This window comes from Ruegeria sp. A3M17 (assembly GCF_003318255.1).
Classification (GTDB): domain Bacteria; phylum Pseudomonadota; class Alphaproteobacteria; order Rhodobacterales; family Rhodobacteraceae; genus Ruegeria.
This window is the reverse complement of sequence record NZ_QOCF01000025.1, coordinates 1-55,814: the sequence shown is the minus strand read 5'-3', so window position 1 is coordinate 55,814 and position 55,814 is coordinate 1. Positions and strand designations below refer to the sequence as shown.

Annotated in this window: 59 protein-coding genes, 2 tRNA genes and 1 pseudogene; 27 read left to right on the top strand and 35 right to left on the bottom strand. The window is 56.3% G+C overall.

Annotation, left to right across the window (positions count from 1 at the left end; genetic code table 11):
* Nucleotides 1–459: 459 nt before the first annotated feature.
* The 3 genes from DS906_RS13265 to DS906_RS13255 all read right to left on the bottom strand — a co-directional run bounded on the left by DS906_RS13265 (nt 460) and on the right by DS906_RS13255 (nt 3,373).
* Nucleotides 460–1,173 carry an ABC transporter ATP-binding protein gene (locus DS906_RS13265; protein WP_113790621.1) on the bottom strand — a complete coding sequence of 238 codons (714 nt, stop codon included), beginning with the start codon at nt 1,171–1,173 and terminating at the stop codon, nt 460–462.
* A gap of 99 nt (nt 1,174–1,272) precedes the next feature.
* Nucleotides 1,273–2,061 (bottom strand): ABC transporter ATP-binding protein, encoded by a 789-nt coding sequence (locus DS906_RS13260; RefSeq protein ID WP_113790620.1) that lies wholly within the window; start codon nt 2,059–2,061, stop codon nt 1,273–1,275.
* A gap of 130 nt (nt 2,062–2,191) precedes the next feature.
* Nucleotides 2,192–3,373 carry an ABC transporter substrate-binding protein gene (locus tag DS906_RS13255; protein WP_113790619.1) on the bottom strand — a complete coding sequence of 394 codons (1,182 nt, stop codon included), beginning with the start codon at nt 3,371–3,373 and terminating at the stop codon, nt 2,192–2,194.
* A 153-nt stretch (nt 3,374–3,526) separates the two neighbouring features.
* On the opposite strand from DS906_RS13255, the gene DS906_RS13250 reads away from it, so the two are divergent.
* Nucleotides 3,527–4,621: a PQQ-dependent sugar dehydrogenase gene (locus DS906_RS13250; RefSeq protein ID WP_113790618.1), complete on the top strand. Its 1,095-nt coding sequence runs from the start codon at nt 3,527–3,529 to the stop codon at nt 4,619–4,621.
* Between the two features lie 7 nt (nt 4,622–4,628).
* On the opposite strand, the gene DS906_RS13245 is transcribed toward DS906_RS13250, so the two are convergent.
* Complete coding sequence (locus tag DS906_RS13245; protein ID WP_113790617.1) at nt 4,629–5,633, bottom strand: GlxA family transcriptional regulator; 1,005 nt, start codon at nt 5,631–5,633, stop codon at nt 4,629–4,631.
* Between the two features lie 169 nt (nt 5,634–5,802).
* Here DS906_RS13245 and DS906_RS13240 point away from each other — a divergent pair, with 169 nt between their 5' ends.
* Nucleotides 5,803–7,173 carry a class II 3-deoxy-7-phosphoheptulonate synthase gene (locus DS906_RS13240; protein WP_113790616.1) on the top strand — a complete coding sequence of 457 codons (1,371 nt, stop codon included), beginning with the start codon at nt 5,803–5,805 and terminating at the stop codon, nt 7,171–7,173.
* 57 nt (nt 7,174–7,230) lie between these two features.
* Here DS906_RS13240 and DS906_RS13235 read toward each other — a convergent pair whose 3' ends face one another.
* Complete coding sequence (locus DS906_RS13235; protein WP_233494784.1) at nt 7,231–7,851, bottom strand: PAS domain-containing protein; 621 nt, start codon at nt 7,849–7,851, stop codon at nt 7,231–7,233.
* A 311-nt stretch (nt 7,852–8,162) separates the two neighbouring features.
* Here DS906_RS13235 and DS906_RS13230 point away from each other — a divergent pair, with 311 nt between their 5' ends.
* The 12 genes from DS906_RS13230 (at nt 8,163) to DS906_RS13175 (ending at nt 19,916) form a co-directional block, all read left to right on the top strand.
* The gene (locus tag DS906_RS13230) at nt 8,163–9,041 is read left to right on the top strand and encodes a YicC/YloC family endoribonuclease (protein ID WP_233494783.1); all 879 of its coding nucleotides are present in this window, start codon (nt 8,163–8,165) and stop codon (nt 9,039–9,041) included.
* 16 nt (nt 9,042–9,057) lie between these two features.
* Nucleotides 9,058–9,699 carry a guanylate kinase gene (gmk, locus tag DS906_RS13225; protein WP_113790615.1) on the top strand — a complete coding sequence of 214 codons (642 nt, stop codon included), beginning with the start codon at nt 9,058–9,060 and terminating at the stop codon, nt 9,697–9,699.
* Nucleotides 9,696–10,220, top strand: coding sequence for a gamma carbonic anhydrase family protein (locus tag DS906_RS13220; protein WP_113790614.1), 525 nt, complete (start codon nt 9,696–9,698; stop codon nt 10,218–10,220). Before gmk ends, DS906_RS13220 begins: the two co-directional genes overlap by 4 nt.
* Nucleotides 10,221–10,251: 31 nt before the next feature.
* Nucleotides 10,252–11,298, top strand: a complete 1,047-nt coding sequence (locus DS906_RS13215; protein WP_113790613.1) for an ATP-binding protein — start codon at nt 10,252–10,254, stop codon at nt 11,296–11,298.
* Nucleotides 11,299–11,490: 192 nt separating this feature from the next.
* A complete protein-coding gene (locus DS906_RS13210) occupies nt 11,491–12,531 on the top strand; it encodes a substrate-binding domain-containing protein (protein ID WP_113790612.1) in 1,041 nt (346 codons plus the stop codon).
* An 82-nt stretch (nt 12,532–12,613) separates the two neighbouring features.
* Entirely contained in the window at nt 12,614–14,086 is a 1,473-nt protein-coding gene (gene pstC, locus DS906_RS13205; protein ID WP_113790611.1) for a phosphate ABC transporter permease subunit PstC, read from the top strand.
* Nucleotides 14,083–15,444, top strand: a complete 1,362-nt coding sequence (gene pstA / locus DS906_RS13200; RefSeq protein ID WP_113790610.1) for a phosphate ABC transporter permease PstA — start codon at nt 14,083–14,085, stop codon at nt 15,442–15,444. The genes pstC and pstA overlap by 4 nt, the downstream gene beginning before the upstream one ends.
* A 12-nt stretch (nt 15,445–15,456) precedes the next feature.
* Nucleotides 15,457–16,254, top strand: coding sequence for a phosphate ABC transporter ATP-binding protein PstB (pstB, locus tag DS906_RS13195; RefSeq protein WP_113790735.1), 798 nt, complete (start codon nt 15,457–15,459; stop codon nt 16,252–16,254).
* A gap of 16 nt (nt 16,255–16,270) precedes the next feature.
* Complete coding sequence (phoU, locus tag DS906_RS13190) at nt 16,271–16,972, top strand: phosphate signaling complex protein PhoU (protein ID WP_113790609.1); 702 nt, start codon at nt 16,271–16,273, stop codon at nt 16,970–16,972.
* 12 nt (nt 16,973–16,984) lie between these two features.
* Complete coding sequence (gene phoB, locus DS906_RS13185) at nt 16,985–17,674, top strand: phosphate regulon transcriptional regulator PhoB (protein WP_113790608.1); 690 nt, start codon at nt 16,985–16,987, stop codon at nt 17,672–17,674.
* A 125-nt stretch (nt 17,675–17,799) separates the two neighbouring features.
* A complete protein-coding gene (locus DS906_RS13180) occupies nt 17,800–19,029 on the top strand; it encodes an acyl-CoA dehydrogenase (RefSeq protein WP_113790607.1) in 1,230 nt (409 codons plus the stop codon).
* 119 nt (nt 19,030–19,148) lie between these two features.
* The gene (locus DS906_RS13175; RefSeq protein WP_113790606.1) at nt 19,149–19,916 is read left to right on the top strand and encodes an SDR family oxidoreductase; all 768 of its coding nucleotides are present in this window, start codon (nt 19,149–19,151) and stop codon (nt 19,914–19,916) included.
* Here DS906_RS13175 and DS906_RS13170 read toward each other — a convergent pair.
* Nucleotides 19,913–20,782, bottom strand: coding sequence for an acyl-CoA thioesterase II (locus DS906_RS13170; RefSeq protein ID WP_113790605.1), 870 nt, complete (start codon nt 20,780–20,782; stop codon nt 19,913–19,915). The genes DS906_RS13175 and DS906_RS13170 overlap by 4 nt on opposite strands.
* Before the next feature lie 49 nt (nt 20,783–20,831).
* Nucleotides 20,832–22,061, bottom strand: coding sequence for a serine hydrolase (locus DS906_RS13165; RefSeq protein WP_113790604.1), 1,230 nt, complete (start codon nt 22,059–22,061; stop codon nt 20,832–20,834).
* 196 nt (nt 22,062–22,257) lie between these two features.
* Between DS906_RS13165 and DS906_RS13160 the strand changes: the two genes are divergently transcribed.
* Nucleotides 22,258–22,866 (top strand): 2-hydroxychromene-2-carboxylate isomerase, encoded by a 609-nt coding sequence (locus DS906_RS13160; RefSeq protein WP_113790603.1) that lies wholly within the window; start codon nt 22,258–22,260, stop codon nt 22,864–22,866.
* 8 nt (nt 22,867–22,874) lie between these two features.
* On the opposite strand, the gene DS906_RS13155 is transcribed toward DS906_RS13160, so the two are convergent.
* Nucleotides 22,875–23,900: a phosphotransferase family protein gene (locus tag DS906_RS13155; protein ID WP_113790734.1), complete on the bottom strand. Its 1,026-nt coding sequence runs from the start codon at nt 23,898–23,900 to the stop codon at nt 22,875–22,877.
* Between the two features lie 23 nt (nt 23,901–23,923).
* Entirely contained in the window at nt 23,924–24,742 is an 819-nt protein-coding gene (locus tag DS906_RS13150) for an SDR family oxidoreductase (RefSeq protein WP_113790733.1), read from the bottom strand.
* A gap of 134 nt (nt 24,743–24,876) precedes the next feature.
* Between DS906_RS13150 and DS906_RS13145 the strand changes: the two genes are divergently transcribed.
* From DS906_RS13145 to DS906_RS13135, 3 genes are all read left to right on the top strand, one after another.
* Complete coding sequence (locus tag DS906_RS13145; protein ID WP_113790602.1) at nt 24,877–25,878, top strand: NADPH:quinone oxidoreductase family protein; 1,002 nt, start codon at nt 24,877–24,879, stop codon at nt 25,876–25,878.
* A gap of 126 nt (nt 25,879–26,004) precedes the next feature.
* Complete coding sequence (gene aroQ, locus DS906_RS13140; RefSeq protein WP_113790601.1) at nt 26,005–26,454, top strand: type II 3-dehydroquinate dehydratase; 450 nt, start codon at nt 26,005–26,007, stop codon at nt 26,452–26,454.
* On the top strand, nt 26,451–27,206 hold the full coding sequence (locus DS906_RS13135; RefSeq protein WP_113790600.1) for a LuxR family transcriptional regulator: 756 nt from the start codon (nt 26,451–26,453) through the stop codon (nt 27,204–27,206). The genes aroQ and DS906_RS13135 overlap by 4 nt, the downstream gene beginning before the upstream one ends.
* A gap of 368 nt (nt 27,207–27,574) precedes the next feature.
* Here the strand turns inward: DS906_RS13135 and tsf are convergent, their stop codons facing one another.
* The 5 genes from tsf to DS906_RS13110 all read right to left on the bottom strand — a co-directional run bounded on the left by tsf (nt 27,575) and on the right by DS906_RS13110 (nt 31,374).
* Nucleotides 27,575–28,450, bottom strand: a complete 876-nt coding sequence (gene tsf / locus DS906_RS13130) for a translation elongation factor Ts (RefSeq protein WP_113790599.1) — start codon at nt 28,448–28,450, stop codon at nt 27,575–27,577.
* Between the two features lie 76 nt (nt 28,451–28,526).
* On the bottom strand, nt 28,527–29,330 hold the full coding sequence (gene rpsB, locus DS906_RS13125) for a 30S ribosomal protein S2 (RefSeq protein ID WP_058271914.1): 804 nt from the start codon (nt 29,328–29,330) through the stop codon (nt 28,527–28,529).
* A gap of 166 nt (nt 29,331–29,496) precedes the next feature.
* Complete coding sequence (locus tag DS906_RS13120) at nt 29,497–30,333, bottom strand: 1-acyl-sn-glycerol-3-phosphate acyltransferase (RefSeq protein ID WP_113790598.1); 837 nt, start codon at nt 30,331–30,333, stop codon at nt 29,497–29,499.
* 4 nt (nt 30,334–30,337) lie between these two features.
* Nucleotides 30,338–31,093, bottom strand: a complete 756-nt coding sequence (locus tag DS906_RS13115) for a GNAT family N-acetyltransferase (protein WP_113790732.1) — start codon at nt 31,091–31,093, stop codon at nt 30,338–30,340.
* A gap of 98 nt (nt 31,094–31,191) precedes the next feature.
* A complete protein-coding gene (locus DS906_RS13110; RefSeq protein ID WP_058271637.1) occupies nt 31,192–31,374 on the bottom strand; it encodes a DUF3553 domain-containing protein in 183 nt (60 codons plus the stop codon).
* Between the two features lie 44 nt (nt 31,375–31,418).
* On the opposite strand from DS906_RS13110, the gene DS906_RS13105 reads away from it, so the two are divergent.
* Nucleotides 31,419–32,015, top strand: a complete 597-nt coding sequence (locus tag DS906_RS13105) for a histidine phosphotransferase family protein (RefSeq protein ID WP_113790597.1) — start codon at nt 31,419–31,421, stop codon at nt 32,013–32,015.
* Here DS906_RS13105 and DS906_RS13100 read toward each other — a convergent pair.
* From DS906_RS13100 to DS906_RS13055, 10 genes are all read right to left on the bottom strand, one after another.
* Nucleotides 32,012–33,274 (bottom strand): glutamate-5-semialdehyde dehydrogenase, encoded by a 1,263-nt coding sequence (locus tag DS906_RS13100; protein ID WP_113790731.1) that lies wholly within the window; start codon nt 33,272–33,274, stop codon nt 32,012–32,014. The two genes, DS906_RS13105 and DS906_RS13100, sit on opposite strands and share 4 nt — an antisense overlap.
* 44 nt (nt 33,275–33,318) lie before the next feature.
* Nucleotides 33,319–34,425: a glutamate 5-kinase gene (gene proB / locus DS906_RS13095; RefSeq protein ID WP_113790596.1), complete on the bottom strand. Its 1,107-nt coding sequence runs from the start codon at nt 34,423–34,425 to the stop codon at nt 33,319–33,321.
* Complete coding sequence (obgE, locus tag DS906_RS13090) at nt 34,413–35,447, bottom strand: GTPase ObgE (protein ID WP_113790595.1); 1,035 nt, start codon at nt 35,445–35,447, stop codon at nt 34,413–34,415. The genes proB and obgE overlap by 13 nt, the downstream gene beginning before the upstream one ends.
* Nucleotides 35,448–35,484: 37 nt before the next feature.
* Nucleotides 35,485–36,021, bottom strand: a complete 537-nt coding sequence (locus DS906_RS13085) for a GNAT family N-acetyltransferase (protein ID WP_113790594.1) — start codon at nt 36,019–36,021, stop codon at nt 35,485–35,487.
* Nucleotides 36,018–36,626, bottom strand: a complete 609-nt coding sequence (locus tag DS906_RS13080) for a LysE family translocator (protein WP_113790593.1) — start codon at nt 36,624–36,626, stop codon at nt 36,018–36,020. Before DS906_RS13080 ends, DS906_RS13085 begins: the two co-directional genes overlap by 4 nt.
* On the bottom strand, nt 36,623–37,123 hold the full coding sequence (locus DS906_RS13075) for a GNAT family N-acetyltransferase (RefSeq protein ID WP_158541326.1): 501 nt from the start codon (nt 37,121–37,123) through the stop codon (nt 36,623–36,625). Before DS906_RS13075 ends, DS906_RS13080 begins: the two co-directional genes overlap by 4 nt.
* Nucleotides 37,124–37,207: 84 nt before the next feature.
* Complete coding sequence (rpmA, locus tag DS906_RS13070; protein ID WP_058271644.1) at nt 37,208–37,477, bottom strand: 50S ribosomal protein L27; 270 nt, start codon at nt 37,475–37,477, stop codon at nt 37,208–37,210.
* An 11-nt stretch (nt 37,478–37,488) separates the two neighbouring features.
* The gene (locus DS906_RS13065; RefSeq protein ID WP_113790591.1) at nt 37,489–38,106 is read right to left on the bottom strand and encodes a 50S ribosomal protein L21; all 618 of its coding nucleotides are present in this window, start codon (nt 38,104–38,106) and stop codon (nt 37,489–37,491) included.
* A gap of 208 nt (nt 38,107–38,314) precedes the next feature.
* On the bottom strand, nt 38,315–39,115 hold the full coding sequence (locus tag DS906_RS13060) for a DUF2059 domain-containing protein (protein ID WP_113790590.1): 801 nt from the start codon (nt 39,113–39,115) through the stop codon (nt 38,315–38,317).
* On the bottom strand, nt 39,115–39,957 hold the full coding sequence (locus DS906_RS13055) for a DUF2059 domain-containing protein (RefSeq protein WP_113790730.1): 843 nt from the start codon (nt 39,955–39,957) through the stop codon (nt 39,115–39,117). The genes DS906_RS13060 and DS906_RS13055 overlap by 1 nt, the downstream gene beginning before the upstream one ends.
* A gap of 123 nt (nt 39,958–40,080) precedes the next feature.
* On the opposite strand from DS906_RS13055, the gene DS906_RS13050 reads away from it, so the two are divergent.
* Nucleotides 40,081–40,170, top strand: a tRNA-Ser gene (locus DS906_RS13050).
* Nucleotides 40,171–40,768: 598 nt separating this feature from the next.
* Nucleotides 40,769–41,563, top strand: coding sequence for a hypothetical protein (locus DS906_RS13045; protein WP_147235250.1), 795 nt, complete (start codon nt 40,769–40,771; stop codon nt 41,561–41,563).
* Nucleotides 41,564–41,720: 157 nt separating this feature from the next.
* On the opposite strand, the gene DS906_RS13040 is transcribed toward DS906_RS13045, so the two are convergent.
* The 10 genes from DS906_RS13040 to DS906_RS12995 form a co-directional block, all read right to left on the bottom strand.
* Nucleotides 41,721–41,797, bottom strand: a tRNA-Arg gene (locus DS906_RS13040).
* A gap of 66 nt (nt 41,798–41,863) precedes the next feature.
* Complete coding sequence (locus DS906_RS13035; RefSeq protein WP_113790588.1) at nt 41,864–43,084, bottom strand: cysteine desulfurase; 1,221 nt, start codon at nt 43,082–43,084, stop codon at nt 41,864–41,866.
* 13 nt (nt 43,085–43,097) lie between these two features.
* Entirely contained in the window at nt 43,098–43,586 is a 489-nt protein-coding gene (locus tag DS906_RS13030) for a YIP1 family protein (protein ID WP_233494791.1), read from the bottom strand.
* A gap of 74 nt (nt 43,587–43,660) precedes the next feature.
* On the bottom strand, nt 43,661–44,146 hold the full coding sequence (locus tag DS906_RS13025) for a YIP1 family protein (protein WP_113790586.1): 486 nt from the start codon (nt 44,144–44,146) through the stop codon (nt 43,661–43,663).
* The gene (locus DS906_RS13020) at nt 44,146–45,426 is read right to left on the bottom strand and encodes a SufD family Fe-S cluster assembly protein (protein ID WP_113790585.1); all 1,281 of its coding nucleotides are present in this window, start codon (nt 45,424–45,426) and stop codon (nt 44,146–44,148) included. The genes DS906_RS13025 and DS906_RS13020 overlap by 1 nt, the downstream gene beginning before the upstream one ends.
* The gene (gene sufC / locus DS906_RS13015) at nt 45,426–46,181 is read right to left on the bottom strand and encodes a Fe-S cluster assembly ATPase SufC (protein WP_113790584.1); all 756 of its coding nucleotides are present in this window, start codon (nt 46,179–46,181) and stop codon (nt 45,426–45,428) included. Before sufC ends, DS906_RS13020 begins: the two co-directional genes overlap by 1 nt.
* A 38-nt stretch (nt 46,182–46,219) precedes the next feature.
* On the bottom strand, nt 46,220–47,095 hold the full coding sequence (locus DS906_RS13010; RefSeq protein WP_113790583.1) for an FkbM family methyltransferase: 876 nt from the start codon (nt 47,093–47,095) through the stop codon (nt 46,220–46,222).
* A 37-nt stretch (nt 47,096–47,132) separates the two neighbouring features.
* Complete coding sequence (gene sufB, locus DS906_RS13005; RefSeq protein ID WP_058277970.1) at nt 47,133–48,653, bottom strand: Fe-S cluster assembly protein SufB; 1,521 nt, start codon at nt 48,651–48,653, stop codon at nt 47,133–47,135.
* Between the two features lie 17 nt (nt 48,654–48,670).
* Complete coding sequence (locus DS906_RS13000) at nt 48,671–49,714, bottom strand: cysteine desulfurase family protein (protein WP_113790582.1); 1,044 nt, start codon at nt 49,712–49,714, stop codon at nt 48,671–48,673.
* A gap of 60 nt (nt 49,715–49,774) precedes the next feature.
* Nucleotides 49,775–50,233, bottom strand: coding sequence for an Rrf2 family transcriptional regulator (locus DS906_RS12995; protein ID WP_113790581.1), 459 nt, complete (start codon nt 50,231–50,233; stop codon nt 49,775–49,777).
* A 177-nt stretch (nt 50,234–50,410) separates the two neighbouring features.
* On the opposite strand from DS906_RS12995, the gene DS906_RS12990 reads away from it, so the two are divergent.
* Genes DS906_RS12990 through DS906_RS12980 form a run of 3 tightly spaced genes read left to right on the top strand, consistent with a single transcriptional unit; the run spans nt 50,411 to nt 52,463 of the window.
* Nucleotides 50,411–51,064 carry an alpha/beta hydrolase gene (locus tag DS906_RS12990; protein ID WP_058271679.1) on the top strand — a complete coding sequence of 218 codons (654 nt, stop codon included), beginning with the start codon at nt 50,411–50,413 and terminating at the stop codon, nt 51,062–51,064.
* Entirely contained in the window at nt 51,064–51,309 is a 246-nt protein-coding gene (locus DS906_RS12985; protein ID WP_113790580.1) for a hypothetical protein, read from the top strand. The genes DS906_RS12990 and DS906_RS12985 overlap by 1 nt, the downstream gene beginning before the upstream one ends.
* Nucleotides 51,306–52,463 carry an HD family hydrolase gene (locus DS906_RS12980; protein WP_113790579.1) on the top strand — a complete coding sequence of 386 codons (1,158 nt, stop codon included), beginning with the start codon at nt 51,306–51,308 and terminating at the stop codon, nt 52,461–52,463. The genes DS906_RS12985 and DS906_RS12980 overlap by 4 nt, the downstream gene beginning before the upstream one ends.
* Before the next feature lie 53 nt (nt 52,464–52,516).
* Here DS906_RS12980 and DS906_RS22630 read toward each other — a convergent pair whose 3' ends face one another.
* Nucleotides 52,517–52,648: a hypothetical protein gene (locus tag DS906_RS22630; RefSeq protein ID WP_255415401.1), complete on the bottom strand. Its 132-nt coding sequence runs from the start codon at nt 52,646–52,648 to the stop codon at nt 52,517–52,519.
* 205 nt (nt 52,649–52,853) lie between these two features.
* Here DS906_RS22630 and DS906_RS12975 point away from each other — a divergent pair, with 205 nt between their 5' ends.
* From DS906_RS12975 to DS906_RS22310, 3 genes and pseudogenes are all read left to right on the top strand, one after another.
* Nucleotides 52,854–53,189 carry a multidrug efflux SMR transporter gene (locus DS906_RS12975; RefSeq protein ID WP_113790578.1) on the top strand — a complete coding sequence of 112 codons (336 nt, stop codon included), beginning with the start codon at nt 52,854–52,856 and terminating at the stop codon, nt 53,187–53,189.
* 76 nt (nt 53,190–53,265) lie between these two features.
* On the top strand, nt 53,266–55,083 hold the full coding sequence (gene typA, locus DS906_RS12970) for a translational GTPase TypA (protein WP_113790577.1): 1,818 nt from the start codon (nt 53,266–53,268) through the stop codon (nt 55,081–55,083).
* Between the two features lie 436 nt (nt 55,084–55,519).
* Nucleotides 55,520–55,814, top strand: a pseudogene (locus DS906_RS22310) (hypothetical protein); the annotation flags it as partial.

Sequence of the window (55,814 nt, the reverse complement as noted above, 5' to 3'; positions counted from 1 at the left end):
TTCCTGCTTCTTAGATTTTTTGGGGATATACAACGATGCAAATCAATTGAAATTAAAACGAAGAGCGGTAGTTTGCGGCCACTATTAGTTTGATCCGCCGAAGTTCGAACATTGTCCATGCCATTGCGAAGTAACGAACTCTCCGAACATTGCTGTATGCCGAGAATGAACGGCGGTCCCATCTTCCAACACGGACGTGGATTGAACTACTCCGCTTCCCGCAGGCTCAACGAATGAAATAGCTTGATCCCCGGCTAGTGGCATAACCTGGACCAGGTCTATGTTCCCTTGCATGTATGCTTTTCTTGGTCGTCTAAAAAGAAAGTTAAGTTCATTTCCTTTCTTTCGCATCCTCCGTCCCGAGTGCACTCGGTGATGAACTTACAAACGAATGAAGTAGCTTGCGCTTCTAACGTATGAGGAGCCAACAATAGAAGCGCTTTTAATGCTCTACGCATCTTATCCTCCCAAGAAGCTCTTCCGAACCTCCGGATCTGCCAACAGTTCCTTGCCCGTTCCGGTATAAGCATTCCGGCCCTGTACCAATACATATCCTTTGTCCGCGATCTCCAGCGCCTGACGGGCGTTTTGCTCGACCATCAGGATCGGCAGACCGGTCCGCGATACTTCGATGATCCGATCGAACAGTTCGTCCATCACGATCGGCGACACACCAGCGGTCGGCTCGTCCAACATCAGAACTTTGGGCTGAGTCATCAGCGCGCGGCCAACAGCGACCTGTTGACGTTGACCGCCCGACAGCTCTCCGGCCGCTTGATTTCGCTTGTCGCGCAGGATGGGGAAGAGGTCATAGACCTGTTCCATCGTCTGGCTGATGTCGTCGCGACGGATGAAAGCGCCCATCTCAAGGTTTTCTTCAACTGTCATCGAGGTGAAGATGTTTGAGGTTTGCGGCACAAACCCCATCCCGCGGATCACACGGTCCTGCGGGGTGAGATTGGTGATATCTTCGCCATCAAGCCGGACAGATCCCGACCGGACATCCAACATTCCGAAAACGGCCTTCATCGCAGTAGATTTGCCTGCGCCATTGGGGCCAACGATCACCGCGATCTGACCTCTATCCACGGCGATGGTGCACTCATGCAAAATGTCCGGCCCTTTGCCATAACCACCGGTCATGGTGTCACCGATCAGAAACGGCTCAGCCATTCACAGGATCCTTCTTCATCTGGCCTACAAATATCCCGGGGGTATGGAGGCAGAGCCCCCATTCGCGCAAACTGAGTGCACTCACTCTCATCACATCGCTCATGCCCCGGCCTCCAGCTTGTCTTTGTTCTTCAGGCCGGTACCCAGATAGGCTTCGATCACGTGCTCATTGGCCTTGATCTCGTCCAGTGTTCCCTCGGCCAGCACTTTCCCCTCGGCCATACAGATGACCGGGTCACAGATCTTGCCGATGAAATCCATGTCGTGTTCGATAACGACAAAAGTATAACCGCGTTCTCTGTTCAGGCGCAGGATCGTGTCGGCGATGGTCATCAGCAGGGTGCGGTTCACACCTGCGCCGACCTCGTCCAGAAACACGATCTTGGCGTCGACCATCATGGTGCGCCCCAGTTCCAATAGTTTCTTTTGCCCGCCCGAGACCTGACCCGCCTTGTGGTCGGCCAGATGTTCGATAGTCAGAAACTCCAGCACCTCATCGGCCTTGGCCTTCAGTGCTCGTTCTTCGTCGGCGATGCGCTTGCGACCAAACCAGGTGTTCCACAGCGATTCACCCGATTGCGCGCCGGGCACCATCATCAGGTTTTCGCGGCAGGACATCGAAGAGAATTCATGCGCGATCTGGAAGGTGCGCAGCAAACCTTTGTGAAACAAGTCATGCGGGGGCAGGCCGGTGATTTCTTCGCCGTCCATGTACACCCTGCCGCTGGTCGGCGGCAAAACGCCCGCGATCACGTTGAACAGGGTGGTCTTTCCCGCCCCGTTTGGCCCGATCAGGCCGGTAATCGAACCCTTTTGGATTTCCAGCGACGCCCCATCCACCGCGTGAAACCCGCCGAAATGCTTGTGCACGTCCTCGACGACGATCATGTTTTCCCCCAGCCACCGTTGTCGGTGTTTCTGCTTCCCCGTCCTTCAAAGAAGAGGTGCGGCCTTTTTTCATTGAAACAGCCCGGACACAAGGCCCGGGCTGCTTGATTTTATGACGATTGAGGCAAGATCAACGGAACTTGACGGTCTCGTTCTTCCCGTCGATTACCTCGATTTCGCGATACGAACCCGCGCTTTCACCGGCGCCGATCAGCTCAACGCCCGATGCGCCGACATAGTCGATGTCCTGACCTGCGGCCAGCAGTTCCAGACCTTTGGCCAGTTCACCCGGATAGATTTTCTCACCCGGAGCGTTGGCAACATCCATGATCTTTGCGCCATACTCGGCTGGGCTGGTCGAGCCTGCCGCCTGCATCGCCAGCATGAACAGCGCGGCTGCGTCATAAGATTCAGGCGAGTAGGGCGAAGATCCGTCAAATCCTGCGGCTTCGGCCATGGCAAAGTACTTTTCAGCCCCTTCGCCGCCGGAACCTGCGATCTGACCGAACGAACCGTTCAGATCCGGGCCCACGTTTTCAGGCAGCGAGTCGCCGATCATGCCACCTGGCAGACCGAACGTGTCAAACGCGCCGCTGTCTAGCGAGGACTGGATGATGCCCAGACCGCCCTGATCCAGATAGCCGGCAACGACCAGAATGTCTCCGCCAGCCGAGGCCAGCGCGCCAACTTCAGCCGAGTAGTCAGCCTTGCCATCTTCGTGGGCAGCTACGATGGTGATTTCGCCACCGGCAGCTTCGAACGACGATTGAATCGCATCCGCCAGACCTTTGCCGAAATCATTGTTGGTATAGGTTAAAGCGATCGAGTTGATGCCGCGGTCCTTGAGGATATTGGCCATGATCTGGCCTTCACGCGCATCCGACGGGGCGGTGCGGAAGAACAGACCATTGTCTTCCATGGTCGACAGGCCGGGCGACGTTGCCGATGGCGAGATCATGACCATGCCGTTCGGGATTGCAACGTTCTGCAGGATCGCGCCGGTCACGCCTGAGCAGTCGCCGCCGACAATACCGGCAACGCCGTCCGCGATCATGCGTTCGCCATTCGAGGTCGCCAAACCGTTGTCGATACAGCCGGTGTCAGCGCGCGAAGCGGTGACCTTTGAGCCGTCCAGCAGTTTGCCGGATTCGGTGACTTCGGCCATCGCCATTTCGGCGCCTGAACCCATTGCCGGTGCCAGCGATTCAATCGGGCCGGTAAAGCCGAACAGAACGCCCAAAGTGACGTCTTCGGCCAGAGCCGGACCGGCCAGCAAAGCGGATGCCGCAGTTGCAGTAAGCAGCTTTTTCATATGGTTACTCCCTAATTGGAACGTATTCGTTCTGGGCAAGACCCTAGGCAAGCTGTCTGGAAAAGAAAAGTCCTAACGCAAATGTGTTTTTGCCAAGAATAATCCTATTTGTTTTGATGTGCTTGTTACGTTTTGCCAGAGTTGGAGATTCTCATGATTAGGGCTGCCGCGATTCTGGTCCTGTCGGTTTTTGCCGGACCTATCAACGCCGATACTCTACAATCCTCAGCTGGAACGGTACAAGTTACATCGATGGTCGAGGGGCTGGATGAACCTTGGGCGATCGGGTTATTGCCCGGGGGGGGCATATTGGTGACCGAACGGGACGGCGAGCTTTTGTTTGTCTCACAAGGCGAGGCCAACCGCGTTGCAGGGGTTCCAAAAGTGGCCGTGAACGGGCAGGGCGGGTTGCTCGACATTACCGTGGCACGGGATTTTGCACAGACCCGCGAAGTGTTTCTCACCTTCTCCAAACCCCAAAGTGGCGGGGCGGGAACGGCGGTCGCCGTGGCGCGCCTGTCGGAAAACGGGGGCCGTTTGGACAACGTGCGGATCATTTTTGAAGCGGTTCCCGGAGGTTCGACCAGCCGACACTTTGGCTCGCGCGTGGTCGAGGCGCAGGACAGAACGCTGTTTGTAACGATTGGGGATCGCGGAGACCGTCCGTCAGCGCAGGACAGGTCAAACCACATGGGCACCGTCATTCGCATAAATCGCGACGGCACGGTGCCTGCTGACAACCCTTTTGTCGGACAAGCCGGAATTCGCCCTGAGATTTGGTCATTTGGTCATCGGAACCCGCAGGGCGCTGGGTTGGACCGGCAAGGACGCTTGTGGATTTCAGAGCATGGAGCGCAAGGCGGAGATGAAGTGAACCTGATCCAACCGGGGCGGAATTACGGCTGGCCGGTGATATCCTATGGCGTCCATTATTCGGGGCAGAAGATCGGTGAGGGCACTTCGAAACCCGGTATGGAACAGCCTGAACACTATTGGGATCCGTCCATCGCACCGTCCGGTTTGCTGGTCTATTCCGGCAAGCTATGGCCAGAGTGGCGGGGCGATATCTTTGTCGGGTCGCTCAAGTTTGACTACATCGCACGGCTGGAAGGTTCTCCCCTGCGTGAGGTCGAGCAAATCAAAGACTCTGAAACCGAGCGTGTACGCGACATTGTCGAAGCCCCGGATGGGGCGATCTGGTTCATTTCGGTGGGACAGGGGGCCATCTGTCGCATGACCCCCAAATAGGCGCGGATCAGACCGAAAGCCGGCCGCTTTGAGCACCACGCTCACGGTAAGGCGTGGTGTTGTAATGAGCCCGGTAGCATTTTGAGAAATGGCTGGGCGAGGCAAAGCCACAAGCCAGAGCCACGTTGATCACGCTCATTTCTGTCTGCATCAGCAGGTTGCGCGCTTTGTGTAGGCGCAGCTCCATATAGTATCGCTTGGGCGAGCGGCTGAGGTAGCGCCGGAACAGGCGTTCCAGCTGGCGCGTGGACATGCCGACATCCTTCGCCAGAATCGAAGGCGAAATTGGCTCTTCGATGTTCTTTTCCATCATCAGGATGACCTGGCTCAACTTGGGATGACGTACACCAATCCGGGTCGGGGTCGACAGGCGCTGTGTGTCCTGATCGGTACGGATCGAGGAATAGATCATCTGGTCCGCCACGGCGTTCGCCAGATCCTCACCATAATCATCGGCAATGATCTTGAGCATCAGGTCGATTGAGGACGTGCCGCCCGCAGTCGTCATCCGGTTACCGTCGATCTGAAACACTGATTTGGTCAGTTCAACCTCGTCGAACTCTTCGATAAAGCTGTCCGAGTTTTCCCAGTGGATCGTTGCACGTTTTCCGTCCAGCAATCCGGCCTTGGCCAACGTAAAGGCTGCTGTACACAGACCGCCGATGCGCAAACCGCGCCGCGCTTCACGACGGACCCAGTTCAGCACTTTCTTTGTTGTCGCCAGTTGCACGTCGACGCCGCCGCAGATCAAGACCATGTCATCGCGTTGCAGTTCGACCAAGTCGGTTTCAACGTTAAAGGTAGTCCCGGCAGAACAACTGACCGTATCACCACCTTCACCAGCTAGCGTCCACGTGTAGAGTTCTTTGTCTGCCATGCGGTTGGCAATCCGCAGGCTGTCCAGTGCCGAGGCAAAAGACAGCAGGGAAAACTTGTCCAAAAGGACAAATACGAAATGCCGAGGATTGGCCTCAGCGCCTTCCACTGTGACAACTTGGCGTTGCTCTTGCATGGCTTGGTGTCCTTGATTCGGCGCGTTGTTACGTCGCGTCCGGCGTCGTTGTTGCCAGCCACCATGATCAAAGCTTGTTTCCCCCGTCAAGAGGCGCAAATCGTATATGGTCACTCTTCAATGCATTTTGTATAGAGACGACCTGACTACTTCAGCGGAGATCAAAGCTATGACCGAATGGCAAAAAACGAACTGGCGCAACAAGCCCCGGGTTCAGATGCCAGACTATATCGATGCGGCCGCGTTGGCCAAAGTCGAGGCTCAGCTTTCTCAGTATCCCCCGCTGGTCTTTGCTGGCGAAGCACGGCGTCTCAAGCAACATCTGGGTGCGGCCGGTCGCGGCGAGGCCTTCCTGTTGCAGGGCGGGGACTGTGCTGAAAGCTTTGAACAATTCAGCGCGGATGCAATTCGTGACACCTTTAAGGTGATGCTGCAGATGGCGATGGTACTGACCTATGGTGCCAAGGTGCCCGTGGTCAAAGTGGGCCGCATGGCGGGCCAGTTTGCCAAGCCGCGCAGTGCGCCAACCGAAGTTTTGGACGGTGTTGAGCTGCCCAGCTACCGCGGTGACATCATCAACGAGCTGGCATTCACCCCCGAAGCCCGCATCCCGAACCCCAGCAAGATGCTGCAAGCCTACACGCAAGCTGCCGCAACCTTGAACCTGTTGCGTGCATTCTCGACCGGCGGATTCGCCGATATGAGCATGGTGCATTCGTGGACATTGGGCTTCACGGATGAGCAGGATGTTCAGAAATACTCGGAAATCGCTGACCGTATTCAAGACACGATCGACTTCATGGATGCCGCCGGAATCACAGCGGACACTACGCATGAGTTCTCAACCGTGGAGTTTTACACCAGCCACGAAGGCCTGCTGCTGGAATACGAAGAGGCGCTGACCCGTCTCGATTCGACTTCTGGCAACTGGTTGGCAGGGTCCGGCCACATGATCTGGATCGGCGACCGTACGCGTCAGCCAGACGGTGCGCATGTGGAATTCTGCAGCGGTGTACTGAACCCGATTGGTCTGAAATGCGGCCCGACCACGACAGCCGAGGACCTCAAGGTTCTGATGGCCAAGCTGAACCCGGAAAACGAAGAGGGTCGCCTGACCCTGATCGCACGGTTTGGCGCAGGCAAGGCAGGCGAACACCTGCCGCGCCTGGTCAAGGCAGTTAAGGAAGAGGGCGCCAAGGTCACCTGGGTTTGCGACCCGATGCATGGCAACACGATCAAGTCGGCAACCGGGTACAAAACCCGTCCGTTCGATTCGGTCCTGCGTGAGGTACGCGACTTCTTTGGCGTCCATCAGGCCGAAGGCACGGTTCCCGGCGGTGTGCATTTTGAGATGACCGGTCTGGACGTCACCGAATGCACCGGCGGCGTGCGCGCGGTGACCGAAGAGGACCTGTCAGATCGTTACCACACAGCATGCGACCCGCGCCTGAACGCATCGCAGTCCTTGGAACTGGCATTCCTGGTCGCAGAAGAACTGACCAACTTGCGCCGCGACCGCAAAAAGCGCGCAGCCGGTTAAGGTTGTCGAAAATCAACGAAAAGGCGGGCTGCACAGGTCCGCCTTTTTTGTTTGTGATTAGTCGTCGCGCGACACAACCAGCCTCAGATGTGAACCGGGACGGTCAAATTTTTTCTGATCTTCTGCGAAACCGGCCTCGACCGTTTGCGACGGTTGTTTGGGAATCTGCACATCCGACACCGGACGCAAGCTGGTTTCAGAGATTGTGAACCGTCGGGGTGTTGCACCGATTACGCCGTCGCTGACCATTACGCCCAGAATGCGGCTGACATCACCCAGATCACTTTTCAGCGGCAATAAAAGCATGCGGGCCTGTAATTGAACACGCCCCAACCGGCCCGATGAATCTAGGGTCAGATTGGCGATTGCTGGCTGTGCGAATACCTGTTCTGAAACTGTCTTGATCTGGTCCCGCGCGCCGGGTTCAAAGAAGGAGGTCAGCGGCATGCCGCGCACTTCCATCCCGGCCAGTTGGTTCAGATGCCTCCCAGCCAGACGGAACCGGGTAAGCCCGGGGGCGATGCGTTCCAGAACGAAAGTGTATTCCAAAATGTTCTCAAGCCCGCGCGGGTCGATGTGCGACCGCATGGGGACCCCGTCACCTCTCAAAAGTGCCGTCCAATACGCCTCGGCCTGCCGGATGGGCGAAAGGCTGCGCCCGCTGTCAAAACGATCCATAGAGACGATCTTTCCAAAACTTGACCCGAAACCGTTCCCGAAAAAGGTTTTCATCATTATCACCCTGGCGCCTATCGACCGTCATTTTCACAAAATGCGAAGTACTGGGGCCCCCTATCCGAGACCAGTGTTCGCAGGTGTAAGACTGACGCAGGTTGATTCAATTTTGGAGCAAATCTTTAACGATTGGTTAACAACTGACGGACAAAGGCAGAGTCAGCAAACTCTTGCCCTGTACGCGCAGTTCGCATTAGGTGCGCCCAGCAAACTGAAAACGGGCAGCTATGGAAAGGGCAGGCATGATAAAATCCATGACGGGTTTCGCCTCGGGCAAAGGGGCGTTTGGGCCGCATAGCTGGACGTGGGAGTTGCGCAGCGTGAACGGCAAGGGGCTGGACATGCGCCTGCGTGTTCCTGATTGGTTGACCGGGCTTGAGGCTGCGTTGCGCGTCGCCCTGTCGAAACAACTAAGCCGAGGCAATGTGACATTGTCCTTGCGCCTCAGCCGAGATGAGACGCAGGCAGACCTGGTCCTGAACGAAGCTGCGATGGTTGCCGTTCTTGAGGCTGTGGCGCGAACGCAGGAAATGGCCATTGCGCGGGACGTAACCCTTGGGCCCTCGACGGCCGCTGATCTGATCTCGCTCAAGGGTATGTTGGATGCGGGCAGTGATGGGGATGACCCGGGCCCGTTGGTTAGCCAACTGACGACAGAGTTCAGTGCCCTATTGGGCGAATTCATAGAAATGCGCCAGTCTGAGGGGCGGGCGCTGGCAACTGTTCTGGATGATCAACTAGGGCAGGTGGCTTCACTGACCGTCCAGGCAGCAAAGCTGGCAGAGCAGCGCAAGGAAAAGATGGCCGAGGCGCTGCGAGATAATCTGGCGCGGGTGATGGACAACGCGCAGGGGGCTGACCCGGACCGCGTAGCGCAGGAATTGGCGTTAATCACCGTCAAGGCGGACATCACCGAAGAGATTGATCGCCTGAAAGCGCATGTCGTGGCGGCGCGGGATCTGCTGGCGCAGGACGCGGCGGTCGGTCGTAAGCTGGATTTCCTGATGCAGGAGTTCAACCGCGAGGCCAATACTTTATGCTCAAAGGCGCAAAGCGCGGAGTTGACAGCTGTAGGCCTTGAGTTGAAAGCCGTAATAGATCAGATGCGCGAGCAAGTGCAGAACGTAGAATAACCACAGGAGCGCCCAAATGGCGGATCGACGCGGCCTATTAATCATTCTGTCCTCGCCTTCAGGCGCCGGTAAATCGACCCTGGCCAAGCGGCTGATGCAATGGGACTCTGAGCTTGAGTTTTCGGTCTCGGCCACCACCCGCGCGCCACGTTCGGGGGAACAAGACGGGCGCGAGTATTACTTCCTTAGTGAAGATGCGTTCCGGCAGCAGGTGTCCGAGGGACAAATGCTGGAACATGCGCACGTGTTCGGCAATTTCTACGGCTCACCTGCGGGTCCGGTACGCGAGTCCATTAACAGCGGCAAAGACGTTTTGTTTGACGTGGACTGGCAAGGTGAGGTGCAAATTCGCAATTCGGATCTGGGCAAGCACGCCCTGTCGATCTTTATCTTGCCTCCGTCGATCCCCGAACTGCGTCGCAGGCTGGAAGGCCGCGGTCAGGACAGTGAAGACGTGATCGAAAAACGGATGTTTAAAAGCTGGGATGAGATCAGCCACTGGGGCTATTATGACTATGTTCTGATCAATGATGATCTGGATGCCACCGAGGAAAAGCTGAAAACCATCGTCAGTGCAGAACGCATGCGCCGCATCCAGCAGCCCAGCCTGCAAAACCATGTCCGCACGTTGCAAAACGAATTTGAGGGTTTGGCATGACCATTTACGCTTTGGGTGAAAACGTTCCGCAAATCCACGAAGACACCTGGGTTGCGCCGGACGCCAACCTGATTGGGAAAGTCGTTCTGGAACAGGGAGCCTCGGTCTGGTTCGGCTGCACCATCCGCGCCGACCACGAAGAGATTCGCGTGGGCGAGGGTAGTAACGTCCAGGAAAACTGCGTCATGCATATCGACGCCGGGTATCCGCTGACCATTGGTAAAAACTGCACCATCGGACACAAGGTCATGCTGCATGGCTGCACGATCGGGGAAAACACGCTGATCGGAATGGGCGCGATTGTTCTGAATGGGGCGAAGATCGGGAAAAACTGCCTGATCGGTGCCGGCGCCCTGATTACGGAAGGCAAAGAGATACCCGATAATTCTCTGGTCATGGGGTCGCCGGGCAAAGTTGTGCGGGAACTGGATGCGGCGGCAGCGCAAAAAATCACCTTCAGCGCGCTTCACTATCAGCAGAATATGCGCGCGTTTCGCAAAACTTTGAAACCTGTGTCCTAGGTTGATTCCAAACGCATCAAGAGTGACGGAAATGCCAAACGACCTGCTTGCTGAAATTGTGTCGGCCATTCCAATGCCCACGCTTATGGTTGATCAGACCGAGCGCATCATAGCGGCCAACACCGAAGCCAGAACATTGCTGGGTCAAAACATTGAAGGCCGTCATTTCGCGACGATCCTTCGGCAGCCGCAAGTCATCGATGCGATGGAGCAGAGCCTGCGCAGCAAGGGCCCAGCTAAAACGCGCCATCTGTCCAATGATGGTGCTCAGGACACCACTTTTGAAGTGCAATGCCGTTACATGAACGGTGTGGGCGCGGTGGAGGGCGGTGCAGTGATGGTCGTTTTCCAAGACGTCACACATCTGGAACAGGCCGGACAAATGAGACGCGACTTCGTGGCAAATGTCAGCCACGAATTGCGTACACCTCTGACCGCTCTGATGGGATTCATAGAAACATTGCGCGGTCCAGCGCGAGACGATGCAGCCGCCCGTGAGCGGTTTCTGCAGATCATGACCGACGAAGCCAATCGGATGAACCGGCTGGTCGGCGATCTGCTATCTCTGAACCGGGTCGAGAGCGAAGAGCGGGTTCGCCCCAGGGAGCAGCTTGATCTGACGGGCCTGCTGCAATCTACGCTGACAACGCTGCGTCCTCTGGCCGAGGCTGCAAATGTGGACCTGACATTGGATACGTCTTCGGGGCCAATTTCGGTGACCGGAGACAGCGACCAACTGCGCCAAGTGTTCACGAACCTGATCGAGAACGCCATCAAATATGGTGGGAGCGGCGGTAGTGTTGATGTGCGCATTCAGGCATCCGAGCGCGACACCGCGATGCGCGGCCCTGCGGTTCGGGTACAGATCGCAGACAAAGGCCCGGGCATTGATGCCGTACATCTGCCACGCCTGACTGAGCGATTCTATCGCGCCGACAGTCACAGATCCCGCGAGCTAGGCGGTACAGGGCTGGGCCTTGCGATTGTAAAACATATTGTAAACCGCCACAGGGGGCGGTTGCGGGTCGAAAGCGACCTGGGCAAAGGCTCTGTATTTACAGTGATTTTGCCGCACTGATTTTCGGCCTATGACGCAGGTTCATTTCAGACGCGCGCGGTGTTCCGCACTGTCCAGTTAAGAAAACTTAAGAAAATCGTTACGTGTCATAAAACCGTTACGTACTTGTCACAAAAGGCTTACGCACGGCTTTTAGGAGTTCTCGCAGATCATCATGGGGTGATCACAATTTATCTTTTCAGGGAGACTGAAATGTCCTTTGTAAAACTGTCGGCTTCGGCGCTTACCATTGCTGCTGTATCGGCCACCGCGGCCGCCGCTCGTGATCAGGTTCAGGTTGCGGGTTCTTCAACCGTGCTGCCATACGCCTCGATTGTAGCAGAAGCCTTCGGTGAGAATTTTGACTTCCCGACACCGGTTGTTGAATCGGGTGGTTCCTCGGCAGGTCTGAAGCGTTTCTGTGAAGGTGTTGGCGAAAACACCATCGACGTTGCGAACGCATCGCGCCAGATCCGTGAAAAAGAAATCAAAGCCTGCGCTGAAAACGGCGTGACCGACATCATCGAAGTTCAGATCGGTTATGATGGCATCGTCTTCGCATCCGACATCAACGGCAACTCGTTCGAGTTCACGCCGGAAGACTGGTACAAAGCCCTGTCCGCACAGATCGTTGTTGACGGAGAACTGGTCGACAACCCGAATAAAACCTGGGCCGACGTAAACCCAGACTTCCCGGCACAGCCGATCGCGGCCTTCATCCCGGGCACCAAGCACGGCACACGTGAAGTGTTCGAGGACAAAGTGATCCTGGCTGGTTGTGAGCATCTGGGAGATTTCGACGTCTACAAAGCGGCCAATGGCGACGATAAGAAAGCCGCCGAGAAAGCCTGTATCGCTCTGCGCACCGACGGTGTTTCGGTCGACATCGACGGTGACTACACCGAAACTCTGGCCCGTATCGACAGCAACAAGGACGGCATCGGCGTTTTTGGTCTGGCGTTCTACGAGAACAACACCGACAAGCTGCAGGTCGCAACCATGTCCGACGTTGTTCCGTCGACCGAGTCGATTGCAACCGGCGAATATCCGGTTTCGCGCCCGCTGTTCTTCTACGTGAAGAAAGCCCATATCGGCGTGATCCCCGGCCTGAAAGAATACGCTGAGTTCTTCGTCGCTGACGAGATCGCAGGCCCCGACGGTCCGCTGGCAGAATACGGCCTGGTATCTGACCCTGAGCTGGTCAATGTACAGGAAGCGGTTGCCAACGAAACCACGCTGGGCAGTGGTTCCTAATCACAATTACGAACGGAACCGGGGCGGTTTTTCACGCCCCGGTTCTTTTTGACTCCATCTCTGCCATCCCCACGGAGTTCTCATGGCGTTATCCTGGCTGTTGCTTATCCTGCTTGCGCTGGCAGTGATCGGATTTTTTGCGGGTCGGTCCCGCGCTTTGGCAAGTGCGGGTGGTAACGTCCGCGATTTGCATTCTTTACCGTCTTACTACGGCTACAACGTCGCGCTGACGGCTCTGGTTCCCGCAGTTGGGGTGCTGATCGTCTGGCTTCTTGCCCAACCGATGATCGTAAACAGCACGGTATCCGGCCTTATTCCCGATCAGGCATTGCTCGAGGGGTCGGATCGCGGCCTGATCATGAGCGAAGTGCGCCGTGTCGCCTACGGCCTGGACGGCGCTGTCGCCAGCGGTGCGATGACCGAAACTCAAGCCCGAAACGGCAATGCGGATACTGATGCGCTGACTAAAACGCTGAAAGACGCAGGCCAGATTCTGACGCAGGACGTCACGCAGCCGATTTTGGTTGCGGCACAGAAGTTCCGCAGCATGACGTCCTCAGGGACAGTTGCGATGCAGGTCGTGGTTTTGGCGTTGGCGCTGCTTGGGGCTGCCTTTGCCTATGTGCGTACGCACAAGGAATTCCGGGCTCGTAACGTGGTAGAGCAGGGGGTTCTGGCCCTGCTATTGCTGGCCGCGTCGATTGCGATCCTGACAACCATCGGCATTGTTCTGTCGATGCTGTTTGAGACGATGAACTTCTTCCAGCTGCATTCGTGGAAGGATTTCTTTTTTGGCAGCACATGGGCCCCGAACTTTCGTGGCGGCAGTGAGCTGTCGATCCTGCCACTGTTGTGGGGCACGCTGTACATTTCAGTGATCGCGCTGCTTGTGGCGGTCCCGATTGGACTGTTCGCCGCGATTTACCTGTCCGAGTATGCCTCGGGCATAACGCGGTCCATCGCCAAGCCGCTGTTGGAAATCCTCGCCGGTATCCCGACCATCGTTTACGGTCTGTTTGCTTTGCTGACTGTGGGTCCGGCCTTGGTGTCGATGTTCGGCGATGGCGGCATACTGGGTGTGGACTGGATGGCCAGCTCGAACGCGGTTCTGACTGCCGGGTTGGTTATGGGGATCATGCTGATCCCGTTTGTCTCGTCACTGTCGGACGACATTATCAACGCGGTGCCACAAACCATGCGCGACGGCTCGCTGGGTCTGGGCGCGACGCATTCGGAAACCGTGCGCAATGTGATCCTGCCGGCCGCCTTGCCGGGTATCGTCGGTGCGATCCTTCTGGCGGCAAGCCGGGCCATCGGTGAAACGATGATTGTTGTGATGGCCGCCGGTGCGATTGCCAAATTCTCGGGCAACCCGTTCGAGGCGATGACCACCATCACCACGCGGATTGTCAGCCAGCTGACCGGCGATACCGATTTTGCCAGCCCCGAAACGCTGGTGGCCTTTGCGCTGGGTCTGACCCTGTTCATCATCACGCTAGGGCTGAACATCTTCGCCCTCTACATCGTACGCAAATACCGGGAGCAGTACGAATGACCGATATTTCCCAAACACCTAACGCTGCTCCGACCACGAAGCCCAAAGGTGGCTCGCTGTTCGAAAAGGATGCACGGACCAAGCGGCGCAATGCGGCTGAAAGCCGGTTCAAGATGTACGGCGTCGCCGCCATCGGGATCGGCTTGCTGATGCTGATTGTGCTGGTGACCAATATTGTCACCGCTGGCACCGGTGCCTTTCAGCAAAGCTTTCTTGAACTAAATGTCGAACTAAAAGCCGACAAGCTGGACAAAAAGGGCAACCGCAATATCAAGGATATCAAGAAGGTATCGACCTTTGGCTATGCCCCTCTAATTGCCGCCGCGCTGGAAAGCGAAGTTGAAAAGTTTGGCATCCAGACCGACTTGAAACCCAAGGCAATGGGCAAGATCCTGTCCAAAGCAGCTCAGGCCGAGTTGCGAAACTATGTCATCGCCGACCCCGGTGAGATCGGTAAGACCGTCAGCTTTCGCTTTTTGGTCAACAGCCGGGTCGATGGCTATTTGAAAGGCCGCGTAACCCGCGAGTCGATTGCCAACGACAAAAGCATTTCGGTCGAACAGTTGGATTTCGTGGATCAGTTGCGCGATGCGGGCGTGCTGTACAAAGCCTTCAACCCGGATTTCATTTTCGGCGCCGATGCGTCGGACCAGCGACCCGAAGCCGCGGGGATCGGCGTCTCCATGCTGGGTTCACTGTTTATGATGTTGGTGGTTCTGGCCCTGGCCTTGCCCATCGGTGTGGCGGCCTCAATCTATCTTGAGGAATTCGCGCCACAAAACCGGCTGACAGATATCATCGAAGTCAACATCTCGAATCTGGCCGCGGTGCCGTCGATCGTGTTCGGTATTCTGGGTCTGGCTGTGTTCATCAACTACATGCATCTCCCAACTTCGGCCCCGCTGGTGGGTGGTCTGGTGCTGACACTGATGACGCTGCCGACGATCATCATCTCGACCCGCGCGTCGCTGAAGGCGGTTCCGCCGTCGATCCGGGATGCGGCGCTGGGGGTAGGGGCCTCGAAAATGCAGGCCGTGTTCCATCACGTTCTGCCGTTGGCCGCGCCCGGTATTCTGACCGGCACCATCATTGGTCTGGCGCAGGCGTTGGGGGAAACCGCACCTCTGCTGCTGATCGGGATGGTGGGCTTTATCGCCTCGAACCCGCCCGACGGAATTGTCGCGGGTTTCCTGTCGCCAAACTCGGCCATGCCAGCACAGATCTATGAATGGTCCAAACGCGCCGACCCGGCCTTTTACGAACGCGCATGGGGGGGCATCATCATCCTGTTGATCTTCCTCGTTACAATGAACACCATTGCGGTACTTCTGCGCCGCCGCTTTGAACGCCGCTGGTAAATGGGGGCCATTATGAATGATATGACACGAGTGGAGAGAACCGTGGACTCCAAAGCCATCAAGATCGCCGCGAACAACGTTCAGGTTTATTACGGCGACACGCACGCCATCAAGGACGTGGACGTCCAGATCGAGGACAAGACCGTAACGGCCTTTATCGGCCCGTCGGGCTGCGGCAAGTCCACCTTTCTGCGCTGCCTCAACCGGATGAACGACACCATCGACATCTGCCGGGTCGAGGGCGATATCCTGCTGGACGGCGAAGACATTTACGACAAACGCGTCGACCCGGTGCAGTTGCGTGCCAAGGTCGGAATGGTGTTTCAGAAACCCAACCCGTTCCCCAAGTCGATCTATGACAACGTGGCCTATGGCCCGCGCATCCATGGCCTTGCAAAGAACAAAGCTGAATTGGATGATATCGTTGAGAAATCCCTGCGTCGCGCTGCGATCTGGGATGAGGTCAAAGACCGCCTGGACGCCCCCGGCACAGGCCTGTCCGGTGGTCAGCAACAGCGCCTGTGCATTGCCCGTGCCGTGGCAACGGAACCAGAGGTTTTGCTGATGGATGAGCCATGCTCGGCGCTGGACCCGATTGCTACCGCTCAGGTCGAGGAACTGATCGACGAACTGCGTTCGCGCTATTCGGTGGTAATCGTGACACACTCAATGCAACAGGCTGCGCGGGTGAGCCAGAAAACGGCGTTCTTCCATTTGGGCAATCTGGTGGAATTCGGCGAGACCGGGCAGATATTTACCAACCCCGAAGACCCCCGCACGGAAAGCTACATCACCGGCCGTATCGGCTGAGGACAGGTATTTTAACATGACCGAACAACATATTGCATCCGCATTCGACCGCGACCTTGAAGCGGTTCAGGCCCATATCATGAAGATGGGTGGTCTGGTCGAGGCCGCGATCATGAACGCCGCGCGCTCGCTTGAATCCCGGGATGTCGAATTGGCCCAAGAGGTGCGTCAGGGTGACAAGGCCATCGATGCGCTTGAGGATCTGATCAACGAAGAAACCGCGCGGGTGATCGCTCTGCGAGCCCCGACAGCGGGCGACCTTCGTCTGGTTCTGTCGGTTCTGAAGGTCTCGGCCAACCTGGAACGTATCGGCGACTATTCCAAAAACATTGCCAAACGCACCACGGTTCTGGTCGACGCCAGTGAGATAAACGGCAGTGCCGCCGCCCTGCGCCGTATGGCGCGTGAGGTTGAGCGGATGCTACGCGACGCGTTGGACGCTTATATTCAACGTGACGCCGAACTGGCCGCTGACGTGATTCAGCGGGATGAAGAAGTAGACCAGATGTATAACGGCCTGTTCCGCGAGTTCCTGACCTTCATGGCCGAAGATCCACGCAACATCTCGTCGTGCATGCACCTGCATTTCATCGCAAAGAACATCGAACGTATGGGCGACCACGTCACAGCCATCGCTGAGCAAGTGGTCTATCTGGTGACTGGGGAACGGCCATCGGAAGCACGTCCCAAAGCTGATACCACCTCGCAAACAGCCTAGGAGACAATGATTATGTCCGCTGATCAGCCTACGGTACTGGTTGTTGAGGATGAACTGGCCCAGCGTGAAGTGCTGGCCTACAACCTCGAAGCAGAAGGGTTTCGCGTATCCAAGGCGGCCAATGGCGACGAGGCGTTGCTGTTGGTCGATGAAGACAATCCGGACATCATCGTTTTGGACTGGATGATGCCCAATCTCAGCGGGATCGAAGTGTGCCGCCGGCTTAAAACGCGCCCGGATACGCGGTCGATCCCCATCATAATGCTTTCGGCCCGGTCAGAAGAGGTCGACAAGGTGCGTGGTTTGGAAACCGGGGCGGATGACTATGTGGTCAAGCCGTATTCGATTGTCGAGCTTATGGCGCGCGTCCGTACACAGTTGCGCCGGGTTCGCCCGGCAACGGTCGGTATCAAGCTTGAGTTTGCCGATATCATTCTGGATTCCGAGACCCACAAAGTCAGCCGCAACAGCAAGCCGTTGAAACTGGGCCCGACCGAGTTTCGTCTGCTGAGCACGTTCATGGAAAAACCGGGTCGTGTCTGGAGCCGCGAACAGCTGCTCGACCGGGTCTGGGGGCGCGATATCTATGTCGATACCAGAACAGTTGACGTTCACATCGGCCGCTTGCGCAAAGCGCTGACACAGCACGGTGGTGAAGATCCCGTGCGTACGGTCCGCGGCGCAGGGTACGCGCTGGGGTAAAGCTTGGGGCAGGGCGCGTTGCCCTGTTCTATGCGGTTTACTCATGGTTCGATGCGAAACTGTGGCTGTTATTTGCGCCGTTGGTTGGGTAGTTTGCAAAAAACCTCACTACGCGGAGAAGCAAAATGAACGCCCCGAACACCAAACCGACTTTGCGCGCCAAAGACGCACCTGAGATGGGGGCTTTCTCGTGGGACGATCCGTTCCGTTTGGCGGATCAACTGACTGAAGATGAGCGCATGATCGCCGCGAGTGCGCAGGCATATTGTCAGGAAAAGCTTCAACCACGGGTTCTGGAAGCCTTCCAGAACGAGGAAACGGACCCGGAAATCTTCCGCGAAATGGGTGAAATGGGCCTTTTGGGCACGACGATCCCCGAAGAATATGGCGGTCTTGGTGGCGGTTATGTGTCTTACGGTCTGGTCGCGCGCGAGGTTGAGCGTGTCGATTCCGGCTATCGCTCGATGATGTCGGTGCAAAGCTCATTGGTGATGTACCCGATCTATGCGTACGGCAGCGAAGAGCAGCGCCGGAAGTACCTTCCAAAACTGGCCAGTGGCGAATGGATCGGTTGCTTTGGTCTGACAGAACCTGATGCCGGCTCGGACCCGGCGGGCATGAAAACCCGTGCGGAAAAGATCGACGGTGGTTATCGGCTGACCGGCAGCAAGATGTGGATCTCGAATTCACCCATCGCAGACGTCTTTGTGGTGTGGGCCAAATCCGACGCGCATGACGGCAAGATCCGTGGCTTTGTTCTGGACAAGGGCCTCAAAGGCCTGAGCGCGCCCAAAATTCAGAACAAAATGAGCCTGCGGGCATCGATCACGGGTGAGATCGTTCTGGACGGCGTCGAAGTCGGCGAGGGTGCGTTGCTGCCGCATGTTCAGGGCCTAAAAGGACCGTTCGGCTGTCTGAATCGCGCCCGTTATGGGATCAGCTGGGGCGTAATGGGCGCCGCAGAAAGCTGCTGGCACGGTGCTCGTCAGTATGGTCTGGACCGCAAACAGTTCAACAAGCCGCTGGCGCAGACGCAACTGTTCCAACGCAAATTGGCTGATATGCAAACCGAGATCGCCCTGGGCCTGCAAGCCAGCCTGCGCGTTGGCCGTTTGATGGATCAGGCCGAAGCAGCGCCCGAGATGATCTCGATCGTGAAGCGCAACAACTGCGGCAAAGCGTTGGAGATCGCGCGGAATGCCCGCGACATGCACGGCGGCAATGGCATCTCGCTGGAATTCCAAGTGATCCGTCACATGGTCAATCTGGAAACTGTGAACACCTATGAAGGCACGCATGACGTTCATGCGTTGATCCTGGGGCGGGCGCAGACCGGTCTTCAGGCCTTCTACTAGGATATTTCATATACCGCATAATCTGTATTATGGTAAAAAATAACATTGGCAATTTCAGGTTTTCCACATATTGCCAATGCTTTACGTTGCATCTTTAAATATCCAATTCGGAGCCCCTGATGATCTTGAATGGCAAAACTGTGGTGATCACCGGTGCAGCCAACGGTATCGGCAAAGGTCTGGCAACCCGGTTCGCGCGCGAAGGTGCAACAGTCGTTTGCGCAGACATAGACACCGAAGGCGCGCGTTCCGCGGCCACGGAAATCAACGGGCACGCGGTCACATGCGATGTTTCAGACGAAGGAAGTATCAAAGCGTTGATCGATCACGTCGAAGAAGAGATTGGCCCGATTGATCTGTTCTGTGCAAACGCCGGAATCCTGACGCTTGGTGGTCTGGACGCTCCGGATGAAGACTGGGACCGGATCTGGAAGATCAACGTCATGTCGCATGTCTGGACCGCGCGTTATCTGGTTCCGCTTATGATCGCGCGCGGCGGCGGTTATTTCATGACAACGGCTTCGGCCGCGGGATTGCTAAACCAGCCCGGCGCTGCACCATACGGCGTTTCCAAACACGCCGCCGTGGGATTTGCCGAATGGCTGTCGCTGACATACAGCCACAAAGGCCTGCGCGTGTCCGTTCTGTGTCCGCAAGCAGTTCGATCAGAAATGACACGCGACTTTGAGGATTCGGTGGCGTCAATCGACGGTATGCTAGAGCCTGAAGATGTGGCCCAAGCCTGTTTCCAAGCCATTGAAACCGAACAGTTTCTGGTGCTACCACATGCGCAGGTGTTGGATTACATTCGGCATAAATCCAGCGATTATGACAGTTGGCTGCGAGGAATGAACAAGTTGAATCAAAAGTTTTTCGAAGGTGATTAAGGTTTCTTCTCCGCTTTACGCATCAGGCCTTCCTGTGTGACCGAAGCAACCAAAGTGCCGTCTTGTGCATAGATCGACCCTCGGTTGAAGTTGCGCCCTCGCCCGCTCCACGGCGATTCCATCGAATACAGATGCCAGTTTTCGAAATGGATCGGCGCGTGGAACCACATGGCGTGATCCAGGCTGGCTGCATTGACTTCCCCCGTCAACCAGCTGAGGCCGTGCGGTCGCATACCTGATCCCATCAGATACATGTCAGACGCGTAAGTCAGCAGCAATTGTTGAGTGGCAGCATCAGCACCCGCGGCACCGGGCATCCGGAACCAGACTTGATTTCTGTCATCCGTCTTTTCGGGTGTAAACGGATCAAGGTGGCTGGCCTCACGGACCTCGATAGGTCGCTCGCGTGTCAACTCTCCGCGCAGGTGTTTGGGCACGAGATCCACGTATTTCGCGCGTAGTTCTGTGCGCGACGGATAACTTTCGGGGGCTTCCATCTGGGGCATCTCGTGGTGATGATCCCAGCCTTCATCCTGAATGTGAAACGAAGCCGACACGTTCAGGATCTGTTTGCCATGCTGGATTGCCACCACACGCCGTGTGGTAAATGAACCTCCGTCTCGCGCTTTATCAACTTGATAAATAACAGGAATGGATGGATCGCCGGGACGAATGAAATAAGCATGCAACGAATGGCACAACCGATCATCGACAGTTCGGTAAGCTGCCGCCAGAGCCTGCGACACCACCTGCCCGCCGAAAATTCGCGTCGGTGTTTCGCCGCCTGATCCAGTGCCCCGAAACAAATCCACTTCGAGCCTTTCGAGGTTCAAAAGGTCAAGAAGGACACGTTCTGCTTCGGTCATTGGCGACTCTCCGATTGGCTATGAAAAAGGCGTATCAGCGCCACGAGGGTCATTCAACCAACGCGCCCAATACCAGCGCCTTAAGCTCGGATCGGGACGGGTAAGAACTGGACGGCGACAATTGGGTAAAGAATACGGCCGACAGATCGTTGCTGCGGTCGATCCAGAAGAATGTCGAAGCCATACCGCCCCAACTAAAATCTCCCAATGATCCAGCTGTTCGGGTTCTGCCGGGGTTGATGATGACAGACCCGGCCAGGCCAAATCCCATGCCTTCCATCGGTTGCTCGGCAAAACTTTGCGGGCCCATCGAGGCGATATCGCCCGGCAAGTGGTTTTGCAGCATGAAGTCGACTGTCTTTGGGCCCAGCAAGCGGTGGCCGTTGCCCTGCCCCCGGTTTCGCATCATCTCGGTGAATTTGACGTAGTCGTCGATCGTGCTGACAAGGCCGCCACCGCCCGAAAAGGTCGTCGCTATTTCAAATGGGGATGCGCCTGCCTCGTCTGTCAATCGCAGGGTGTCGTCGCCGGTCTCGGCTGAATTCAGCGCCATCGCGTCCCCGGCCAGCGGCGTATAGAGAGACGCGAACCTATCCCCTGCCCCTTTGGGCACAGAAAATCCGGTCTCGGCCATCCCAAGCGGCTCAAAGATTTCTTGCGCGAAGAACCGATCCAAGGTCTTGCCGGACACAACCTCAACCACGCGGCCCAACACATCAGTTGAAACTGAATATTCCCAACGGGTTCCGGGCTGGAACGCCAATGGCAGTTGTGCCAGTGCGCTGATCCTGTCATTCAACGGCCCTTGATTTGGGCTAAAAATCAGCTTCTGTGCATCCATCGCTGCCGGGAGAACACCGGGATTGAACGGGTAGCTGAACCCGCTTGTATGGGTCAGAAGCTGATGCAGTGTCGGGGATGGTGCATCTTCGGTTTGATCCAGCCTCTCAGCCCGTGGAACAAGGGCCTGCATAGAGGAGAAATCCGGCAGAAAATCAGAGAGTTGCGCGTCGAGGTGGAATAATCCGCGCTCGGCCAGCATCATCACCGCGACCGAGGTGACGGGTTTCGTCATCGAATAGATCCGCACAAGCGTATCGCGTTGAAACGGCAGACCCTTCTCAACATTTCTAAGGCCACAGGCGTGAAAAAACGCCTCGGACCCGTGGTGGGTCAATAGTAATGAACTGCCCGCGTATTTGCGCTCATCGACATAGCGCTGCATCCAGTCCCGTATGCGGTACAGGCGGGCAGGATCAAGGGTTGTCTGGCTGCGCATGGGTCTCTCGAACCTCCTCGGCGGTTTCGTTGATCTTGACCGGTGACTCACTGAATTGACAGAGGAACTCCTGATTCCTCACATCGCGACCAACGGCCAGTGCGCGCCAGCCTTCCCGCCTGTACACTGGACGCGTTACAGATTCGTCCGGTGGTTCAGAGTTCATTTCACAGATCGTCGTATCGGAGTTTAGACAATGACGCAGACCATAGATTTCATTTTCGATTTTTGCAGCCCAAACGCATTTCTAGCCCATAAGGTCTTGCCCAAACTGGCGGAACGAAATGGCATGCAGGTAAGCTATGTGCCCGTGTTACTGCCCACGATATTTAAGGCGACGCATAATCAGAACCCGTTCGAGGCATTTTCAGAAAACCGCCAGAAAACAGCCTATTTGACCCATGATCTTCATCGCTTTGCCCGCAGACGCGGATTGAGCTTCCATATGAGCCCGCATTTCCCGGTGAACACAAAATTCGCCACGCGCGGTGCTGTATTCGCCTCGGGTAAATCATGGGAATCCAAATACATAAACGCAATATTTGATGCGATTTGGGTACATGGTCAGAAAATTGATGAACTGGGTGTCCTGATGGATATCTTGCAGGAAAACAAACTTCCCGCGCGCAAGATCCGCGAGGCCATGACTAGTGCTGAGGTAAAGCAGCGGCTCAAAGAGCAATCCAAGGCCGCCGTAAAACGAGGCGTATTCGGAGTGCCCACAATGTTTGTGGGCACCGAGATGTTCTTTGGCAAGAACAGCTTGGGCAATCTGAAACTAGAACTTTCCAAAGCGCCGGACTGACACCCGAACTACGAATCCAGCGCGGCAAGCCCGTGTTTGGCAAACACCGGAACGTAAGCCCCAAACACCTGCGCGCGTTTGGGGTCAGATGCGTTCCCGTCCAAAGCGCGCTTATACACCCCCTGTAGAATTCCGGCCATTCGAAAGAAATTGAACGCCAGGTAGAACCCGAATTTTTCAATCCTAGGTAAGCCGCGACGCTGGCAATATCGCCCGATAAACTCTTGATCTGACGGTATTCCCAGGGCTTGACGGTCGACACCTGCCAATCCGCGCCCCTCGTTTCCAGGGGGCAGTTGCCACTGCATGATTACCGCTGCTAGATCCGCGAATGGGTGCCCGATCGTCGACAGCTCCCAATCCAGAACGCCAATGCAGCGCGAACCGTTCTGTTCGAACATCAGATTGTCGATGCGATAGTCGCCATGCACCAAAGTTCGCTGCCCGTCATCGTCCGGAACTGCCCCCTCAAGCGCGGAGATAAGCGAATCCATTTCGGGGATGGTCGTTGTCTCGGATGCGCGATATTGCTTGGTCCATCGGGCAATTTGGCGCTCAAAGTAGTTGCCCGGCGGGCCATAGTCGGACAGGTTTACCGCGTCCACATCGACCTCATGCAAATCGGCCAGCACGCGGTTCATTTCGTCGAAAACACCACTGCGGGTCGCGTTATCTGTCTCGTTCATTGTCGGCTCAAGAAATATACGCCCCTGCAACCGTTCCATGACGTAAAACGCCGAACCGATGACTTCGTCATCCTCGCATAGCAACATCATCCGAGGGACCGGAACCGCGCTGTCGGCCAGTGCGCTTTGAACGCGAAACTCGCGTTCCACAGCATGGGCTGATTTCAGCAAAACGCCCGGCGGTTTACGGCGCAGCACATAAGTCTTGGACGGTGTGCGCAGTTCGAAAGTTGGGTTGGATTGACCAATGGCGAATTTCGTTGCGTCCAGCGGGCCCTGATAGCCGTCTAGATTTGCGCTTAGATATGCATCAAGAGCTGTCAGGTCGAGTTGTGATTTATCTTGTATTTCCAACAGTTATGCCCCCGGTCTTACAGTGCTTCGGCGAAGAGGTTGCCGGCGGTCACCACGTTTAAGCCCCCAGAAACCGGGATGACGGCTCCGGTCACATAGCTGCCGCCACGCCCGCACAGGAATAACATACACCCGGCGATATCTTCGTCGCGACCCACACGGCCCAGCGGTACCGTCTTGCCAACCTTTTCACGCGTTCCTTCGTCTGCCGTCGCAAAGGCTGTCATCCGTGATACAAATGGTCCCGGGGCAAGCGCGTTTACAGTGACGTGATAGGACGACAATTCCTTGGCCAGAATCTTGGTCAAGTGCAGCACCGCAGCTTTGGATGCAGAATAGCTGTAAGCGCCGTCGCCCATCGGTACCTCACCCATTACCGATCCAACGTTCACGACGCGCGCCGGATCGTCAGGTGTTCCGGACTTCATCAGCATCGGCAACAGGCGCTGCGTCAGTTCGAACAGACCAGTGACATTGACGGAATTGACCTTTTCCCACGCGTGATAGGGAAACTGCCCCAGCGGCGAACCCCAAGAGATGCCAGCATTATTCATCAGGATATCAAGGCTATCCGAGCGATTCTTGACCTCATCGACCATGGCCAGAACGCCTTCTTCCGTTCCAACATCTCCGCTGAAACCTTCGGCGCTGCCGGGCGCGTCCAGAGCATTCAGCTCGGTCGCGACGGTTTCACAGGCTTCCCCCTTGCGCGACGCGATCAGCACGCGTGCCCCTGCCCTTACAAGCGATTCCGCAGCCATCCGGCCAATTCCGGTCGCACCGCCGGTCACAAGCGCGGTTTTTCCCTGCAGCGAAAATAGGGTTTCGGGGGTCATGGTCTGCTCCTCGGTTTTGAATTGTGGCACAGGTGGCGATTTTCGGCGAGATTTGCACCCAGCGGAATTCTTGACAACATTCACCGCTGCGCCAAAGGTCCTCTCAACCGAATAACAAGGACAAGACAGCCATTATGCAAGCGTTACTAAGCGTCGCGCCGGGCGGACCGGATACTTTGGAACTTACGACCCTGCCCGACCCGGTGCCAGGAAAGGGAGAGGTGCTGGTCGGGGTCAAGGCTGCCGGCGTCAATTTTCCTGATACGTTGATGATCCAGGACCTGTATCAAATTAAACCACCCAGACCATTTGCCCCGGGTGGGGAAATCGCAGGTGAGGTATTGGGCGTTGGAGAAGGCGTAACCGGATTCAAGATTGGGGACAGGGTTCTGGCGCTGACCGGATATGGCGGTTTTGCAACGCAATTGACGGTCAAAGCAGCCTCGGCGGTCAAGTTTCCAACGTCGATGCCGTTCGAAGATGCCGCATGTTTCATTTTCACTTACGGCACGTCCTACCACGCGCTGAAGGATCGAGCCGCGTTGCAGCCTGGTGAAACGCTTTTGGTGCTGGGTGCCGCAGGTGGTGTCGGTAGCGCAGCCATTGAACTGGGCAAGGCGATGGGCGCGCGTGTCATAGCGGCCGTATCTTCCCAGGAAAAGGCGGATTTTTGCCGTCAAATCGGGGCGGACGACACAATCGTATATTCCCGCCAGATGGACCGCGATGCGCAAAAGGCATTCTCTGGCGAAATCAAGGCTATGGCGGGCGCGGATGGCGTGGATGTCGTCTATGATGCCGTTGGCGGAGATTATGCCGAACCAGCGCTGCGCAGCATGGCGTGGAATGGCCGGTTCCTTGTTGTCGGGTTTCCGGCCGGTATTCCCAAAATCCCACTCAATCTGCCCTTGTTGAAGGGCTGCCAGGTCGTTGGCGTGTTCTGGGGGGCTTCGGTCTATCGTGATCCCAAGGGCCATGCCGAAAATGTCAGTGAGTTGTTTGACTTATACGCCAATCCAAAGATAAAGCCGCAAATCAGTCGGCGGTTTCATTTAGCGGATGCAAGCGAGGCACTGACATTACTGAACGACCGCACCGTTCTTGGAAAAGTTGTGGTAACGATGCCTGAATCCTGACTGGTTTTCGACGCTTGGTTCAAGATCAGATGGTGTTAGATGCGCGACACTCGCCTGATGAGTGCGCAGGCTGGTGGACATCCATACCTAATCACGTTTATCAACCAGTAATGGGACGGAGAATGAATGCATAAAGTTCTGATTTTGAACGGTCCGAACCTGAACTTGCTGGGCACACGACAACCCGAGGTTTATGGCCGTACAACGCTGAAAATGGTCGAAGAAACCTGTGTGAGCCACGGCGCGTCTATCGGGTTGGATGTATCACACTTGCAATCCAATCACGAAGGTGTGCTGATCGACGCGATCCACGCAGCCAAAGGCAATCAGGACGGGATCGTTTTAAACGCCGGCGCGTATACCCACACCTCGGTTGCCTTGATGGACGCGATATCTTCGGTCGAGCTGCCGGTTGTTGAGGTTCACCTGTCGAACATACACGCGCGCGAACCCTTCCGGCACAAATCCTATGTGGCGCCGGTTGCACTGGGACAGATCTGCGGCTTTGGGCTTCAGAGCTATGTGATGGCGTTGGATGCGCTGTCGGCGCATTTGCAAAATGAGGGGTCCGCATGAAGCTGGGTGAGTATCTGAATTTCCTCAGCTACGTCAAAACTCTGGAAGAGCTTTGGGACGCTCATTGCCGCCAGATGGCAATTTTCGGTTTCGACCGTCTGCTATACGGCTATACGCGCTACAGGACCGAAACGTCTTTGGGTGACCCCGAAGATTTCACCATCCTTACCAACCACGGCAAGGAATACATTGATGGTTTCGTGCGGGACGGGCTGTACTTTCATGCACCCATGCTGAAATGGGCGCTGCACAATGAAGGCGCGGCCAGTTGGAGAATGATTCAGGATATGAATTCCGACGGCACGATGACCTCCCAGGAACGCCAGGTATACGAGTTCAACCGGTCAAAAGGCGTTGTGGCGGGATACACTGTCAGTTTCACCTCGGTGTCGATGCGGTCCAAGGGGGCGATCTCTCTTTCGGCTGGTGGGGCCGTTGGTCAGGATGAGGTCGACGCAATCTGGGCGGAACATGGCGATGACATCTTGTTGATGAACAATGTCGCGCATCTGAAGATACTTACCCTGCCCTACAACACCCCCAATCGCGCTCTGACGAAGCGTCAGCGCGAGGCGCTGGAATGGGTTGGTGATGGGAAGACGACGCAGGACATAGCGCTTTTGATGGGCCTGACATCGGCGACCGTTGAAAAGCATTTGAGGCTGGCCCGGGAGTCCCTGTCAGTGGAAACAACAGCGCAAGCCGTGCTCAAAGCATCCCTGCAAAATCAGATGTTCATCATGGAAGCATGATGTGTTCTTTTTGACGCTAAATTGCGTCAATTTACGTAGGGTAAGGAAAACATGACTTCCCGAATCTGAGCCCCAGTTGCAAAGTGAGATTGTTCCGTGAGTGGTGGCTTTAGCCTGGGAACGTTTTGATCGGATCTTTGCAATACCAAAGCTCTTCGGTCGCTCTGACATAAAGGCGTCTATTTGTCCGCGTCTCTTAGTCGGAATTTTGGGGGGCCTCGACCATCCCCATCTGCGGGGCCCCTCAATCCTTCCAATAATTGTGTATGATCAATTCCTACGCCGGAAGGCGCAAAAAAACCGACTACTGGAAAGTAGCCGGTTTAATTCTGTTCAGGTTGAGGCCCCTTTCAGGACCTCTGCCCGATTTAGCCCTGTACGGCTTTGGCAACTTCGGCTGCGAAGTCTTCTTTTTCGACCACGATGCCTTCGCCAACTTCCAGACGGACGAAACCAGTGATGGTTGCGCCTGCTTCTTTGGCAGCGGCTTCGACGGTCAGGTCAGGGTTCACAACGAACGACTGGTTCAACAGAGTTGATTCCGCGACGAATTTCTTCATACGGCCAACGATCATCTTTTCGATCACCTGCTCCGGCTTGCCGGATTCGCGGGCGATGTCCATCTGAACCTGCTTTTCTTTTTCGACAACAGCCGGGTCCATGTCCGCTTCGGACAGAGCCGCCGGGTTCACAGCTGCGATGTGCATCGCAATCTGCTTGCCGATCGCTTCGTCACCACCGGACAGAGCAACCAGAACACCGATTTTGCCCATGCCGTTGGTGGCCGCGTTGTGGACGTAGGACACAACAATGTCGCCCGACAGTTTCGCCATGCGGCGAACCGACATGTTCTCACCAATGGTGGCGATCTTGTCGGTCAGAGTGTCAGCAACGTTCTTGCCGCCCAGATCAGCCGCCAGCAGAGCTTCGACATTGTCGACGCCTTCAGCCGCGTAAGCAATCTTGCCAACCATTTCCTGGAACTCGGCGTTCTTCGCGACGAAGTCGGTTTCCGAGTTCACTTCGACAGCAACACCGTTGCCACCGTTGACGTGAACTGCAACCAGACCTTCTGCTGCGGTACGGCCGGATTTCTTGGCCGCTTTGGCCAGACCTTTGGTGCGCAGCCAATCAACGGCTTCGTCCATGTTGCCGCCGGTTTCGGTCAGCGCTTTTTTCGCGTCCATCATGCCTGCGCCGGTCGAGTCGCGCAGTTCTTTAACCATTGCTGCTGTGATTGCCATCTTTTGGCTCTCCTCAATTCAAACGGAATTGGGGCAGGTCTACCCTGCCCCATATGTCATTTACGTGACGGGCAGCTTACGCTTCGGCTTTGGCTTCCGGCGTGGCTTCTTCTGCAACGGGTGCTTCTTCCGCAACGACTTCTTCAACCGGTGCCTCTTCGAATGCGCCCAAGTCAACGCCTGCAGCACCCATCTGAGCGGTCATACCGTCCAGAGCGGCACGAGCAACCAGATCGCAATACAAAGAGATCGCGCGCGCTGCGTCGTCGTTGCCGGGGATGATGTAATCAACACCATCGGGCGAGCAGTTGGTGTCGACAATTGCCACAACCGGAATACCCAGCTTGTTGGCTTCGGCGATGGCCAGTGCTTCTTTTTTGACGTCGATGACGAACAGCAGATCAGGAACGCCGCCCATTTCGCGGATACCGCCCAGCGACGCCTGCAGTTTGCCCTGGTCACGTTCCATGCCCAGACGCTCTTTCTTGGTCAGGCCTTCGGCGCCCGATTCCATGGCTTCGTCGATCTGGTTCAGACGGTTGATCGACTGGGAAACGGTTTTCCAGTTGGTCAGCGTGCCGCCCAGCCAGCGGTGGTTCATATAGTACTGAGCCGACTTTTCAGCGGCTTCCGCGATCGGCTGAGCAGCCTGACGCTTGGTACCAACGAACAGAACACGGCCACCTTTTGCAACGGTGTCACGAACGGCCTGCAGAGCCTGGTCCAGCATCGGAACGGTCTGGGTCAGGTCCATGATGTGGATGCCATTGCGCGAGCCGTAGATGAACGGGCCCATGCGGGGATTCCAACGCTGTGTCTGGTGACCAAAGTGTACGCCAGCTTCCAGCAGCTGACGCATGGTGAACTCGGGAAGAGCCATGCTATTTTCCTTTTCCGGTTTACGCCTGGGCGGGGGTGAAAGAAGCGGATGCTCCAACCGGCGGGCCAGATAAGGATGTCTCCCTCAAATAGCCCAAACCCCGCCTGCGGGTTTTAATGGCGCGCGTATACGGTAGGAATTCGCCCTGTGCAAGTGCCAAATGGCCTTATTTTTCAAGCCGCGCAATTGCATGCGCGTGACGCACTGCCTCTTCGCAATGTGCGGCCAACGCCTTGCGGTCGGCAAAGTCGCTGACTTTGGCTGGAACGTGGTAAATCAACTCAACCGTTCCCTGCCGACGCGCGCCCAAGGTTTTGAGAAGATGCGGGGCAAAATCCATATCGCCCCACCAACCATAAAACCTGTCAGGCTGCCCTTCTGGCGCGTGAAAAACCACGGATACCGACTGAACATACATGAAGTCCCGCAATTCGTCCGAGAAGAACGCGGCAAAAAGCGTTGTTTTAAAAGGTAGAACACGGAGACCATCGGTCGAGGTGCCCTCAGGAAAAAACAACAGCTTATGCCCGACTTTAAGGCGTTCTTCAAAGATCAGGGTCTGTTCGCGGGCTTTCTTGCGGTCACGTTCGATAAACACCGTGCCCGTGGCGCGGGCCAGCCAGCCGATACCCGGCCATTTGGCCACTTCGGCCTTAGACACGAAGTACACCCGTTTGCGTGCGTTCAGCGCAAAGATGTCGAGCCATGATGTGTGGTTTGCGACCACCGCGCCGCGTTCGCGCATCAACTCACCGGAACTGCGAAAGCCAATGCCAAGAACCCGGAGCGCATTGCGGCAGACAAACTGCGCAATGAACGGAGTGATCGGACGCCGTAAACCGAACAGCGGGCGCTCGATCAGGCGAACGGTCAACAAAACGAGCAGCCCTCCAAAGACCAGCAGCGCCAAGGGAAGGCCGCGCAAGATCACCAATGCCCAGCCAAATACACCCAGTTCAATCGGGTCTGGCGCGTCGTCACTGTCCCAAAGCGGATCGTTCACTGGATCAGGCTCCGCTGTAAATACGCCGCTGGCGCTCGTTCATGCGCGCCGTGTCGAGGATCAGGCATACATCTGTTGTGTTGAACGCGTGGTCGATAAACGCCCCCTCGCCCACAAAGCCACCCAGCCGTACGTACGCCTTGATCAGCGCGGGCACCTGTACCATCGCCCCACGGCGATCCAGCGCATCCGGCGCGACAAGGTCCATGCTCTGAAATACATCGGGTTGCGCCCTGACCCGCAGGTCCGGCGGGGCCAGATGATTGTGGTGCAACATCGACAAAGGCTGGGCCAGTTCCTGCACATTGATGCCGTGGAAGCTGGCTACGCCGAACAGCACCTCAATTTCGCGCTCCGCCACGTAGTCCGCCAGACCAGTCCATAGATGGTACATCGCCGTTCCGCCCCGATAGTCCGGGTGAAGGCAGGAACGTCCAAGCTCTAACAATTTGCGACCGCTTTGTTTCAACACGGTCAGGTCGTATTCATCCTCGGAATAGAACTGCCCCAATTCGATGGCTCGTTCACCCGGTAACAGCCTGTAAACGCCCACAACTTCGCCAGTGGCGTCATCATAGGCCAGCATGTGATCAAAATAAGGATCGAACTGATCCCGCTCTAACCCTGCCTCGTGGTCCACCATCTTGCCGCCGCCACCCAATTCGCGGACGAACACGTCATATCGCAGCCTCTGGGCTGCGCGCAGTTCGGCCTCGGATTCGGCAAGTTTAACGGTGAAAGAAGGGCCAGCATCCGGCATCGGGTATTCCGCTTTTGTTTGCGCGCTGATACCGCAATTTTCAGTCAAATGGCAACCAGCGCGGCGGTGGCCCATCGTTAACCATTCTTAAACCAGTTTCACGGATCAAAGACGGGCGTCAGGGCGATGCGGGTTCCGTCAATCACCACTTTTCCCTGTTCTTGGAAATTCACGGTGATCTTGCCACCAATGTTGGACTGCACCTGTCCGACGCCCCAGTCGGGGAAATCGGGGTGGCGGACATACATGCCCGGTGCAAGTATGGCATTGAGGTCTGTCATGATCGGGCTCCGGTCCGGCGGCAGATACAACAGGAGAGGTACGCATGGGCGACACCAACGTCAATCTGGCCGAACTGATCGGGTCGCGAATTTGTCACGATCTGATCAGCCCCATTGGCGCAATAAACAACGGGCTGGAACTGCTTGAGATGGTCGGAACCATGCAGGGCCCCGAGATGGAGCTGATCTCGGGCAGCGTCGGAAGTGCCGGAGCAAAGATCAGGTTCTTTCGCGTCGCTTTTGGGTCGGCCAGCGATCAACCGTTGGGCCGGGCCGAAGTCACAGAGCTGTTGAAAGACGTCGAAAGCGTTGGTCGCGTGCGTGTCAACTGGAACGTGACCGATGCCATGCCCCGCAATCAGGTCAAGCTCGCCTTTCTGGCCTTGATGTGCTGCGAAAGCGCCATGCCGTTGGGGGGCGATGTCACCGTGGCAAACAACGGCGGCAGTTGGACGGCAACCGGTGTAGCGGACAAGCTGAATATTAACGCTGATCTTTGGAAGAACCTGCCCAAAGGCCAGTTTGCCAACAAGGTGACGTCAGCACAGGTGCAGTTTGCACTGCTGCCCCAGACCGCTGCCTCGATGGGTCGGCGGGTTGTGGCGGAAACCACCTCAACCCGCGTCGCTATCCGGTTTTAGGAACGTACTGTCCCGTTGCCACGAACCAAGTACTTGAAACTTGTCAGCTGAGCGGCCCCGACCGGGCCGCGCGCATGCATCTTACCGGTTGCGATTCCGATCTCGGCACCCATTCCAAACTCGCCACCATCGGCAAATTGGGTTGAGGCATTGTGCATCAGAATTGCACTGTCGAGCCGTTCAAAGAACCGGGCAGCGGCATCGGCATCCTCGGTCATGATGCAATCGGTGTGGTTCGAACCGTACTGACGGATATGCGCGATTGCCGCATCAATATCCGCCATCGGCCTGGCCGCGATGATGCTGTCGAGGAATTCCTTGCCCCAGTCGTCGCCCGTGGCTGCGATGGTCCCATCCAGAGCCAACGCGCCTTCGGCATGGATTTCGACACCCGCAGCAAGCAAGGCGGAAATGATATCCTGGCCGAGTGTTTCAGCCACATCCTGATGGATCAGCAAGCACTCGGCAGCACCACAAATCCCAGTGCGCCGGGTTTTGGCGTTCAGTACGACGTCCAGCGTTTTCTGCGGGTCAGCAGCCTTGTCGACATAGATGTGCACGATGCCTTCCAGATGGGCAAAGACCGGCACGCGTGCTTCGCGCTGAACCAGCCCAACCAGACCTTTGCCGCCGCGCGGAACAATGACGTCCACACAATCGGTCATGGTCAGGAGTTCTTGCACTGCGGCGCGGTCTCGCGTGGGCACAAGTTGAATGGCGTCTTCGGGCAGGTTTGCAGCCTTTAGCCCTTGGACCAGACAGGCGTGAATGGCGGTTGAGGAATGGAAACTTTCAGAGCCGCCGCGCAGAATGACTGCATTGCCCGACTTCAGGCACAATGCGCCTGCATCCGCCGTCACATTTGGACGGCTTTCGTAAATCACTCCGATAACGCCCAGAGGCGTGCGAACACGCTGGATGTTTAGGCCCGAGGCCATGTCCCATTCGGTCAGAACCTCGCCAACCGGATCAGCCTGATCCGCGACAGTGCGCAACCCGTCGACCATGCCCTGAATGCGCGCTTCGTCCAGCATCAGCCGGTCCATCATCGCCGGGCTCAGGCCTTTTTCGCGTCCGAATTCCAGGTCTTTTTTGTTCGCCTCGATGATATCTGCGCGGTTTGCCCAAACAGCGTCAGCTGCAACAATCAGCGCTGCGTGTTTCCGCTCGGCATTCGCAAAGGCCAGATCGGCTGACGCCACCTTGGCACGTTTTCCAAGATCGGCCATCAGGGCGGGAATGTTGTCGAAATCCTTCATCTCAGGTGCCTTTCGGTCGGTCATTTGGGTCTATCATCGCGCCATTAAAGCGCCAAATCATCGCGGTGAATCAGGACAGCCCGGCCCGGATAGCCCAGTGTCGCCTCGATTTCCGAGGACTTCCGCCCTTTGATCGCATCCGCCTCTTGCGCGGTGTAGCGACTGAGGCCCTGCGCCAGACGTCGGGCCTGTGGGCCCATGATAGCCACCGGATCACCGCGCCCAAAATCGCCAGTTACCTCGACAATACCGGCAGGTAGCAGGCTTTTGCCATTGCCCAACGCCTTGGCCGCGCCAGCGTCCACCACAATTTCACCACGCGGCTTCATGGCCGAAATCCACCGTTTGCGCGCCGCATGCGGATCCAGTGTAGCCGTGAACCAAGTGCAATTGGCGCCATCTTCAAGCGATCTCAGTGGGTTCAAAGTCGAACCTTCGGTGATCGCCATATCACAACCGGCCGCAGTTGCCATCTTGGCGGCCAGCAGCTTGGTCTTCATCCCACCTTTGGATAGACCGGAACCAGCATCGCCTGCCATTTCCTCGATCTCGGGCGTGATGGTCTCAATCACATCGAAACGCTTGGCGTCTCTGTCTTCGCTCGGGTTCCCGGTGTAGAAGCCATCGACATCCGACAGCAAAATCAACTGGTCGGCCCCAACGGTCACTGCGATCTGTGCCGCCAATCGGTCATTGTCGCCGTATCGGATTTCGTCCGTGGCAACTGTATCATTTTCGTTGACGATCGGAACCACGCCCAAACTCAGCAGCGTTTCCAGCGTCGCGCGAGAGTTCAGATACCGTCGCCGGTCTTCACTGTCTTCCAGCGTCACCAGAACCTGCGCAGTTTTGATTTTGTGCGGCGTCAAAGCCTCTTCATAGGCCCGCGCCAGGCGGATTTGGCCCACAGCGGCTGCGGCTTGCGATTGTTCCAACGGCAAATCTGCCATCGGCAGACCCAAAACACCGCGCCCCAACGCAATCGAACCGGATGAGACCAGGATGACGTCCGTCCCCTGCCCTTTGAGCCACGCCACATCCAGCGCAAGCGAGTGCAACCAATCCGATCTCAGCAAACCCGTATCGCGATCCACCAGCAGGGCAGATCCGATTTTAACGACCAATCGACGCGCTTTGGTCAGGGTTGCCAAGACTCGGTCTCCTCGACGGGCTTTTGCCGCAGGCGGTTTTCGTCAATTTGCGCACGCAAGGCTCGCAGAACCTCGGTTACGCCCAAATGAGCCACGCCAGACATGGTCATCACAGGCCCGCCGACGGCCTCTTCCAGTTCAGCCCGTTGCAAGGCCAGTTCCTCTTCGTCCAGCGCATCGATCTTGTTCAGAACCGTGATCCGTGGCTTTTCCGCCAGTTCGCCGCCATAAGCTTCGAGTTCATGAATGATGGTGCGATAATCCTCGGCTACGGTTTCCGAAGTTCCGTCGACCAGATGCAGCAAAACCGCGCAACGTTCGACATGACCAAGGAACCGATCACCGATACCGCGCCCCTCATGGGCACCTTCGATCAGGCCGGGAATATCCGCGACGACAAATTCCACATTGTCGACACCAACAACACCAAGATTGGGATGCAGGGTTGTGAACGGATAGTCAGCAATCTTGGGCCGCGCGTTCGATGTGGCCGCCAGAAAGGTTGATTTACCGGCATTGGGCATGCCCAGCAATCCGACATCCGCGATAAGTTTCAGCCGCAGCCAGATGGTGCGGTCAATCCCCGCTTGCCCCGGATTAGCCCGGCGCGGAGCCTGATTGGTTGCCGATTTGAAATGCAGATTGCCAAAGCCGCCATTGCCGCCCTTGGCTAGCAGAACACGCTGCCCAACCTCTGTCAGGTCGCAGATGACGGTCTCTTCGTCCTCGTCCAGTATCTCGGTTCCAACCGGCACACGCAGGATGATTTCGTCACCATCCTTGCCTGTACGCTGCTGACCCCGACCGGGCTGGCCGTTCTTGGCAAAGAAATGCTGCTGATAGCGGAAGTCGATCAGGGTGTTCAGCCCATCCACGACCTCCGCCCAGACAGACCCGCCCTTACCGCCGTCACCGCCATCGGGACCGCCGTATTCAATGTATTTTTCACGTCGAAAACTGACGCACCCGCCACCGCCGGCCCCGGACCGGATGTAGACCTTTGCAAGATCGAGAAATTTCATGTCTGTCCCCTACTGCAAGGGCCCCATCGGCCACAAGTCAGAGTTTTTTACTATATGTCCAGGTGGGCACATTCGCATCGCGCGCCACCGAGTAACTTTCGGCATCACCCAGATACTGGAACCCACAATGGGTCAGAACCCGGGCCGAGGCCGGATTGTCCTGAAACACGCTGGCGAACATATTCGAATTTTCCAGCGGGTTAGCTTTCACCAACCTCTCGACGGCCAGTGAGGCAACGCCTGTATTCCAGTAAACAGGCGCCACCCAATAGCCAACTTCGGACTGATTGCGATCCAACCGTGTAAGCGAGATCAGACCAATCAGTTCCGGTCCACCATCTTTGGTGGCATCCATCGCCCAGACGTCCTCATCCCGGTCTTCGGCCATCGAACGCGTCACAAACGCCTCGACCGAACCCGGCGGCAGCGGATGCGGGATCGAAGTGGTCATACGTGCCACACGCTCATCGCCTGCATAATGCTCGATGAGCCCCATATCCGACCGGCGCAACGGGCGCAGATCGAACCGCTCGGTTTCAAGGACCGGCTGGTTTATTATTGTCTCGAGTTTCATAAGTGCGTTCCTCCTCCGAACAACACAAAAAATACGGACGCAACAGTGAGACTAGCTAACGCCCACATCAGATATTTTTCCACGGGCCGACCTTCAACCACGTGGGCAATTCTATCTCCGGCAAATGTCCAGATCGGGTGTAAAACCGCCTGGCAAAGCAATAAACAGAGAGCGATCGTGAACGTCGCGTTAAAGCTGGGCGTACCAACCGCAACGAACCCGGTAAAACCGGCTATGATCATAGCCCATGCCTTTGGATTAAGGGGATGAACGATCAGCCCCGCCCAAAAACCGGGCACGTCTCCGGTGGCTTCACTGCGCGACAAGCGCAGGTTCGCGATCTTCCAGGCCAACCAGCAGATATACACCGCCGAGGCGTATTTTAGGACCGTAAAGACCATCGGTGCCTGATCCGCGAGTTGCAAAAGGCCAAACCCAACGGGCCAGATGATCAGCTGTTTACCCAGGATCACACCGGCCACAAACGGCAGAGCCGCCCGAAACCCAAAGCGTGCACCTGTGCCCAGCAGAACCATATTGGCGGGTCCGGGGGTTCCGACCTGAGAGGCTGCGAAGATCAGGAAACTGGTGGTGGCGACTGTCATTGCATCGCCTTCCAGTCCGCTCGACGCAGCAGAACGTCCTGAATTGTCACATCTTCGTTGGTCGACCGCGCTGTCGCACGATGCCGCCCACCTGGTTTGAAACCGAGTTTGGACAGGACCGCCTTCGACCGTTCGTTGCCCATGTGATAACCCGAGGTGAGTTCCTGCCGATCAGATCGAAAGAACCTAGAAATCATCGCACGGGAGGCTTCGGTCACATAGCCCCGCCCCCAGGACGCTTTGGCAACCCAATACCCCAGCTGAGATCCGGTCGAGATGCAGCCGATGACGTTTTCCTCACGAGTGATAGCAAAGGCATCATGCTTAGCAGCCATCGCGTCGACAAAATCGGTAGCATGCGCGGCCTCATAGGGATGCGGTACCACCGTCAACCAGCGCACTACGTCCAGATCGTTCAGAAGAGTGACAAGACGCGACGAGTCCTCACGCCGAAACCGACGCAGGACAAGACGCTCTGTTTTTATCACTTCGGTCATGGGACCGCTCCTGAAAACGAAAAAGGGGACCGGCACTTTCTGCCAGTCCCCCATGAAATTTTCTTAAACCTTCTGGGTTTCGGCTTACTCTGCGGCCTCCGCCACTGGCAGGACCGAAATAAAGGTGCGGTTTTTCAGTCCCTTGTGGAACTTCACAGCGCCATCCACGGTTGCAAAGATGGTGTGATCTTTGCCCATGCCCACGCCTTCGCCCGGCCAGAACTTGGTGCCGCGCTGACGCACGATGATGTTGCCTGAAATGGCGGCCTGGCCACCATACAGTTTCACGCCAAGGCGGCGACCAGCTGAGTCGCGACCGTTACGGGAGGAACCGCCAGCTTTTTTATGTGCCATTCTGTCTCTCCTTAGCCTTTAGCCAGATCTTTGGCCTGCTCAACCCATTCGGGTTTCACTTTGACCGTTTCGATAGCAGCAATCTGATCGTCCGACAAGGCGGCCAGAGCGGCAAAGCTCTCGATACCGGCCTCATTCAGCTTCTTGGCAGCGGCGGGGCCGACACCGGTCAACTGGGTCAGATCGTCAGCGGCAGCAGCAGCGGCAGGTGCCTCTGCTTTGGCTTCAGCTTTCTTGGCAGGCTTTTTTGCCACGGGGGCAGCTTCGCCAGCCGGCGCCGAACCGGTTGCAGCTTTGATGCCCGACTTGTCGGCGCCTGACGCCAAAATGTCGGTGATCTTGACCAGAGTCAGCTTCTGACGGTGGCCGACGGTACGCTTCGAGCTGTGCTTACGACGGCGTTTTACGAAGTTGATGACCTTGTCACCTTTGATCTGTTCGATCACTTCGGCCTGAACGCCTGCGCCTGCGACGAACGGTGCACCAACAACCGGAGCGTCGCCGCCCAGCATCAGAACATCGTTGAATTGAACTGTTTCACCTGCGTCGGCAGCCAATTTTTCAACGCGGAGGATATCGCCCGCTTGAACTTTGTACTGCTTGCCGCCAGTCTTGAGGACCGCAAACATGCGTCTTTCCTTTGTCTAATCGCGTTCTATGGTCCCCGACCGGGCGTTTTTGGCTTTCGCCACCTCGAACAGCGCGCCCTTTTCGGGCTGTGTGAATGACCTTTAGAAAATCCTAAGGGTCAAATAATAACGATACCCGGCGCGGAATACCGGCCGGGATGCGCGCTTATCCATAGATCGACCCGGAAAGTCAACATCAAATGCGGGGTCAAAGATCCGATGCGCTAAGCGCCCGAGACACCGCCTGCCCCAGTTGAAAATAGATCTGGTCATACATCTTATCGAAACCGTCGAAAAAGGCTTCGTTTACTGCGCGTCCAGTCTCAGTACGGGAAAAAGCAATGTTCTCCCGCATCTGAGCCTCATTAAGCGGTTGATAGGCCACCAGAAGGAAGGAATACAACCAGATGCGGTTTTCCTCGGCAAGACTGTCCTTGTCCGACAAGAGCTGCGCCAGAATATCTTCCGAGCTGGTTCCGGCATCCGCGCTGAGGCCGCGAAAAAAGTTGTAATCCGAACTAAGCGAGCTTTGGACGTTCTTTTCGATCAGGTCGTTGACGTCGATATACTCGCCGACCAGCCGGTAAAGTTGGGTGCCGCCTGCCCCGTTCAGATAGTTTTCGCGCGCCATATCCTTGATGGTTTCATCTGCGAAGGCCTTTCTGGCCGAGTTTTCCAGTGTGATAACGGTTTGCCCGACATCACTTTCAAAGAACAGGGTCGCGCGATCCATCTGGCTGGCTGTCAGGCTGGTCTCGAAGATCCCAGAAATCTGTTCCTGCATCCACTCCGGATCATAAATTTCGTCCACCTGATCATCAAAGAGCGGCCCGCCGTCACCACCCAGAAACGTGTCGTTCAGGCCTTTCGCCTGTGCCAAACCTTCGTCGCGCAAGATATCGACGACCTGTTCCATTTGAAGCGCCTGCATGAGGCGTTCAACCCGCTCGGACGCCGCCAGTGGCATGGCTGACAGCAAAACGGCAAAACAAGCAGCGATCAGGCGCATCAGATATCCTGAGCCGGGTGCAGTTCCGCCATCCGCGCGGCCAAATCTTCAAACTTCATGGCCATGATTTCGTATTGAATGGCATTCAGCAGCTCATAGACTTCTTGCATCAAAGGCTGCTCCAAAGCCTCAGCATAGGCGAGGACCTCAGAATCCGAGAAGTCCTGATAGGTATAGGCTGCCCCGGCAAGCGCGGACAGCTGCAAAGCTTGCCGCATGCCGGTCTCATTGCGCTTCATCATCTGACGCAGTTCATCCGCGCCCAGCTGCAAGTCGATCACCCCCGAGGCGCTGGCAGCAAGCAAAAAGCGTACCTGAATTTCCTGCAGCGCACGCAATGCCGTCCCGCTGGAATCAATTGCATTGTTCATGCGTTTCAGATTTTCGACCCGCTTGGATCCATCTTTGATCAGGTCCGAGACGATTTTCTGCCCTTCCAGTTGCTTGGCATCGTCATCTTCAACCATGTGCGATGCATTCTCGGCCTCGACCAGCCGTTGTCCAAGATCGGATGCATAGAACTCGACCGCATGGGTTAGCGCTTCATCGCCCAGTGTTTGTTCCAGAATAGACACAGCTGTTTCGCGCATGTCCCTGGTGTCAAAGACTTCTTCGGTCAGGCGTGTCCAGTCGGACCCAAACCCGTCAGGATCGATTCCCAACATTTGCGGGGCCGAGGCCGAGGCCAGCGCGATGCTTTCAAGTGCAACGTCGAACCCGGTTGTTGTCAAAAAGGCTTCGATCCGATCTCGTCCGGCAGCAAGTGCTTGCTGCGACCCAGAGATCACGAACAGAACCGCGGCGAATAGCGGCAGGATAGTTTGGCGTAAAGGATAAGTCATACCTATGAGCCTAGGGGAAATACCGCGCCAGGCAACGGAAAAACCCGGCTTGGTCATTTTCAGGAATTTTCTGCTTGCACCCCCGCGCGTTCCTCACTAAATCCCCCCCTCACAGACCCCCGCGGAGAGGTGCCGGAGTGGTCGAACGGGGCGGTCTCGAAAACCGTTGTGGGTGCAAGCCCACCCAGGGTTCGAATCCCTGTCTCTCCGCCATTATCCCTACTCAGGATTGGCAGTCATCTGAACGTTTGCACTCGGTCTCTATGTGGTATTGATGCTGGTGTCTCTGCTGCAGTGTAGGCTGTCAAAACAGATGGGTCCGCGACGGTGTCAAGCAAAGCGACCTTTTGAGGTTTTTGAATTAGACAATCCACCGTCTCCCCCCGAACGTACCTGCGCCCGGCCCTAATGGCGGGCTGTGCGTGGCGCCTTACTAAAATTCGAAAAGGCTCGGGCCTCGGGTCACGCGACGCCCTTGGATCATCGGGTTGCGGAAGATTAAAGGTGCTTTGTGAGTGGCAGGTTGGTTCGGATCCGCGCGCACTGGCGGGATCCTCCTGCGGATCAAGAACTATCGGTGCGTGGGATGGGGCCTGGTATAGAAAATTGAACGGGTCAAATGGACCCTGAGATTTTGCTGATTCTATCAGCGTTGCCATCATTTTATTGCAGAGATTTGGCTCACTAACGCACGCGCATTTCCATCGGCCTTGTTGCTACTGCAAAGCAGAGTTAAGTCCCTTTGATTAGGAGTTTTGTCTTAGGAAGGATTACGATGACTCGGTGTTGCCAGAGTATTGGTCTGCTGTTTTTGTCATTCTTCGTTTCCGTAGGTTTAGTAAACCCAAGCGCTGCCGAGCAATCTGGTGATGAAGAGGTCCTCTTCGCTGCCGAAGGAAAGTGGTTAGCCCAGGACATTTCTTGGACGGAATACGATGGACACTGGCGAGTTCGAACACTTGCAACTTTAGTAGACATTAGTGAAGCACCGCTGCAGTTCGAAATAGCGCTAAGCGCCTTGTGCGATGAAGTTGTCCGCAAAAAAACCAAAGCACCCGAACAAGTTTCTCGCGATGACATCTATCGAGTGGAACTTAACATGCGCAACCTATTGCCCGGCGACAGCGGCGCTCCAGTGTTTCCTTATGCCATCCCCATACAAGTTCGACAGGATGAGTGCAGAATGAAACCCGAAGGAGAATTGTACTTCAATACTTACCCCGGCGACCTAGAAAATTGGGAATTCACAAAAATCCTCTACAATTTCATTAGCACCGACTTGGTTGGCTCTGGCGTGCAGGGAATTACACTGCTTTTCCGGCGCATAGACCCAGAATCCAGTCAAAAACTGGCGTTTCTCGATGCATGTAATGCCTTCTTTTCTGATCCGTCGCCAGCGTTGGCAAGGATGAAGCATCAATTTAGCTTGCCTGACAACTTGGACGGCTACGTTGTCCGCGTGGTCGATTTTGATGATCACTCGGACAACGTTGCGCTTGATGCTCCCGCCACCCCGGAGCTCCATGTCTTTCGGAAAGAAGATGCTCAATTGCTTCAATTGACTAGCGAACGCTGCTCCCTTTGGGCACTCAGTAACACAAATTGACGTCCAAACGCGCGCTCCGCTGAAGCGGGCCGCGCGAAGAATTGTATCATGTGCTACAAAGTGGGTCTCAGCGGAACTTAATCAGTAAAGAAATCAGCACGCCATAAACCCAACACGCTACATCATCCTTTAACTTCATGATTTTTCAAGGATGATATGGCGCACCTGAGAGGATTCGAACCTCTGGCCTCTGCCTTCGGAGGGCAGCGCTCTATCCAGCTGAGCTACAGGTGCCTTGGCCGTTAGCTAACCTTGATCCGATCCGGGTGCAACTGCAAATCTTTCCGGATCGGTCAGGTATCACGCAAACAAATCGTGTGCCAATTCCAGCGCGTCGATCAGTATGTCGACCTCTTCCGTGGTGTTGTACAGACCAAAGCTTGCGCGGCATGTCGCGGTGACACCGTAGAAATCCATAAGCGGACCGGCGCAGTGGTGACCGGCACGGACAGCCACGCCTTTCTTATCCAGAATGGTCGAGACATCATGCGCGTGCCCTGCCCCGTCCATCGTAAAGCTGAATATCGCGGCCTTGTCCGGACGTGTGCCCTGAACCTGCAACCAATTCAGACCTGTCAGTTTCTGCATGGCATAGTCGCGCATCCCGGCCTCATGAGCAGCGATATTTTCCATCCCCAGATCCATCATGTAATCCAGCGCAACACCCAGACCGATGGTTTGAACAATACCGGGTGTTCCGGCCTCGAACTTCATTGGCGGGTCGTTGTAGATCACCTGATCCTTGCTGACCTCTTTGATCATGTCGCCGCCACCGATAAAGGGGCGCATCTCGGCCATGCGTTCGGACTTTATGTAGATCGCGCCTGACCCTGACGGGCCATAAAGCTTGTGGCCGGTGATTGCGTAGAAATCGCAGCCGATATCGGCGACGTTGACGGGCATGTGCACAGCGCCCTGGCTGCCATCGACCAGCACCGGTACGCCTTTCGCGTGCGCGCCTTCTGTGATCGCTTTGACGTCGACCACTGTGCCCAACACGTTCGAACACTGCGTCACTGCAACCAGCTTGGTTTTGGGACCGATCGCGTCGATCACGGCCTGCGGGTCAAGGCCACCATCTGCGTCCACGTCGACCCATTTCAGGACGACGCCCTGACGTTCGCGCAGGAAATGCCATGGAACGATGTTGGCGTGGTGTTCCATCACGCTCAGGACGATCTCATCCCCGGCCTGCATGCGCGGCATGGCCCAGCCATAGGCGACCAGGTTGATCCCTTCGGTCGTGCCCGAGTTCAAGACAATCTCATCCTCGTCCGCCGCGCCCAGAAAACGGGCGATTGTTCCGCGAACGGATTCGTATTTCTCGGTCGCCAGATTGGACAGGTAATGCAGGCCGCGGTGAACATTCGCGTATTCTTCGGAATATGCCCGTGTCACCGCATCAATCACGACCTGCGGTTTTTGCGCCGATGCGCCATTGTCCAGATAGGTCAACGGCTTGCCGTTCACTTCCCGAGACAGGATTGGAAAATCTGAGCGGATTTTCTGCACGTCATACATGGTCTTCTATTCCCTATACGGGGCCGCCGGGCGTTAATGCGAGGACAAAGGGAACTGCAATCAAGGCAGATAACACGATGACCCCGAAGGATTTAGCAAGCGAACCGAACTGGTGCGCTTCATTCAGAAAATGGAGCGTGACGTAAAGGCTGATAATTGCCGTGGCCAGCAAAAACATCAGCATCAAAAACGGCAGCACAACCGTGATGACCAGCGTGATCACCATCGCAGCGATCTGAAGGTACTGCAGCCAGATCGTCAGCGTCAGGATGTCATCGAATGTTGCACGGCCACCCAAAAACCTCCCCACGAACAGGAATGCCCCGACGCTTAGCAGCATGGCGCCGGCAGATCGGACCAGCCCCAGGAACACTGGCGTAGGTGGCGGTACGGATTCATCACCGGGGACTGGAAGCAAATGATCAATACCCAGTTGAACAAGGCCGTTGAGCACCACAGCCAGAAAGAAAGCCAGCCACAAGATTTCACGCCCCGGGCGCATGTCCAAAAGGCGTCGTGCCGCTTGGGCGGGGTGTGTCAGGGTCAAGATCGTAAGATTAACAAAGCCAGTGGGATTCATTCTTGCCGCCTTTGCGCTTGACTGAGACCTGACAGCCAGAACCACAGGAACACTGCGAACCAGCCGATCCCGACGAGTGTCAGGGCCGGGCCAGATCCTATGAAACCGCCGACCAAACCATTCAACAATACCAGAGGTGTTGAGGACAATAGCGCCCAGAACAGAGCCAATCTAGCGCCATAGGACGTCCCCTGACCGCCGACCAACCGGGCCGCGCCGTAAGAGACAAAGGCCAGCAGGTAAAAAAACAGAGGTAGAATAATGACCGTGCCCATCAAGGCGCCGCCCATCAACATATCCAGTTCTAGCCCTTCGATATGTGCGCGCCGCGCAAGGCTGGGCAATTGCGCGATGAATGCAACGATGCAAAACGCCATGACAAACATTAGCGCCCTGTCCTCTCGCGGGCCAAGATCAAGAAGCCGCCGCACGACACGACCCGGCCCCCGATAGGTGGCCACGATATCCGAGGTCAAAGGCATCAGATGTGTCGCGACAGCCAGCCTTCAAGGCGGTTCACAATGGCCTCTGACAATACCTCATCCTCGATCTCATCGACGGCTTCTGCCAAAAACGCCAGCGTCAGCATATTGGTGGCGTCCTTCACCGAAACCCCACGCGAACGCAGGTAGAACAGCGCCGTGTCATCAATCGCACCCGAGGTCGAGCCATGCGAACACGCAACATCGTCGGCATAGATCTCAAGCTCGGGCTTGGCGAGGAACTGGCTGTCATCATCCAGCAGCAAGGACTGGCTGATCTGATACCCGTCTGTCTTCTGTGCGCCTTCCTTGACCAGGATCTTGCCCTGGAACACGCCGGTCGCACCGTTGCGCAGAACTTTCTTAAAGACCTGACGGCTTTCGCAGTTCACCGCGTCATGGGTGACGAAAACCGTGTCGTCATGGTGGAAATCACCATCACCTACGCAGGCGCCTGCCACATGAGCAATGGCGTCGTCGCCGGTCAGCTCGATCACCTGTTCGTTACGTGTCAGAACTCCATTCACTGTCAGCGTGAAGGATTTATAGACAGATTCCTGACCCAGCCGCGTGAACATGTGTGTCGCTGCGCAACGTTCGTGGTCCCTGCCCTGCGCGCGTACGTGATGCAGCGTACCGCCATCGGCGATGTCGATCTCGATACATTTATTGAACCGCGACGCTGCCGGGCCGTTTTCCAGTATCGTCACCTCAGCGCCACTTTCGACACGGATGATGTGGTGCAGCATGGCGTCAGAGGTCTCGGACGCATGGCGATAGATCAGGCTGATCGGCTTGGCCGGTTTGCCGGTAACGTGGATCGCAACGCCGTCTGCGGCAAAGGCGGTATTCAAAGCTGCCAATGGCCGCTGAACCGGAGACTGCCCGCGAGCTTCCAGAACGCCATAAAGCTCTTTCGCCCAGTGAATATCCTTGCAGCAGATATCCTCGATCCGGTCGATGTTGACACCTTCCAGTTCCAGATCATCCGACTCTTCGGCGCTGAACACACCGTCGATGAAAACGATCTTCAATCGGTCGAGATTGCCAAACAGCAGCGGTTCGTCTGAGTGGAACAAAGCGGCATGCGGCTGTTCGGCCGAGATCAGCGTGTCGGGGCGCGTGTACTTCCAATATTCGTCGCGCCGCCCCGGCAGACCCATTTCCAGCACTCGCGCCAGCGCGTCTTCGCGCGCTGCTCGGGTGCAGCCGGCATCGGGCATGGTCAGCGTGGCCAGCCGCGCCTCGGTCGCGGTTTGTTTTACTTCGGGCAAAGCCATTAGTTCACCTCGGCCAGAATGTCGGCATAGCCGTTGTTTTCAACTTCCAACGCCAGTTCGGGACCACCGGTCTTAACGATGCGACCGTCTGCCATGATGTGCACGACATCTGGTTTGATGTGGTCCAGCAAGCGCTGATAGTGGGTGATGACCAGGAAACCACGGCCTTCATCACGCAACGCGTTCACGCCTTCGGCCACCAGTTTCATCGCATCGACGTCCAGACCCGAATCTGTTTCGTCCAGGATGCACATCTTGGGTTCCAGCATCGCCATCTGCAGGATCTCGTTGCGCTTCTTCTCACCGCCCGAGAAGCCGACGTTTACCGGACGCTTGAGCATGTCCGCGTCGATTTTCAGCGATTTCGCCTTGGCCCGCACTTCCTTCAGGAAATCAGCAGCCGACAGTTCATCTTCGCCCCGCGCCTTGCGCTGTGCGTTCACGGCGGTGCGCAGGAAGGTCATGTTACCAACGCCCGGGATTTCCACGGGGTACTGGAACGCCAAAAAGATACCCGCCGCAGCGCGCTCCTCGGGCTCCATCTCCAAAAGGTCCTCACCTTCCAGCGTGGCAGAGCCTTCGGTCACTTCGTACCCATCGCGGCCCGACAGCACATAGCTGAGCGTCGACTTGCCCGAGCCATTCGGCCCCATGATCGCATGTACCTTGCCTGCCTCGACGGTCAGGTCGACGCCTTTGAGGATTTGCTTTTCTTCTTCCTCAAGTTTCACGTGCAGGTTTTTGATTTCCAGCATTTTTTCTCTTTCTGCTCCTATATAGGAACGCGGTCGTTTCAGGTTGTCTTGTGCAGGCGATCCACATATCCATTGGCCGCTTGCATTGTTATTTCCCGTCGGTCCACCAGTACCGAAAGGGATAGTGTTGTTATGTCAAAGCTCTCGAAAACAGAGTCGGCCAAAATGGCAAGATGTTTCACTTTTTCACTGTCCAACTCTTCCAGCTTCATCAACTTTCGAATGAAAACCGCGTCACCGTCAGTCAATTGATTTGCGTGAAACCGAGGGCGCAGCCGCTTCGAAAGCTCACATCCGCGCAAGGGCCTTGGCGTAAATGTCAGAAACTTGTGCAGCGAGTATCCGTAACCACCCAACACATCCATTTGGGCACTCAGTAGTGGTTGATGCTCATAGATCGGTATTGCCGCAACCTCTGTGATGATCGCACACGCCTTGCGTAGATGTTCGCCACCCTCTTCGAAGATTTGGGTTTCCGCCCCTTGGACGTCGATTTTCAGCAAATCGAACTCGGGCAAGTCATCAATATCGTCCAGTCGATGGCTGACTAAATCCAAACGCTCAACCAACCGAAGCTTTCTATGCCAACTTCCGATCGTTGCGAGCCAATCCTGATTGGGACTGTAGAATGAGGTAAAGCCACTGCTGCGATAGACATTCAGAGTCTGTTCTCCACCCTGCCCAACGGCATAGGGCAGATAATGTTCCCGCGGACCGGCCGTTTCAACCAACCGGGCATAGGCGTCGGGCTGAGGCTCAAAGCCCCAGACCTCGCACAGGCCAGCATCCCTAAGTTTGTAATAGGGAGACTCATCCAGAGGGTTTGCACCAATGTCTACAACACGAGTCAATCGACTCGGGCTGAGCAGATCAATCAGGTGTTTCGTCCTGTCGATATCAAAGTACTTTGGCACTTCGACGAACCCTTAGCAAATACACATCAAACCCGGATTACCCGACAGACCCTTCCAACGAGATCGCCACCAGCTGCTGCGCTTCCATGGCGAACTCCATCGGCAATGCTTGCAGGACGTCCTTGCAGAACCCGTTGACAACAAGCGCCACGGCCTCTTCCTCGTCCATGCCACGCTGACGGCAGTAGAACAGCTGATCGTCATCCACCTTGGATGTCGTCGCTTCATGCTCCACGCGCGAGGAATTGTTGCGAACCTCGATATACGGCACCGTATGGGCCCCGCACTTATCGCCGATCAGCAAGCTGTCGCACTGGGTATAGTTGCGGCTGTCCTTCGCCTTCGGGTGCATCGAAACCAGACCGCGATAGGTGTTCTGCGCTTTACCCGCGCTGATCCCTTTGGACACGATGCGCGACTTGGTGTTCTTGCCCAGATGCACCATTTTGGTGCCGGTATCGGCTTGCTGCATGTTGTTGGTAATGGCGATCGAGTAAAACTCACCCTGGCTTTCATCACCGCGCAGGATGCAGGACGGGTACTTCCAGGTCACGGCGGAACCGGTTTCCACTTGGGTCCACATCACCTTTGACCGGTCACCCCGGCAATCGGCGCGCTTGGTCACGAAGTTGTAGATACCGCCCTTGCCGTTTTCATCCCCGGGGAACCAGTTTTGAACGGTCGAGTATTTCACCTCAGCATCTTCTTCGATGATGATTTCGACTACCGCCGCGTGCAGCTGAGCTGTATCGCGCTGTGGCGCGGTGCAACCTTCCAGATAAGAGACGTAAGACCCCTTGTCCGCGATGATCAGGGTCCGTTCGAACTGGCCTGTGTTTTCCGCGTTGATGCGGAAATAGGTGCTCAACTCCATCGGGCAGCGAACGCCCGGTGGGATGTAGACGAACGAGCCATCCGAAAACACGGCCGAGTTCAGCGTGGCGTAAAAGTTATCAGACACAGGAACAACGGTGCCAAGGTACTTCTTGACCAGTTCCGGATGTTCCCTGATCGCTTCGGAGATCGAACAGAAAATCACGCCGTGTTTGGCCAGTTCGTCCTGGAACGTTGTGCCAACGGAAACTGAGTCGAACACCGCATCCACGGCCACCTTGCGACCTTCGGCAGGCATATCCTCGGCGCCTTCGACACCGGCCAGAATCATCTGTTCTTTCAGAGGGATACCAAGCTTTTCGTAAGTAGCTAGAAGCTTGGGATCGACCTCATCCAGCGATTTAGGTTTTTCCTCCATCGACTTGGGACGTGCATAGTAATACTGGTCCTGAAAGTCGATCTTGGGATAGTGGACCATAGCCCAGTTCGGCTCATCCATCTTGGTCCAGCGTTCGAAGGCCGCCAGACGCCATTCGGTCATCCATTCGGGCTCTTCGTTCTTATCCGAGATCAGCCGGACGATATCCGGGTTCACGCCCTTGGGCGCGTACTCCATCTCGATATCGGTATCCCAACCGTATTTGTAGGTACTGACCTCGCGTACCGCGTCCACGGTTTCCTGATCGACACCTTCTTTTACCTGGGTCTGGTCCAAAGCGGCCATATGACACCTCCGTCAGATCACGCGGCGCGCGCGCGATGCTTCTTTTCTTTTTCAAGCCACGTTTCGGCGAAACGCAGCACATCTTCATCAGTGGTCAAAGGTCCCAGAGACACGCGGATCGCGCTTGCTGCTGTGACCTCATCAAAACCCATCGCGGTCAACACCGCGCTTGCCCGGACCTTGCCGCTGGAACAGGCAGAACCTGCACTTATAGCGAAACCTGCCAGATCCATCTGCATGACCTGCGTTTCGCCCTTCCAGCCGGGGGTTGCGAAACACGAGGTATTCGGAAGGCGGTCCTGACCTTTCCCGACAAAAATAGTAGATTTAGAACCAGCCTCAAGGGCATTTTCTAGAATATTTCTAAATTCACGAACCTGTTCCCAGATACCATTTGAAAGATCCCGCGCCGCTGCTTCAGCTGCCGCCCCGAACCCCGCTATTCCAATGACATTTTCGGTACCCGACCGTCGGCCCATCTCTTGCCCGCCGCCTTTGATCATTGCAGGCAGTTCGGTGCCACGTTTCATGACCACCGCGCCAATCCCTTTCGGGCCGCCCAGCTTATGGGCCGAAATCAACGCCATCTGGACGCCCAGCCAATTAAAGGCCACCGGCAATTTGCCAAAGACCTGTGTCGCATCCGTCACGGCCAATCCGTTTGGCAAAGATTGGACAATCCCCGTCTCGGAATTCGCAAATTGCAGGGTCGAATGCTCGGGGTTTGACACGTCCACTTGACCGGATTGCGACGTGGGTAAGTCTTCGGTGATCCATGATCTGATCGCGTCATGCTCAATCGCGGACCCATGCAAATCACGATTGGCCAATGTCAGCGCGGCCCCTTCGGTCGAACCTGAGGTAAACACAACGTCTGCCCCATCCGCACCAAATGCGGCTGCAACCTGCGCCCTCGCCCGTTCGATCAAAGCCTTGGCCGCACGGCCTTCGGCGTGAACGGATGACGGGTTCCCGCACAGCTCCATCGCCGCCACCATGGCGTCGCGCGCCTCGGGGCGCAGCGGTGTTGTTGCGTTATGATCCAGATAAACACGATTCATGGATACATCTTTTCTTGGACGCAAAGCAGAAATGAAACCCCAAAGGCAATCGGCATCGGGTCACTCATCAACGATAGAAAACAGACTGGGAACTGCCGGACACGGGGCCAGGTCGTTCTTGATCACGTCTGACAAACGCGTCTGGTGCAAAAAGACGTAAACATGCGCACTAAGACCTTCCCAAAGTCGGTTGGTCAAGGACTGCGCCCGGCTCCCCGAGGATGCCCCAGATGCCCCGGCACCTTTTTGCAGCGCGTCCACGGTTTCATCGACCGCCGCCAGAACTTCGACCACCCGAATCTCGGCAGCAGGCCGCGCCAGACGATACCCGCCGCCCGGTCCACGCACGGACGAAACCAATTCGGCACGGCGCAATTTGACGAAAAGCTGCTCGAGATAAGGAAGCGAGACATCCTGACGTTCGGAAATTTCGCTAAGCGTCACCAAGCGGTCCGAGGGCTGTAGAGCAATATCAGCCAGTGCAACCATCGCGTAACGACCCTTTGTCGAAAGCTTCATTGTCTTTCCCTCATGGCAGGTTATAAGCGAAAACATTGACGCCGCCGCCGCCAGTGCGTATCTCCGACAGGCAGCGCCTTGCGCAAAGCATCATAATTAGAACCGTTCTAAAGTGCCTTACGATTACCGTCAAGTATATCGTGGCATCAGGAAGAAAAAGACAGGACCAAAGCACACATGCCCGAGGTGATTTTTCCCGGACCCGAAGGCCGCCTGGAAGGCCGCTACCACCCGCAAAAGGAAAAAGACGCACCGATTGCCATCGTGCTGCACCCGCATCCACAATTCGGCGGGACCATGAACAACAAGGTGGTCTACAATCTGCACTATGCGTTTTACAACATGGGCTTCACCGTGTTGCGATTTAACTTCCGCGGCGTGGGCCGCAGCCAGGGAGAATACGATCAGGGCATCGGTGAGCTGAGCGATGCGGCGTCAGCGCTGGACTACCTGCAATCGATGAACAACAACTCCAAGCACTGCTGGGTTGCCGGTTTCTCGTTCGGTGCCTGGATCGGAATGCAGCTGCTGATGCGCCGCCCCGAAATTACGGGCTTTATCAGCGTGTCGCCACCAGCCAACATGTATGACTTCTCATTCCTGGCGCCCTGCCCTTCCTCCGGCCTGATCATCAATGGCTCGTCCGACCGTGTGGCCCCGCCCGCCGACACCACGTCGCTGGTCAACAAGCTGCACGAACAAAAGGGCATCACCATCACTCATAATGAAGTCGAGGGTGCCGATCACTTCTTCCAGGATCGTCACATGGATACGCTGATCACCGATGTCAGCGATTATGTGAAGCGTCGCCTGACCGAGAACACGCGCTAATGTCGGATACCATCACAACCCTTGCGGCCAAACTGGCCGAGGACACGATTAAGGTGATGGACGAAATCGGAAATGATCGTTTCTTTGTCGAGGTGGGAGAGCTTTTGGGCGCGTCCTCACAGACCTTGGAAGAGGCCTTTCTGACCGAAATGCGTGTGCGCATTGCTGAACGCAAGGCGCGCAAGTTTGTCATCGACGCACTGACGAAACATCGATCCCAGGTGAAAGCGATTGAAAAGAAATGACTGAAAGACTGTCCGCGCAACTTGAATTCCTGAAACGCGCGGACAGGCTGAAGTCGGTCGATCGCGCCAATGCTCTGCTGGATCAGTCCCGCCCCGAAAACTCCGCAGAACACAGCTGGCACCTGGCCTTATGGGCACTGACGATGGAGCCGCTGGCCGGTGACGATGTAGATATCAACCGCGTCATACGCATGCTGCTGTTGCACGATCTGGTCGAGATCATCGTCGGCGATCACCCCATTCATCTGGAAACCGATTGGACCGCCGTGGAACACGCCGAGCGCGCGGCGGCGGACGAGTTGTTTGGCCTCTTGCCGGACGATCAGACGTCTGCGTTTCAGGTCCTGTGGGAAGAGTTCGAGTCTGACACGACACCGGACGCGAAATTCGCTAAGTATCTGGACCGATGCCAACCCCTGTTTCAAGTCTTGTGTGCGCCAACTCCCAACCCGGATCATGTTGAAGTAGCTCGGGAAAATCTTAGCAGTGGTCGCGCCGCATATTTGGCACGGGAATTCCCCCAAGCACACACCCTGGCCAGTGCCCTGCTGCACGTGCAGTCAACACCGGAAACAGCGTTTTCCGAACGGCTGGCTTTTCTGACTGAGGCAGACCGCCTGAAATCCGTATACCGCGCCTCAAGCCTGTTGTCCGGCGAGCGGTTTGAAAACTCGGCCGAACATTCCTGGCACATCATGCTGTTTGCTTGGGTGTTGGCGGAATACGCGCAGCCCGGTGTATCGCTGGACCAAGTCCTGAAAATGCTTCTACTGCATGACATCGTCGAGATCGACGCCGGAGATCACCCTATCCACGGACAAGTCGACCATGCCGCACAAGAAGCCGAAGAACAGGCAGCAGCCGACAGGTTGTTCGGGTTGTTGCCCGAGGCACCGCAGCACGCCTTCCGGACGATATGGGAGGAGTTCGAAGCCGCCGAGTCGCCAGACGCGCGATTTGCCAAGGCGATCGATCGGTTTCAAACCCCAGTCGGAAACCTTGAAACAGGTGGCGGATCCTGGGTCGATTACAACGTGACCTTTGCCCAGATCGAACAGCGCGTGGGAACGCCGATCAATCGCGGCGCACCTAAGTTGTGGTCATGGTTGCGACCGCAACTGAGCGCGTATTTTTCAGAAAACACTGTGGGTTGAGCCAATAGAAAAAGGGGCACAAAGGCCCCTTTTCCAATCGTTCCGGCAGGCACTTAAACCTGAAAACTTTCAAACCGCTCAACACCACTGGCTGCGTTTATTTCGACGGACCCCCCGCCCGCAAGCCACCCAAGCGCCACTATGAATGCCGAAGCAACGATCACGGATATCGCAAATTTCGTCATTGAAAACTCATAAAAGAAAACTAAAAACCACCCATTTCATATCAGAATTTTTCTCTTTGATATAGTATGGTTATCCTGACCTCTTCGGTCAGCAGTCCCGGTGCTTCCGACACCAAACTTTTCCCGATATCCATCCGAATTCCCCTTGTCGTGAATTGGGATTTTGTGGTCAACCTCCCCAACTGCAACTGAATCGAGACCTGCCGTGCCCAAAGCCTATCTCATCCTTTTGCTGGCGGTTTTCGCCGAAACAATTGGCACAACGGCGCTGCAGGCCAGCCAGCAGTTCAGCCGGTTTTGGCCTTCTGTTTTAGTCATCGTGGGTTACGGAATTGCCTTTTACCTGCTGGGTCTCACCCTAAAGTATATGCCGGTCGGCATCGTCTATGCCATTTGGTCCGGCTTGGGGATCGTGCTGATCGCCATCATTGGCTTCATTGTTTTTGGTCAGCGCCTGGACTGGCCTGCGGTGGTCGGTTTGGCGATGATATTGGCCGGAATCCTTATCATTCACCTGTTTTCCAGCACAGCGGGCCACTGACGATCGGTTAGGGCTGGCCTATTCAGTCAATCCGCGTTATGCGCGCGGCAACTTCCCGTTCAAAGGCTGACCTCTCATGGACCTGCGCAATATCGCAATCATCGCTCACGTGGACCACGGTAAAACGACCCTGGTGGATGAGCTGCTCAAACAATCCGGTGCGTTCCGGGAAAACCAGGCGGTGGCCGAACGCGCCATGGACAGCAACGATCTGGAGCGCGAACGCGGCATCACCATCCTTGCCAAAGCGACCTCGGTCGAATGGAAGGGCACGCGGGTCAACATCGTTGACACCCCCGGCCACGCCGATTTCGGTGGCGAAGTCGAACGGATCCTCAGCATGGTCGACGGTGTTGTCCTGCTGGTGGACGCCGCCGAAGGCCCGATGCCGCAGACCAAATTTGTGACGTCCAAGGCGTTGGCGTTGGGCCTACGTCCCATCGTGGTGCTGAACAAGGTCGACAAACCCGACGCTGAACCAGACCGCGCACTTGATGAATGCTTTGACCTGTTTGCCAACCTCGGCGCTGACGATGATCAGCTGGACTTTCCGTCCATGTATGCCTCGGGCCGCTCAGGCTGGGCGGATATGGAGCTGGACGGGCCGCGCAAGGACCTGACCGCCCTGTTCGATCTGATCGTCGATCACGTCCCTGCCCCAAAGCAAGTCGAAAACAAGGATGAGCCCTTCCGCATGCTGGCCACGACGCTGGGCAGCGATCCGTTCATCGGTCGCATCCTGACCGGTCGTGTGGAAAGCGGCACTTTGAAAGCGGGCGACAACCTCAAGGCGCTGAGCCGTGATGGTACGCTGATCGAAAACTTCCGTGCGTCGAAAATCCTGGCGTTCCGCGGACTGGCCCAACAGCCCATCGACGTGGCCGAAGCCGGCGATATCGTCACCATCGCAGGCATGAGCAAGGCAACCGTGGCCGACTCGCTGGTTTCGCCGCAGGTTGACGAAGCCCTGCCAGCACAGCCCATCGACCCGCCAACCATCACCGTGACCTTCGGCATCAACGACTCGCCGCTGGCCGGTCGAGACGGCAAGAAAGTTCAGTCGCGTGTCATCCGCGACCGCCTGATGAAAGAGGCCGAGTCGAACGTTGCCATCCGCATTAGCGACACACCTGGCGGCGATGCCTTTGAGGTTGCTGGCCGTGGCGAATTGCAAATGGGCGTTCTGATCGAGAACATGCGCCGTGAAGGGTTCGAGCTCAGCATCTCACGTCCGCAGGTTCTGTTCCGCGAAGAAGACGGTCAGCGCATGGAGCCCATCGAAGAAGTCACCATTGACGTCGACGATGAATACTCGGGCTCGGTGATCGAAAAGATCACTGGCGCGCGCAAAGGTGAACTGGCCGAAATGCGCCCGGCCGGCACCGGCAAGACCCGTATTATCGCGCATGTACCGTCGCGCGGGTTGATCGGATACCATGGTGAATTCCTGACCGACACACGCGGCACCGGTGTCCTGAACCGTGTCTTCCACGGCTGGGCGGCCCACAAAGGCCCGATCCCGGGTCGTCGTGCGGGGGTTCTGATCTCAATGGAAAACGGACAGGCCGTGGCTTATGCGTTGTGGAACCTGGAAGAGCGCGGCCGGATGTTCGTTGCCCCGCAAACCGACGTGTATCAGGGCATGGTCATCGGCGAACACTCACGCGATAACGACCTCGAGGTGAACCCGCTCAAAGGCAAGAAACTGACCAACGTGCGCGCCAGCGGTTCCGATGAAGCCGTTCGCCTGACACCTCATATCCAGTATTCTCTAGAAGAGGCGATTGCCTATATCGATGATGACGAACTGGTTGAGGTCACTCCAAACGCCATTCGATTGCGCAAGCGTTTCCTTGACCCGCACGAGCGGAAACGGATGGCAAGATCGGCCTAAATCGACCGCAGGCATTGTTTCAATACAGGCTACAATGCCTCCATTGTGACATTTTTGCGTCCTAAATTGATAAATTGACCAAAAAAAAGTCCGTCCCACCGACGGGCTTTTTTGTTGTTTTTCATATAGTTTCACCAATAGGTTGCATGTTTCTCCGCATTTACTGCAGACAGCCGAAATAAAAATGAGGCAAGATACGGCTGTATTTTTGTCAAATCTGTGGCACAATTACTTAATTCTAAGGTGTAGGTAATGAGTTTAAAGGAGTAGCGCTATGCGCGTAAGGTCCCGTTTATATTCGTTTGTATTTTTATCCGCGACATTTCCATTGATGGCAACAAGCGCGGCTCATGCGGCTGAAGTTTGCAAAGTCAAAACAGCCCGGCAATCTGTATCCACTGAAACGCTTTGTAGTTGCAAAGTCGTAGATAAGCGGATGCTGCGTTACATTCAGCGCCGTGCCGATTTTGAGGATATCCTGGCGCGCACGTCTCAGACATGCCCCCTGTTCGCGGCCATTTTGACCGACATTCCAACGGCAACGGTGCGAACCGATCGAAACAGCCGAGATGACGATGACAACAACTCGGTGAGCCGTAGCGGCGCATCTGCAGGAAGTTCCGGCTCGGACGGTTCAGGTTCGTCGACAAATGGCGGCGAAAATGGCGAAGGCGGCAATGGCGGCGGCGGCGGTGACGGCGGTGGTAACGGCGGCGGTGGCGGCGGTGGTG

Coding starts and splice junctions, on each gene's coding strand:
- DS906_RS13250 (WP_113790618.1), top strand. CDS start 3,527: ATGATTAGGGCTGCCGCGATTCTGGTCCTGTCGGTTTTTGCCGGACCT.
- DS906_RS13080 (WP_113790593.1), bottom strand. CDS start 36,626: ATGACAGTCGCCACCACCAGTTTCCTGATCTTCGCAGCCTCTCAGGTC.
- DS906_RS13065 (WP_113790591.1), bottom strand. CDS start 38,106: ATGTTTGCGGTCCTCAAGACTGGCGGCAAGCAGTACAAAGTTCAAGCG.
- DS906_RS13260 (WP_113790620.1), bottom strand. CDS start 2,061: ATGATCGTCGTCGAGGACGTGCACAAGCATTTCGGCGGGTTTCACGCG.
- DS906_RS12985 (WP_113790580.1), top strand. CDS start 51,064: ATGTCGGATACCATCACAACCCTTGCGGCCAAACTGGCCGAGGACACG.
- pstB (WP_113790735.1), top strand. CDS start 15,457: ATGAATGATATGACACGAGTGGAGAGAACCGTGGACTCCAAAGCCATC.
- rpmA (WP_058271644.1), bottom strand. CDS start 37,477: ATGGCACATAAAAAAGCTGGCGGTTCCTCCCGTAACGGTCGCGACTCA.
- DS906_RS13175 (WP_113790606.1), top strand. CDS start 19,149: ATGATCTTGAATGGCAAAACTGTGGTGATCACCGGTGCAGCCAACGGT.
- DS906_RS13240 (WP_113790616.1), top strand. CDS start 5,803: ATGACCGAATGGCAAAAAACGAACTGGCGCAACAAGCCCCGGGTTCAG.
- DS906_RS13265 (WP_113790621.1), bottom strand. CDS start 1,173: ATGGCTGAGCCGTTTCTGATCGGTGACACCATGACCGGTGGTTATGGC.
- DS906_RS13180 (WP_113790607.1), top strand. CDS start 17,800: ATGAACGCCCCGAACACCAAACCGACTTTGCGCGCCAAAGACGCACCT.
- DS906_RS13245 (WP_113790617.1), bottom strand. CDS start 5,633: ATGCAAGAGCAACGCCAAGTTGTCACAGTGGAAGGCGCTGAGGCCAAT.
- DS906_RS13160 (WP_113790603.1), top strand. CDS start 22,258: ATGACGCAGACCATAGATTTCATTTTCGATTTTTGCAGCCCAAACGCA.
- DS906_RS13020 (WP_113790585.1), bottom strand. CDS start 45,426: ATGGCTTTGCCCGAAGTAAAACAAACCGCGACCGAGGCGCGGCTGGCC.
- DS906_RS13170 (WP_113790605.1), bottom strand. CDS start 20,782: ATGACCGAAGCAGAACGTGTCCTTCTTGACCTTTTGAACCTCGAAAGG.
- DS906_RS13150 (WP_113790733.1), bottom strand. CDS start 24,742: ATGACCCCCGAAACCCTATTTTCGCTGCAGGGAAAAACCGCGCTTGTG.
- DS906_RS13235 (WP_233494784.1), bottom strand. CDS start 7,851: ATGGATCGTTTTGACAGCGGGCGCAGCCTTTCGCCCATCCGGCAGGCC.
- DS906_RS13210 (WP_113790612.1), top strand. CDS start 11,491: ATGTCCTTTGTAAAACTGTCGGCTTCGGCGCTTACCATTGCTGCTGTA.
- DS906_RS13110 (WP_058271637.1), bottom strand. CDS start 31,374: ATGACAGACCTCAATGCCATACTTGCACCGGGCATGTATGTCCGCCAC.
- rpsB (WP_058271914.1), bottom strand. CDS start 29,330: ATGGCTCTTCCCGAGTTCACCATGCGTCAGCTGCTGGAAGCTGGCGTA.
- DS906_RS13085 (WP_113790594.1), bottom strand. CDS start 36,021: ATGAAACTCGAGACAATAATAAACCAGCCGGTCCTTGAAACCGAGCGG.
- DS906_RS13075 (WP_158541326.1), bottom strand. CDS start 37,123: ATGACCGAAGTGATAAAAACAGAGCGTCTTGTCCTGCGTCGGTTTCGG.
- sufB (WP_058277970.1), bottom strand. CDS start 48,653: ATGGCCGCTTTGGACCAGACCCAGGTAAAAGAAGGTGTCGATCAGGAA.
- DS906_RS12995 (WP_113790581.1), bottom strand. CDS start 50,233: ATGAAGCTTTCGACAAAGGGTCGTTACGCGATGGTTGCACTGGCTGAT.
- DS906_RS13115 (WP_113790732.1), bottom strand. CDS start 31,093: ATGCCGGATGCTGGCCCTTCTTTCACCGTTAAACTTGCCGAATCCGAG.
- sufC (WP_113790584.1), bottom strand. CDS start 46,181: ATGCTGGAAATCAAAAACCTGCACGTGAAACTTGAGGAAGAAGAAAAG.
- pstC (WP_113790611.1), top strand. CDS start 12,614: ATGGCGTTATCCTGGCTGTTGCTTATCCTGCTTGCGCTGGCAGTGATC.
- DS906_RS13135 (WP_113790600.1), top strand. CDS start 26,451: ATGAAGCTGGGTGAGTATCTGAATTTCCTCAGCTACGTCAAAACTCTG.
- DS906_RS13025 (WP_113790586.1), bottom strand. CDS start 44,146: ATGCCTTTGACCTCGGATATCGTGGCCACCTATCGGGGGCCGGGTCGT.
- DS906_RS13035 (WP_113790588.1), bottom strand. CDS start 43,084: ATGTATGACGTGCAGAAAATCCGCTCAGATTTTCCAATCCTGTCTCGG.
- pstA (WP_113790610.1), top strand. CDS start 14,083: ATGACCGATATTTCCCAAACACCTAACGCTGCTCCGACCACGAAGCCC.
- DS906_RS13255 (WP_113790619.1), bottom strand. CDS start 3,373: ATGAAAAAGCTGCTTACTGCAACTGCGGCATCCGCTTTGCTGGCCGGT.
- tsf (WP_113790599.1), bottom strand. CDS start 28,450: ATGGCAATCACAGCAGCAATGGTTAAAGAACTGCGCGACTCGACCGGC.
- gmk (WP_113790615.1), top strand. CDS start 9,058: ATGGCGGATCGACGCGGCCTATTAATCATTCTGTCCTCGCCTTCAGGC.
- DS906_RS12990 (WP_058271679.1), top strand. CDS start 50,411: ATGCCCGAGGTGATTTTTCCCGGACCCGAAGGCCGCCTGGAAGGCCGC.
- DS906_RS13230 (WP_233494783.1), top strand. CDS start 8,163: ATGACGGGTTTCGCCTCGGGCAAAGGGGCGTTTGGGCCGCATAGCTGG.
- DS906_RS22630 (WP_255415401.1), bottom strand. CDS start 52,648: ATGACGAAATTTGCGATATCCGTGATCGTTGCTTCGGCATTCATAGTG.
- DS906_RS13030 (WP_233494791.1), bottom strand. CDS start 43,586: ATGCGCCCGGGGCGTGAAATCTTGTGGCTGGCTTTCTTTCTGGCTGTG.
- DS906_RS12980 (WP_113790579.1), top strand. CDS start 51,306: ATGACTGAAAGACTGTCCGCGCAACTTGAATTCCTGAAACGCGCGGAC.
- DS906_RS13145 (WP_113790602.1), top strand. CDS start 24,877: ATGCAAGCGTTACTAAGCGTCGCGCCGGGCGGACCGGATACTTTGGAA.
- DS906_RS13055 (WP_113790730.1), bottom strand. CDS start 39,957: ATGACTTATCCTTTACGCCAAACTATCCTGCCGCTATTCGCCGCGGTT.
- DS906_RS13165 (WP_113790604.1), bottom strand. CDS start 22,061: ATGCGCAGCCAGACAACCCTTGATCCTGCCCGCCTGTACCGCATACGG.
- phoB (WP_113790608.1), top strand. CDS start 16,985: ATGTCCGCTGATCAGCCTACGGTACTGGTTGTTGAGGATGAACTGGCC.
- DS906_RS13215 (WP_113790613.1), top strand. CDS start 10,252: ATGCCAAACGACCTGCTTGCTGAAATTGTGTCGGCCATTCCAATGCCC.
- DS906_RS13100 (WP_113790731.1), bottom strand. CDS start 33,274: ATGAAGGATTTCGACAACATTCCCGCCCTGATGGCCGATCTTGGAAAA.
- obgE (WP_113790595.1), bottom strand. CDS start 35,447: ATGAAATTTCTCGATCTTGCAAAGGTCTACATCCGGTCCGGGGCCGGC.
- DS906_RS13000 (WP_113790582.1), bottom strand. CDS start 49,714: ATGAATCGTGTTTATCTGGATCATAACGCAACAACACCGCTGCGCCCC.
- phoU (WP_113790609.1), top strand. CDS start 16,271: ATGACCGAACAACATATTGCATCCGCATTCGACCGCGACCTTGAAGCG.
- typA (WP_113790577.1), top strand. CDS start 53,266: ATGGACCTGCGCAATATCGCAATCATCGCTCACGTGGACCACGGTAAA.
- DS906_RS13220 (WP_113790614.1), top strand. CDS start 9,696: ATGACCATTTACGCTTTGGGTGAAAACGTTCCGCAAATCCACGAAGAC.
- DS906_RS13105 (WP_113790597.1), top strand. CDS start 31,419: ATGGGCGACACCAACGTCAATCTGGCCGAACTGATCGGGTCGCGAATT.
- DS906_RS13060 (WP_113790590.1), bottom strand. CDS start 39,115: ATGCGCCTGATCGCTGCTTGTTTTGCCGTTTTGCTGTCAGCCATGCCA.
- aroQ (WP_113790601.1), top strand. CDS start 26,005: ATGCATAAAGTTCTGATTTTGAACGGTCCGAACCTGAACTTGCTGGGC.